Consider the following 57,671-nt stretch of genomic DNA (forward strand, 5'->3'; position numbering starts at 1 on the left):
CCAACTGCCAGCCGGTCACACCCGATGGCGCGCCCACTGTGGCCTCGGCCGCGTTCACCGTTGCGATCAACAGCAGACCATCGCCGGGCTGCACACCAGCAGGAACAGTGAGGGCCGGAGCGGCGCTGCTAGCGTTCGACTGTGCGGCGGCCCGAAAGGACACCGCTGCCGCAGCCGGCGGGGCGGATACGGTTACCGGCTGCGACACTGTTCCCGTGCCGCCGGCATTGTCTTTCACGGTAAGGGTCACCGTGTAATCCCCGGTTGCCGCGTACGCGTGTGACGCCGTACTACCGGTGGCGGAGGCACCATCACCAAATGCCCATGTGTACGATGCAATGCTGCCGTCGGGATCAGCGGAGGCCGACCCGTCTACTTTTACCGTCAGACCGGACACCGTAGAGGAGAACGACGCCACCGGCAACTGGTTGGCCGGAGCCGCCGCAACGGTGACCTTCGCCGTCGTCGTACCTGTGGCACCCCGGTTATCGGTCACCGTCAGCGTCACCGTATACGTCCCTGCCGCCGTGTAGCTGTGCGCGGGTGTCATCCCAGTTCCCGTCCCGCCATCCCCGAAGGTCCAGGCATAGGACTCCACAGTTCCGTCGGGGTCGGTGGAGCCGGATCCATCCAGCAGAATGTCGAGATTGGTCACGGTGGACGTGAAGGCAGCGGTCGGGGGCGTATTGACCACTGGCGCGGTCACACTCACCGGATGGCTTACGGCCGCCGTGGCAGCCTTGTCATCCATCACGGTCAGTGTCACATCGTAGTTACCCGTTGTCGTATAACTGTGCGTCGCGGTCGCCCCGGTCGCCGTGCCGCCATCGCCAAAGGTCCAGGCGTAGGAAATGACGGATCCGTCCGCGTCCGAGGAGGACGCCCCGTCCACCTGCACCTGGAGACCGTTCACGCTGGAGGTAAACGCAGCCACCGGCGGCACATTCACTGGCGCCGCCGCAACACTGACCTGCCGGGCCAAGACGGCCGTGGCTCCCTTGTCATCCGTTACGGTGAGCGTGACGCTGTAACTGCCGGGGGTCGTGTAAGTGTGCTCCGCGGCGGCACCTGTGGCGGTGCCCCCGTCACCGAAGGTCCAGCCGTAGGAGGCAACCACACCGTCAGAGTCCGATGAACCGGACCCGTCAACCCGTACCCGCAGATTGTCCACCACCGAGGTAAAGGCGGCCACCGGCGGGGCATTGACCACCGGCAACTTTACCGTCACCGGCTTCGTCACCGTGCCCGTCGCTCCCCTGTCGTCCGTGACCGTCAGCGTTACGGTGTAGTCCCCGGCAGCTGCGTAGCTATGCTTCGCCGTGGCTCCGGCCGCAGTTCCGCCGTCCCCAAAGTTCCAGGCGTAGGAGGTAATGGTGCCATCGGAGTCCGCTGATCCGGTCGCGTCCACGTTCACGTCAAGGCCGGAAACTGCTGCGGTGAAGGCGGCCACCGGCGGCACATTCCCGGCTGCCGCAGCGGAGCCAAGTTGGAAGTGCTGCGCAACGGTATCGGCGCTGAGTGCATATCCGTACACAGCTGCCTCGTCAATGGTGCCGGCAAAGTAGGGGCTGCTTGTCCCACCCCACGTGGTGTCCGCGCCAACCCGCCAGTATCCGGTGTAGTTCTCGCCGTTCGTCTCGGCCCGTTGGCCCACTAAAGCACCGTCAACATACAAGGACATACCGGCCGAGTCCTGGCTGGCGACAACGTGGTGCCAGGCCCCGTTGTTGTAGGCCGTCCCGGTGGCAATGGTCGCCGTGTAGCCCGGATACGTGCCAAAGAGGAGGGTGCCGTCATTTTTCATGTAGACCATCCGGTCGTGCTGGCCGGACAGACCCGTCGCCTCATGACCGAAGCCGATCAGCGTACCGCCGGACTGGCTGGTGGTCTTGAACCACGCCTCGGTACTGAATGCCCCGGGGGAGGGAAAGCTTGTGCTGCTGGAAATGAAGCCGCTGGAGCCATCGAAGGTAACGGCCGTATCCTGCGTCGTTTGGACAGCCCCGGTGGCACCAAGTGTGCTGGTGCCCCTGTAGTTGCCCGTGTTCCCCAGACCACTGGCATCGGCAGCTACCGTGCCCGTGCTCTCACCGAGGCGCCAAAAGATATCCGGTACGTCGGCAAAAACGCGTTTGCCATAATCGTCCGTCGGTGCCTGTCCCGACGCCGGGACGCCGGTCCGGACTGTCTGCACCGATGAGGCAGCCAGGCCGCGGCTGTTGGTCACGGTCAGCCGGACCGAATATGTTCCCTTGGCTGCGTAAGTATGCGACGCAGTGGCACCGGTGGCGGTTGACCCGTCTCCGAACTGCCAGTTGTAGGAGCTAATGGTGCCGTTGGCCCCGCTGGATGCCGTGCCGTCGACCGTGACGTCGAGGTTGCTGACCGTGGGGGTGAACTTTGCCACCGGCAGCTGGTCAGCGGGTGGAACGGCCGATCCGAGCTGGTAGTGGCGCGCAACCGCCGTCGGGCTCAGAGCGTAACCGTAGACGGCGGCTTCGTCGAGCGTGCCATTGAAGTATGCGCTGCTCGCGCCGGGCCAGGAGGAATCCCCGCCGACGCGCCAGTACCCGGTGTAGTTCTGCGCCCCCGCCTCCGTGTTCTGGCCGGTCACTGCGCCGTCGACATACAGCCGCATGCCGGCAGCGCCCTGGCTGGCCACGACGTGGTGCCATTTACCGTCGTTGTAGGCCAGTGGCGTGTCCACCGTCGCCACGTACCCCGGGTAGGCTCCGAAGGTCAGCGTCCCGTTATCCTTCATGTAGATTTTCCGGTCGTGGTTGCCGGATTGTCCGGTCTGTGCGTTGCCGAAGGAGATCAGGCTGCCGCCGCGCTGGGTGGTGGTTTTGAACCAGATCTCGGTGCTGTATGGTCCGGGATTGGCAAAGGTGGATTGGCTGGAGACGAGCCCATTGGAGCCGCCGAAGGACGTTGCGGTATCTGCCAGTGCGGGCAGTGCACCGGGCTGTCCCTTCGTGAGGCCACCGCTGTAGTTACCCGGGTTGCCGGAGGGCCCGGAATCTGCCGCCGTGGTACCGGTGGTTTCGCCCAGCCGCCAGAACAGATCCGGCTGGGCGTTGAAAACATCCGTACCGTAGGCATCCGCCGGAACCGTCGGTCCGGTCGCGGCAGTGGCCTCGGCTACCCGCACCACATGGCTGGAGACCGCGGTCGCGTTGGCGCTGTTGCGGACCGTGAGCTTGACCGTGTAGGTCCCGAAGTTGGCGTAAGCGTGTGCCGCGGTTCGTCCGGTAGCGGTCGTGCCATCGCCAAAGTCCCAGGCGTAAGACGATATCGACCCGGTCGACGTGGTGGAGGCTGTGCCGTCAACGGTCAGGTTCTTACCGGAAAGCGTGGAACTGAAGACAGAGGCCGGGCTCTGCGCCGGCGGCGTCGTCGGCTTCGTTGCGGCGAAGACAAAAGCGTCACGGCCCTGCCAGCTGAGTCCGTCAATGGACGGCCCCGAAACCAGGACATTTGACCCTTCCGCGGGCAGAGCGGTTATGGCGTTCCAGTCCCACCTGGTCAGCGCGCCGGACTTGTCACCGACATAAAGCTTGCTCCCGTCCAGCAGCAGCGACCGGGCATTGCGCCAGTTCAGGCCGGCCATGTTGCCGGTGGCTACAAACCGTTCGGCGCCGACGATGTTGATCTGCGTCCCGAAATACCGGTAAAAGAGCCGGCTGTCGTTGTCCAGCGAGTAGTAGATTCGCGAGGTCACCGGGTCGTAGAACAGACCGGTCATATGTGTCAGTTCGCCGGGGAAGTCGGTCAGGCCCCGGAGGTCGATGACAGTCGACGCTCCGAGCGTGGCGCCATCGAACTTCTGGACCTGGAACGTTCCATCCTTGCGGCCGCTATAGAGGTTGCCGTCGATCATGAACAGGCCGGTCGTGGTACTCCAGTCCTGGCCCGTGGCGATTGCACTTGAGGACCCGACGGCATTGCCGTTGAAGGCCCTTTTGATCAGGGAGGTGGCGGGCAGGGCCGCCCCGCTGTCATCCGTGGAGGTGCCGGCCATGTAGACATCCGATGGCAGGGTGCCGGAATAGTCAGCAGGCAGAGGGGTTCCGCCCTTGATCGGCATGAAGGCCAGCCGGCCGTGGTACTGATACCCGGAAATTCTGTCGGTGTCGCTGCCGATCCACAATCCGGCATCCGTTGCCCAGAAATCGTACACGCCGTAGCCACGGGTTCGACCCGGATCCCAAGCGAGGGGCATGCCATTGCGCGGATCAACTGCGGCCAGACCCGGGCGCGGGATGGCGCCGGGGCCCACTGCATCGGCGGCAAAGGGATTGTTCAGCCACCGCTCGTGGCCACCGATGTAGATCGCGGTGTCAGTGACGGCAACGCGGGTAATGGTGTCGCCACCGGTGTAGTCCACCCAGGTGGGCTGCAGCTGGTCTCCGGTGGCAGCAATCTCCCAACGCGCTATTCCGTCGCACAGAGACCCTGCCCGGTAGGAGCCGGTGGTACCGATCACGAAGTACTTGCCGTCGCGGGAGATGGAGACATCGCGCATATAGCTGTCAAAGATTGGATTACAGATCGGTGCATAGCGGTCGGTGGACCAGTTAGCCAAGGTGGTGGGCGAGGTGGTTAGATCCATCATGAAAACCTGCGGCCGGGACTGACCGTTGATCGTGTCAAAATTTCCGATTCCCACCATCCGCGTGCCATCCGGTGTGATATCGGCCCGATACAGGTTCAAGGTCCCTTCCGCACCGGCGCCGGCAGTGCCGCCGCCGGTCCTGGCGCCACTGGCTGTCAGCTGGACGCCAGGAATCAGTGCCCCCGTCACGGGGTTCAGTGCCGCGAGCAATGCCTGGGGCTTCCCCGCAACATTGAGAAAGCGCCCCGTCACGTACAGCCGGTCACCGCGGACGAGCACCTGATTAATGCGGCCGTCGAAGGCGGGCGGCGAAAATGACCTGTCCAAGGCGCCGGTGAACACGTTGAGCTTGGCAATGCCGCGCGCCGTCACCCCGTTAACGCTGGAGAATGAGCCGACAATCCATACGGTGCTTCCATCCCCGGTAGCCTGGACGCCCATAATTTCGCCGTTGACCACCGGATTTAGTGCGGTGATATCACCGGCCGGATTGGTAAAGGCGAAGATGTTCTGCCGTGCGATCGTTGTGGTGTCCGCCTGGGTACGGACGCTGGTGAAGTTTCCCACGGAAACCATCAGGTTCCCGACCTGGGCAAAACCCGAAACGTACCCATCCAGGACGTGCGGGGTCCACCGCACCGGGTTGTCGCTGACGACGACGGATTGCTGCCCGGGCTGTACGGCGGAGGCCGGAGCCTGGGCAAAGGGCGCAACCGTCATAAATGTTGAGGCCATGGCTACTGCCACCAGTGACCATAGCCAGCGAATACCTGCAGTGCGCAACGTCCCCGGGTGCCCCGACGGGGAAGCGTTTTGTTCGTTTTGAGACCGACGCACGTTCTCCTACTTTCCGTAAATGGTGCACACCGTACGTTCCGGGGCGGTTGGCAAATAATTCCAACCGCGCCGGCAGCCACAGGTGTCAGCTAATTACGAGAAGTATTTATGGGTCCGAATACTTTGAACACACGTAGTTTCAGCAGGTTTCAAGTAGCGGCGAAGCGAGTAGCGCCCGCGGAATTTGACCGCTACGCCGCGCATGGCAACGCAGCTCTCGGCCCACGGAGGAGCCCGGAGCGACCCATAGACAGGGGCGGGTTATCGGCGCCAGGACAGGCTGATGCCCGCTGCTTCTTCCAGTTCCCGGTCGTAGCTGTCAAAGTAGCGGGTGAGCCGCTCCCGCAGCCGAGGTTCCATGGCCTCACGTGGCTGGGCGTTCCACGCCAACACTTTCTCCGGCTGCCAGAGAGGCAATCCCAGCCACTTCTGGATCGCTTCAAACTCCCGGTGTGGGTCAGCGAAGAACCTGTCGGCGTCGACCAGATGCAGGCGGTCTTTGCCCACGGCTGTGTGAATCCTGGCCACTTGCTCCGAATAGCGGCTGCGGCCCAGGTAGGCGTGGTGCCGGTGGGCGTAACTTTGATAGCCGGGGTCGTTGCGCATTTTTTCCACCTCGTCGGCCAACCGTTCCGGCTCCAGTTCCACCGCCCGCTCGAACGACTCCGATTCGAATCCGCGGTTCAGCTCATGGCGATGCGCCGAGTAAGCCCGGTCCACCGGCTCCCGCAGCATCATCAGCAGTTTCACCCCGGGGAGGTCCTCGGTAAGCCGTTGGATCGCCAGCGGATGATGGGAATAGTAGCCGCTGCTTTCAAAGGTGATGCGCGAAGCCCCGGATGTTCGGCGGCCAACCGACTGAGCGAGAGGAAAGTGTCCACGGTACCAGCGCGGACCCCGGTCATAGTTCAGGTCAAAATAGCCAATGCCTTTGGAGGCCGTAGGCCGGGTCACCGAAGGATGCTCGGAGAGCATGCGGTAAAGAGTGGTGGTGCCGCTTCGCTGCGCGCCAACGATAATGAAAGACGGCAGCATGCGCAGTCCCGAGGTAACCGTCCCGGTAGCCTCCATGGCTGCCCGGGCCGCCCTCATGGTGCCGGGCGGTAATTTCCCGTTGGCAAAGCGCGACAACTCACGAAGACCTTTAGACACGAACTGCCCTTTCCCACTGCATCGTGAGCCGGGCAAGCGTACTGAGCATCAGCCGGCTCTTCTGATCAATGCTCTCTCCCCCTGGCCCTTGGGCGCCGAGGAGGTACCGGAGGGAAATTGAGGCAACGTAGGCGGCGACGACGACGCCATCCTCGGAGCCTTTGTCCGCCAGTGCCGGAGCACCCTTTTCCAGCCCGTCGAGGACGGTCTGCATAGTCGTTCCGGCCGTCCGCAGGTGCCTATTCAAAGCGTAGTGCACCCGGTCCATACCGGCGGGCACTCCTACTTCGAACCGTTCCCAGTCCCAGAGCTGGAGCCTGTGGCTGCGTTGGGCCATGTTCCACGGGCTGAAATCCCCGTGCCAGGCTCCAACGTCAAGGAGCCGGTCCGGGAACTGGGACTCAACACGGTCCAGGCAGTTCCCGTATAGGGTCCGGATTTCCTCGTCCTGCAGCAGCAGACAATCCGCTCGTAACGCCGTCCACATGGGTGTTTGCGCCAAGGTGGCCGGCGGCTGTCGGAAGGCCGCGGCAAGTTCGTCCATTGCCCTGCGGCGAAGCCGAGCCAGTCCCGGCCCGCGGGCTACGAGGCGGGTGTCCAGCGCGGACATGACCAGGACCGCCATACCATTCCACTGGCTCATGTTGATCAGGGACGGAAGTTCGATGCTGGAGAATTGTTGGGTCCCCAAGACCCTCAGGGACTCCGCTTCCCGCATCACGTGACCACGCGCCGTGGCGGAGTCTCCAACTTTGACGAACGCGAGGCTGCGGCCCTTGGCATCGAAAACCTGAAGCACAGGCTTACGGTTGGCCCGGGCCGGCCCAACACTCAAGCTGACACTTACGCTTTGGGAGAATACGGCTTCGAGATGCGACATCAGGCTTGCGGTACCGGACGAGTCCAGCTGTATCCGGTCACGCAGCAGCAGCCCAGCCGCTCCAACCTGCAAGCCCAGCGCCAGGCCCCAACGCTGTAGCGTCTCACGCAGCGAGATCGCTGCGCTGTAACGGCGCATCGAGGCAGCCGCCGCGTGCGCATTTCCGGCCGGAATTAAGATACGCGGCGCGGCGGCGTTGGGAACGACGAGGAAACCCTTGGAAACGCCACGCTCTCCTTGGGCTCCCCGGCCGTGGCGGCTGACCTGTGCTTGTTCCGACGCGGGCCACAGGTCCCGCAAGGTCTCGAGCAGAGGCTGCATCGGCGTGCCTGACGGATCCATGCGTCCCCCGCTCTGACCGCGAATTTACGGTCGTTGATTTAGTGCCGGTAACTAGCGTTACTTACCCGTTTTGGCCTTCTTCAAGATATCAGCGAACTGGCTGACCTTTCCGGGGTCTGTAATTGGCCATGAAGCACCGTTTGAGTTCAGCGCCGTATTGAAATAGGTGAACGCCACGCCGCCAAATCTAGCCATGTCCGAATATGAACGCGCCAACCACTGCGGATCCTGGAGCGCCGCGGCGTCGGTTTCACCCGTTTCCGCAATCCCCCAGGCAGTGTTGTGCTTGTCGGCGAAGGCCTGCATCTGCGGGTAAAACTCGGTGGCAAAGTTGTCCATCTTAGTGTTCGTCTTGCCGTTTTTGACGGTGCCATACCAGTTGTAGGGATCCAGTCCCACCAGATCGACCAATCCATCACCGGGCCACAATGCATCCAAGGAGAACTGGGGATCGCCGTAGAACTGGTGCCATCCCGTCACTATCATGGTGAACGCCACGTTCCTGCTGCCGCTGTGGACGATGGGGGCAAGCCGTTGCTGCATCTTGACCCAGTCGGCTATGTTGCCGTCACCCTCCGGTTCATGATGGAAGGCGATCCATACCGGTCCATTAAGCCTGCTCAGCTTCGCCGTCAGATCAGCCGTCCAGGCATCACCCTTGCCCGCAGCCATATCACTCCAGCTGTAGGGAAGCTTAAAGCTGATCCAGGGAAGCCGTCCGGCTGCAATGTCTGCCGCGGCCGTGGCGACAGCCTTGTCGACCTTGCTGCCGTTCCAGTAGGTCCTGCGGATCTGCAGCGTGCCACCAATGCTTTTTTCGAAGGCCGCAGGATCCGTATTTCCGCCTACGGCCGCCCCGACAAGAGTGCCGCACGACGGAATGCCAATCACTGACGTCAGACAGCCGGATGGGTTCGGGGCGGCGACGACAGGCGGGGCAGGATGACCAAGCGTGGGGCTTTCCTCTGCGGGCTGCACCCCGGGAACTTCCGTCATTGAAATGTCATCAATGAGCAATTTAGCAGTGGTCGGTACGTCCCACCCAAGAACATTCAGATCCAGCGTTGCCCCGGCCTCGGCAGTGGTCATGCTCAAGGTGACCTGCTGCCAAGCATCGGTGCCTGCCTGGAACGTGCTCGCATGCGTTGTGGTGACGGAATTTTTAGTTTCGCGCACGCGCAATTGTCCAGCGATCTGCGTGTCAACCGCCTTAACCCACGCGCTGACCAAGTAACTAGTGGACGCGGCCGCGTTGGTTACAGTGTTAACGTCATCATTTGCCACAACCACTCCAGGAGCGGTGGTTCCCAGCTCCAGGGCCTTGCCGTAATGGCCGCCGGTCACGGACTTGAGTTGCTGAACAGCCGGATTATTGGTGTGCCACCCGGTGGTCCCGGCCTCGAAGTCACCGTTGCGGGTCAGCTCGGGTGCGGCGGGACTCGGCTCCGCGGCGAAAGCTGCTGGACTCACGTTAGTGGCTGCGCCGATGAGCGCCAGCGTCAACCCCACAACGCCCGCGCTGTGCCGCAGCGTTGGTCTCCTGGTAAAGGCACCGGAGCCGATTTTCGCACTTGGCGAAATATGGGGAGCATCTTCTTTGGATATTACAGACATAAGACCCCTTGGCCACATCGGGCCGGGACGGTGGCGAATTGTGAGACCCGCTGTCGCCGTACTGGAAATTCTCGGGCACTCAGAGAGTACCCGCAACCAGCCCAAGTTGTCACATTTTGGTAACGGCAGGGCGCCGGCGGGCCGCGCTGACCGCCGCTGCCGGCCCGTTACCGACCGAAACAGGCCAGCTGACGCGAAAGATAAAATCACAATGCTCCCCAGCTAATGAAAGGATTCCCTACGCCTGCCTTAAACCTTTTGCAAACGAAACTCCTCAATTATCCCGGAAATAAAGACAGAATCGACTGCCCGCATCTTATATGTTGATAGCCGTTTGTTCTGCATCATGGACACAAACTCGGCAATCGCATAACGCAGGCCGTCCCCGGCAAAAGGAAAATTGTAGTGCTGATTTTGACTCGGATCTTCGAACCGGATGTAGATATCTGTCGTGTTCCACCAGGGTGCCGGTACGTAAATGCTGCCGCGGGTCCCGGTAATCGTCAAATGACCCTCACTCTTGACGCCCAGGCCCACAGTGACCGATGAAATAGCATGCTCGAATCGCAGATTGATCCGGCTGAACTCGTCGACTCCACCGTCCGGTGCCATATAGGTATCGATGGTGGATTTCTGCGGAACCGCATCGAGTATTTTCGAGACGGCCAGCAAAGGAGTACTCGCGAGTTCGGTGACACTACCGCCGAACGGTGACGTCAACTCGCGGGCGGGGCTTTCGGTCAACCGAGTGTACGTGGCGTCCACACACTTAACGGTACCGATAACGCCGCTGCGGGTGAGCGCAACCAGCCGAATAAAGCCCGGGCAGAACGCCGTGGGGATAGCTTCCAGCAGGACTTTCCCTCGCTGAGCAGCCAACTCATACAAGTACGCCGTTTCCCTCTTATTGAGGGTCATCGGTTTTTCCGAGAGGACGTGGACGCCGCTTTCGAGCGCCTGCTTGACTTGGTCGAAGTGGAATTCATGCGGACTCGCAATGTACACCGCGTCAACGTTCGTCAGAAAGGCCTGATAATCCGAAAAATGCCGGTACACCCCGCCATTTTCGAGACGATCCCGCGCCGTCAAAGGATTCGGATCAAAGACTGATTCACATTCCAAACCGCTGACCTTTAGCGCTTCCGGGATGAAGCGGCTCGTCGCTTTCCCATTCCCCACCACGCCAAGCCGGGCGATGCCGAGAGTCTCAGCACGTAATTGTGTGCTCGAAACCCCTGCCGTACGTTCCAGGTAAACCACTTTACAAAAATCATTTAAGTAATCAAACTTGCCCAGCCAGTCAGACCCAATGGCGAAAATCTCGGCCGAGTGCTGCTGAATGTCATTAATCTTTTGACCCTGATAGTCCTCGATGATTATCTCATCCGCAAGGCCCGTTGCCCGGACATTTTCAATCCTAGTCATGACATTATCGCGTACATTCAGCTTGCCGCGGGTCTCATCGTACTGGTCGGTGGTCACTCCGACAATCAGGTAGTCGCCCAATTCCCTGGCCCGCTCCAACAGCTTTATATGGCCTGCATGCAACAAATCAAAGGTACCGTACGTAATAACCTTTATTTGCGCGTCACCGAGACTCATTTAAGTTCTTCCCCCTTGTGCAGCTGCTCATTGGACTGCTTTTCGCGATGGCAGGAGACCGGCAGAAGTTGAACTTTCCGGCAACGGTACCAAAAGGAACCTCTCACTGACCTGCAGCACTGTGCTCCCCGGAACAGCCCATTGAATTATTAGAAGAAGTATCGTCGGGTCCGGATGGTGTGGAAACAGGTAATTTCCCGGCTACCTGCCGAACTTAAACCCGCTACCTACTGACCTAAAACAGGTACTTTTACCCCTATCAAGCCCCGAATCCCGCGCTTATAGTGAGTCTCACTCCCCCCTTCAGCGGCGGAGTTTATTACCGGATCTCACTGACGACATGATCGCCTGCTCAGAGCGCACATGATCACTCGTCAAAATCGGCTGGATGGGGAACACGAGCATGTCCGTAATGCAGCTGCAGCCACGCCACACCAAAGGCCCCGTTCCCGGCCCTGACCCGGTGCTGCGGCTCCCGTCACGTCGGAACGCCTGGCCGCTGATGGTGTTGCTCATCGGCTATCCGGTGTGGTGGCTCTTGGGTTTGAATAACCTGCTGCCGCTGGCATTAGCGGTGCCGATGCTTATTCAGCTGCTGCGGCAGGGCCCTATCCGGCTCCCGCGGGGCACCGGATGGTTGCTGCTCTTCCTTTTATGGGTCGTAGTCAGCGTTGTGGCGCTTTGGGCCGATGCGCCCGGGGCAGTACCAGGAGGCGGCCCTGAACGCCTGCTTGTCTTTGGCTACCGGCTAGGTTGGTACGCCGCCTGCACCATCGTCTTTTTATGGGTTGCGAACGCCAGGGAAGACAACGTTTCGACTCTTCGGGTGACCCGGTTGCTGGGCTGGATGTTTGTGGTTACCGTGGCCGGCGGCCTCCTCGGAGTCCTGGCCCCCAAATTCGAAGTCACCTCTTTGGTCGAGACGCTGCTCCCCCGATCGCTCAGTTCAAACCCATTCCTTCAGTCGTTGATCCATCCCGCCGCCGCCAACCTAACGACTTTCCTCGGCCGGGAGGAATACAGGCCCATCGCGCCGTTTGATTTTGCCAATTCGTGGGGCAGCAACCTCTCCATGTTACTGCCGTTTTTCCTCCTTACCTGGTTTGGCAAACGCGCCGGCTGGCGCGTGCCGCTGGCCCCTGTCATTCTGGCCGCTTCGGCCATACCGATCGTTTACTCGATGAACCGCGGATTGTGGATCTCCCTGGGTGCCGGTGCCGTGGTGCTTTTGGTATACCTCGTCATCAAAGGCCGGGCACGGTCGCTGCTGGTCGTCGTTGCTGCTGTGGTGATAGCTGCCGCTTTGTTCTCCGGCAGTCCGCTCGCCACGCTCTCCAGCGACACGCTGGACAGCGCACACAGTGACGACCGCCGGGCAACGCTGCTGACCCAGACCGTGGCGAGCACCATAGAGGGATCACCGATCATTGGGTTCGGCAGCACCCGCAACCTCCAGGGCAGCTTCGCATCGATTGCCGGTGGTTCCACGCCCGACTGCCCGGCGTGCGCAGTGCCGCCGTTGGGTACGCAGGGGCAGTTGTGGCTGGTCATCTTTTCGCAGGGCCTGGTTGGTGCCGGCTTCTTCCTGATGTTCTTTCTCTCCCGGATCCGGGCACACTGGCGCGCCCGAACTCCCCTGGAGCTGGCCGGCGCCACGATCCTGCTGTTCTTTATGATCCAGATGTTCATTTACGACACTCTGGGTTTGCCTCTTTTCACCATCATGATCACGTTAGGGCTGGTCTGGCGGGAAAGGTCCCGAACGGCGGGGGTTACTGACACCTCGCGGAGTTTGGGCGATTTCGCGGCCACAGGCAGGCGGTATATGCCCGTGCTGCTGGTGTGTAGCCTGGTCGGCGGCATAGCAGGGCTGGCGCTGACACGTGCGCAGCCGACAGCCTATTCCTCGGCCGTAACGCTGCTGCTGGCTCCGTCCCCGATGTATCTGTCGGCAGATGGCACAGAGGACACGAAAACGGGTCAGGTCACCATTGACACGGAAGCTGCTTTGGTACAGTCGCGCCGGACCGTCGAGATGGTTGACAGCTCTTTAGGTTTACAGGATCCGGATGCCTTGCGTTCCCGGATCAGCGTCTCGGCGGCACCCAATACGCTTGTCCTGACGCTGAACTACTCCGACGAGTCGGCAGCCCGCTCGCTCAGCGGCGCAAAGGCCCTGGCAGAGGCCTATCTGAGCGTTCGCAGCGATGGCCTGTCGCAGCGGCGGGACCAGGTGCTGCGGGCTCTGCAGGACCAGCTGTCACGGCTACAGGCCACCAGCGACACGACTACCACCCCCATAACGGCGAACAGCCAAATCAGGTTTGCCTACATTTCCGCAGTGGCAGAGCGTCTTCACTCGGCCATCGATAACCTAACGATGTCATCGACCACGGCCGGCGAAGTGATCCGGCCGGCCAGCGTCAGCAAAGTCCGCGGCCAACCGGAGGTGTACATTGCCTCCTCGGCGCTGATCGGATTCCTGGCTGCTGTAGCGCTGGCTCTCGCCGTTGACTTTATCCGTACGCATTCCCACGTTGCCCCCGGAGGACGGCGTCGTTGGCCGTTGCGGCTGGTGCGTGGCAGCCGCCGATCGTCCAGCTTTGCCGACCGTGCTCTGCGAAGAACGGGAACGAGGCCCTTCGGACCCAGCCAATAGCCGTGCTGGCATGACTTCATCCAGTACGGCAGCCGAACAGCAGCAAATTTCCATGACGAACAAACGAACCGGAGAACTTTCCATGTCCCACTTTGTCTCGGAGCCTCAGCCTCCAACGGTTAGCCCTGATAGAAAACCCCAAACCCGCACGATGCTCTTTCGGGCAGCGGCGGCACGCTCCTGGCCGATCCTGATAGCGTTGACTCTGCTCGGGGGCCTGGCCGGAGCAGCTGTCGGAGGCACAGTTTCCGAGACGCGCCCGGCAACGGCGGTCATATTGTTGAATCCGTTGGAGGGCAATCCGTTCTATCCTGGGACTCGTGGCGAGCTGTTGGTCAATCTCTTTTCGGAAGCTCAGGTCCTGCGCTCCAACCTAGTCGCCAAAACGCTGCCGGATGCGTCCGCGACAGGAGCAAGCGCCGAACAAATCCTCGCCGACCTGTCCGTCTCCGTTCCGCCCAATACACAGATCCTGCAAGTGAGCTATGGCAGCTCTGACCCGGCCGTAGCGCTCGGGCGTGCGCAGGGATTTGCCGATGCATACCTTGCTTACCGCAAGGCCCGGGCGGCGGCCTCGATCGCCAGCCGCGTCGCCGGGATAAAAACCGAGATCGCCACACACGAGGCGGATCTAACGCGCCTGACAGCCCAGGCCGCAGCGGCACCACAGGGCTCCGCGACGGCCGGGCTGCTGCTGACCCAGGTCCAGTCCGTCGCTACCCAGATCAACCAGCTCAATGCCCGGATGGGTGATATTGCCTCCACAGCACTGGATCCCGGTCAGATCATCACGCCAGCGAAACTGCAGGCGCCCAATGCCGTTGGGACAAACGGAATGCTGACCGGCGGGGGTGCCTTGCTGGGCTTCCTGCTTGGTCTTGGCGTTGCTTTCCTTCGCACCGGAGTCCGGTCCTCGTCCGTCCTACGGACCCGGTCTGAGATCGAGGCGTTCGGCATCCGGACCCTGGCTACGCAACCAAATACCTTCGAGGCCGCACACCGGACTTTTTCCGGCAGCGTCCCTGCGGACATCAACTCCAGCTTTTTGCCGTTCGGTGCGCAGATCCTGGACCTCACCCGGCATCACCGCAGCAAGTCGATCCTGATTACGGCATCCCGTACAGATGCAGAGCATCCCGTCTGCGTCGTTTCGATGGCTTCATCCCTGGCGGCATCCGGGATCAGGACCATAGTTGTCGATATGACCGGCAAGCTGGTCCTTCCCCAGGCAGCCGGGGGGCGGAGTCCGGGGCTCGCTGATGTGCTCAGGGATGGCCTACCGCTGGAAAGCGCGCTGGTATCTGTCGGACCGTCCCTGCAGGTCATCCGGGCAGCAGCCAGGACGGACAGTGTGTCAAGGGTCAATGCCGCACCCGGGCTGATGGAGCTGATCGGCTCACTTGCTGAACGGGCCGATGTCGTCCTGGTCGCTGCCGGTTCCATGCTCACTCCTGACACGCAGCTGCTGGCAAGTTCGATTAAGTCCGCGGTCATTGAAATCGAGTATGGCCGCAGCCGGATTTCAGACCTGCGCGCAGCGGTCCAGATCTGCCATGACCTCTCGGTTGATCTGCTCGGGGCCGTGGTGCTTCCGCCCCGGCACAAGGACAGCGTCCGCCCCGTGCCGCCGCGCAAAGATTCAGAGAATACTATTGCCGACGGCGGCGGCCTGGATCGGACCGCTCCGCTGATTTCGAGCGGATCGCATGGCGACTAATACGACGGACAACAGTGCCGACAGCGTCGACTCTCAACTGTCGCGCATTGCCCGCAGCGGATCCTTGAATGTGCTCGGGGCCATCATCGCCTCGATTTGTAACTTTGTGCTGATCGTCGTGGTAACCAAGAACTTCGATCAGTCCACGGCCGGGATGCTTTTCTCCGCTACCTCGGCATTTCTGATTTTGCTGGCCGCGGCGACGCTGGGTACCGAGGGCGGACTGGCACGCTTCATGCTCCGGTATGAGGCCACCGGCCGCACAGCAGATATCCCGGTCTGCCTTTCGGTCGCGCTGCGTCCAGTACTCCTGACGAGCGCGGGACTGGCCGTGGCGACGGTACTGCTGGCGGGATGGATCGCTCCGGCCATTGGGCTGAGCACTCCGGACGGTCATTTGGTGCTCATTGCCTTTGCCGTTTTGCTGCCCGTCGCAGCATGGGGCGACTTTGCCCTCGCCGGCGCACGCGCGTTCGGAACTGTCCGCAGCACCGTAATGTTGGACAAGCTCCTCCGTCCCGTGTTGCAACCTGTTGCCGTGTGGATTACGGCCATCGCCGGGGGCGGCATCGTTCTGTTGTCCGCCGGATGGGCCGTCCCCTACGCGGTGGCTGCGATAGCGTCGGTTCTGGTCTTCCGTCGGATGCTCCGACGCCGAGGGGTGCAAGCCCGGTCGGCAGTATGCACGGAGCGAGTCGTGATCCGCCGTGAATTTTGGGGCTTCACGTGGCCGCGTGGATTAGCCCGGATATGCCAGGCGTTGCTGCAACGGTCGGATATCATCCTGATTGCTGCCCTGCTCTCCGTTCAGGAAGCGGCCGTCTACACGGCGGCAACACGGTTCGTGGCGCTCGGCCAGTTCGGCGCCAACGCCATTGCGCAGGTACTGCAGCCTCGCTTCAGCCAACTACTTGCCCAAGGGCGCCACCAGGACGCCACTGACATCTTCCGAATCTCCACATCATGGTCCATGGCCGTGGCGTGGCCCATGTACATGATTACCGGAGCAGCCAGTACATATTATCTGCTGATATTTGGCGCCGGTTACTCCGCAGATGGGGCGGTCACCGTCGTCGTAATTATGAGCGTGGCGATGCTTCTCGCGGTTGCTGCCGGACCCCTGGATACCATGTTGCTGATGGCCGGCGGAAGCCGGACCAGCCTATGGATTTCCCTTACTTCCCTGGCAGCCGACATCGGGCTATGCCTGGCGTTGATACCCCTATGGGGCATCACCGGCGCCGCCGCGGCGTGGGCCGTCTCGATCATGTTAAAAAATGGACTTACGCTGGCCCGGGTTCATGCCCTCTTGGCCATGGATCCGTTCAGCAAGGGCTCGGCGTTGGTGGCGCTGGCCAACGTTGTCTGCTTTGGTCTTCCGCTTTTAACGCTGACACTGCTGAATCAGCAGCAGCTGTACCTTTACGCCGGCGTATTCCTGGCCGGCTGCCTGGTGTATGCAGCGCTGCTGTGGCTGTGGCGCGGCCCGCTCCGTCTGCGTGCCTTCCGATCCCTACTGGCGAAAAAGTCCGTTCCTAACCCGGCGAAAGGCTCCTGACATGAAGTCCCAGACTGTACTCTTCGAAAGCTGGCGTGGACGATACTCTGATAATCCGCGTGCCATTTCCGAGCTGCTCCAAAAGCTTCGCCCGGACCTGAATATCATCTGGGTCGCGGACCAGGCGGCCCGGCTGCCGGACGGTGTGGGGCGCGTCCGCAGGCATTCGCCGGAATATTTTGCCCGCCTCTTCGGGTGCGACTACCTGATCAGCAATGACATTGTCAGCAAGCACCTCGTCAAGGGGCCCAAGGTGACCTACCTGCAGACCTGGCACGGCACGCCCTTGAAAACAATCGGCTTTGATGAGGAACTACTGACCTACGCCGGCGCAGCCGCACATCAAAAGCGGATGGTCCGGGATATCAAAAAATGGGACTATCTGCTGTCGCCGGGCCCCTCGACGTCAGAGATCCTGCGGCGAGCCTTTCGGTACGATGGCGAGCTGCTGGAAAGCGGATATCCGCGCAATGACGTGCTGAAATCCCCGGACGCTTCGCTGATCCGCGCTCAGGTTCGCCAGCAACTGGGCCTTGCTCCCGACAGCAGGGTAGTTCTTTATGCACCGACCTGGCGCGATGATTCCATGGATGCCAAGGGTAATTTCACGGATCCACAGGCATTGGATTATGAGCTGTTGGCCAAGACAACACCGGCAGGAACAGTCATTCTCAACCGCATGCACAGCGTCGTGAAAACCGCGCCCACGACCGACATGGCCGGCTTCAGCATTGATGTGAGCAGCTATCCGGACATTGCCGAACTATATCTGGCCGCCGATGTCCTGGTTTCGGACTACTCCTCGACCGTCTTCGACTTTGCCGTCACCGGCAAGCCGATCGTTCTCTTCGCCTACGACCTTGCGCGGTATCGGGACGCCGTCCGCGGGCTCTATTACGATTATGAACAATGGGCCCCGGGTGTCATCGCGACCGATACAGAGTCACTCGGTGCTGCCTTGACGAACGTCGAGGAAGGACACCTCGCGCACCTTAAGCAGTACCGGGAGTTCGTCGATCGTTTTTGTCCCAACGACGACGGCCAGTCCTCCCGGCGGATCATCGAACGGGTCTTCACCCGCTAACCATCGGTGCAAGGACTAAGCCCCCGGCAAACCCAAGGCGCCGGGGGCTTCGTCGACCGTGGCGGGCCTCAGATGCCTCGACCTCTCCTGTGCAGCTGCGTCATGACGAGATCGGCAGATAGCAGGCCCGTCGCGACGGCGAGGGCCAGCGGTGTTCTTGGCTCAAAGGGATTACGGCGCATCGCTGACGCCGCCCAGCGAAACGCCACCTTGCGGTTCTTTCCGGCCGCGTGCGCGAAAGCAATCTGTCCCCGAAGCCTGGCCGAGCCGGCCGGTGACGATTCAAATTCCGGATATTTCGCCAACACCCACGACAGACCCTCGCTCATGGTCGCCCAGCGACGGAAAAAGTAGGATTGCCCTCCCCAGCGCACCACCGTGAGAGGTTCGCGAACGTGGGAAATGGCGTGGCTTCTGGAAGCCCTTAAGAGGAATTCGTAGTCCTCGCCGAATCCGCCCGGGACATTTTCGTCGACCAGACCGAACCCATGTAACAAGGCTGAGCGCCGCATCAGGAACGTGGAGGGATGGAGCTCCGTGTGCCGGTCCCTCAACAGTTCAGTGAAGGTCACCGTCTCCCGGTTCAGGGGACGCTCATGGGATTGGCCCGCATAGCGGACCGAAATTCCGCAGGTAACAAAAGCCAGCTCGGGATCGGCGTCAAGACGCCGCATCTGGGCCGCAAGTTTGCCCGGCTGCCAGTAATCGTCGTCGTCGCAAAACGCCACGAACTCACCGGTTCCGGCGTGAATACCACTGTTGCGGGCACCGGCCAATCCCGGACTGCGGGAATTGGAGATGACCCGCACGCTGCGGATGTTGGAGTCGAACACCAGCGAATCGTCGGGGACGGATCGGTCGTAGACCACCACCACTTCGATATCTCCACCGAAGGATTGGTTCAAAACAGAGTCGATGGCTTCGCGGAGCATGTCGGGCCGGTCCCTGGTGGCAATAACGACCGATACCTTCGTCATGATTCTCCCCTGTTCAGCATGAAATGTTGTGTCTTTGGCACTGACGTGGCCGTCCAGAGATCCGGAAGATTCATTTGGCCGCGCATATTCCCCGCGGTCGTTCCGCCCTTCATAAAGTCAGCATAAGCAACGCTGCCGCGCGGAACATGGCGCATCCGCGCCGCCTGTGCGTCGGCCAAAGAGTCGAGCCAGCCCCGGCCGCGGATCTTGTGGCTACCCGAGCCCATCCGGGGTCCGCGGTCCTTACCTGTCACGCAGAGCAGCCGCACATCGATTTCCCTGTTGTGGCTCAACGCAATTGCCAGCGCGGGATCCCGGTCAAAGCACACCAGCGCCCGGGCGCCGGAGATATTTCGCGCGGCTTCATAAATCGCCTGATAATAGTACGCGTGGTCTGCGAGTTGGCGCCGCATTGCCCTGGTCTGGAAAGGCAGCGAACTGAGAGCCGGATTTCCAGCCGATCTGATCGATTTCCGCAGATGCGCCAACTTGCCGATGTCCACCGTATCCCACCCACCGAACGCGGCTTTTCCGGTTTGAATCCAGAAATCACAGTTCGAAAAGGGCAGGCCGCAACTGCACGGGGAATCAGCACCGATACCGTGTTCCCACAGGGCATCTATCTCACCCAGAACTGTTACGCCGTCTGCGGAGCTGAGTGCGGATATCTGAGGTTCGATCGCCGACGCCCTGAGTCCGGAAATGTGTACGACGACTGGAGCACCCGGGGATGACCTTTCCGCAGTGCCCCGTGTTTTGGCGAGGAATTCCGGCAGCTGGCGCGCGGCGTCGTCGACCTCCGCGCTCCCCTGCGCGGCGCTGATCCGGGTCCCAACCTCGTCCTCGACAAGCGCCCGGACGCGGGTATTCAAGTCGCTGATCGAATCTACAGCGGTGACCAGCAATTTGTGGTCCGACCAGCGGGCGAAGCGCTGCTGGTGGTCGTCAACATGCTCTCCGAACTGCGGGTCCCGGGGAAGGACAAGTGGGAGGTGTCCTGCCGCCCTTGCCTCCGAAATTGATGCCGGACCGCCGTGCATGATCACAATGTCGCTCGTTCCCATCAGCCCGTCCAGCAGGCCCGGGGAAAAGAAGCTGCTCCCAGCAGCCACGGCAGGCGCAGCGCTGTGCCCGTATTGGACTGTCACCGTATCCTGCGGATTCGCGCCGGCCCAGCCATCGGCCCAATCAATCAGACGGGCGAACGGGTGGTGGTCAGTTCCGACCAGAACAATGATCGATGCCGCTGCGCGTGCGCTCACAATAGCCTCCCCACCAGGTGAGCGTCCCGGTACAGGCCCAGCTGGTCCGGCCACTGCACCAACATCAAATCTGTAAAAGGCCGGCACAATCTGCCGGTCAGGGTAGCGCTCTCCACCCGGTCATACACTTCGATATATACGGTCGTGATGGACATCAATTTCGCGAGCGCAAAGAATGGAAGTGCACTTCCCGCCCCGGTGGAGACGACAACTGTGGGGCGAAAACTGCGCACCAAGGAGTATGCCAGCTTCGCATTGCGAAGCAAATTGGGGATGTTCCGCGTCGTCGGCGAAAAGGCCCATGCCACATTTTCTTCGTCGCGCAACCCGTACTCGGCATCCGGAGTCCGGAACGTGGCCCAGGCCCTCGTGTGCTGAGACCACCACGGACGCAGTGCCAAAAGCTGAGCAAGATGTCCACCGCTTGAGCCGACCAAAAATATCCGCTCATCGGAGCTGGCGGTGACAAGACTTCGATCCGCATCTTCTGGGGGAATCTTCATTATTTCTCCTGAGTCCTGATTGCGTACGAGTGGATTTCCCTAACGGGCCGGCTCTATGCGGAGAGGATCATTCCGGCCCCGACGGTGTTGTTGGTGTGTTCGTCGATGAGTACGAAGCCACCCGTTTCGCGGTTACGCCGGTACTCGTCCGTCAGCAGCGGCGTCGTGGTGCGAAGTCGTACTCGCCCGATCGAATTCAGCGTGAGCTCCGCACTGGATTCATCGCGATGCAGGGTGTTTACATCCAGCGCATACTGGACCGATTTCACCAGTGCCCGGGTGTTCCGGGTGGTGTGTTTCAGGGCGAGTTTCTGTCCCGGCCGCAGCGGCTGATCGCTCATCCAGGCCACCATCGCGTCGATGTCCTGGCTGACTCTGGGCTGGTTGCCCGGGCGGCAAATCATGTCGCCTCGGGAAATGTCGATGTCGTCTTCCAGCCTGACGGTGACGGACATCGGAGCAAACGCCTCCTCCACCGGTCCATCAGCGGTTTCAATGGAGCTGATCCGACTCGGCAGCCCGCTGGGCAGGACTATGACTTCGTCCCCTGTGCGCATCACTCCGCCGGCGATTTTTCCGGCATATCCGCGGTAGTCGTGGAACTGGCTCGAATGCGGCCGGATGACACACTGAACCGGAAAGCGCCCGTCCACCAGATTCCGGTCACTGGCGATGTAGACGTTTTCCAGGTGATTGAGCAGCGAGGCGCCCTCATACCAGGGCATATTTTCGGAGCGGTTAACTACATTGTCCCCGTGCAGTGCCGACACCGGAATCACGGTCAGATCGGTTATCTGCAGCTTGGCGGAAAATTCGATGAATTCCCGCCGGATGTCCTCATAGACTTCGCGGGAGTAACCCACCAGATCCATCTTGTTCACGGCCAGCACAAGGTGCGGGACCTGTAACAGCGAGACCAGGAACGCATGCCGGCGGCTTTGCTCCACCAGACCCTTGCGGGCATCGACCAGAACGATGGCCAAGTCCGCCGTGGACGCGCCCGTCACCATGTTGCGGGTGTATTGGATGTGGCCAGGTGTGTCCGCGATGATGAACTTGCGGGCGGGCGTGGCGAAATACCTGTAGGCAACATCGATGGTGATGCCCTGCTCACGTTCGGCCCGCAGACCGTCGGTGAGCAGCGACAGTTCGGTGTATTCGGTCCCCATCTCGCGGCTGACGCGCTCCACACTCTCGAGCTGGTCAGTGAAAATGGATTTCGAGTCGTACAGCAGACGCCCGATCAGGGTGCTCTTGCCGTCGTCGACGGATCCTGCGGTTGCAAACCTGAGTAAATCCATTAGAAGTAGCCTTCTTTCTTGCGGTCTTCCATTGCTGCTTCACTGACGCGGTCATCTCCCCGGGTTGCGCCGCGTTCTGTGATGCGGGTGGAGGCGACTTCTGCAAGTACTTTTTCAACCGTGTCCGCTTCAGAGCGGACGGCTGCCGTCAGCGTGGCATCGCCGACGGTTCGGTAGCGCACGGATTCCCTAAAGGTCGGTTCGGCGGCCGTTGGACGGCAGAACTCATTGGCCGCGAACAACATGCCGTTGCGTTCGAATACCTCGCGTTCATGCGCGTAATAGATGGAGGGGACCTCGATACCCTCGGCCGCGATGTACTCCCAAACGTCCAGCTCGGTCCAATTGGACAATGGAAAGACGCGGATGCTTTCTCCCACGTGCACCCTGGCGTTAAACAGATTCCATAGTTCCGGCCGTTGCTTTTTGGGATCCCATTGACCGAATTCATCGCGGAAGGAGAAGATGCGCTCCTTCGCCCGCGCCTTTTCCTCATCCCGGCGTGCGCCGCCCAGCAGAGCGTTGAAGCCATGCTTGTCCGCGGTTTCCAGCAGGACTGGCGTCTGAGTCCGGTTCCGAGTCCCATTGGGCTCCTCCCGCACCACACCCCGGTCGATGGCGTCCTGGACGGAGCCCACCACCAGGTTCAGCGAATGCTGCGCGACGATCCGGTCGCGGAAGGCGATCACCTCCGGGAAGTTGTGCCCGGTATCGACGTGAAGGATGACCATCGGCACCGACGCGGGGAAAAAGGCCTTCCTGGCAAGGTGCAGCATGACCAAGGAGTCTTTACCGCCGGAAAACATCAGGGCCGGACGTTCAATCTCGGCAACAACCTCACGGATGATGTAGATCGCTTCGGATTCCAAGACCTCCAGCTGCGACAATATTCGTTTGGGGCTCTCCACCACGTCACTCACCTGCTCTTTCTTTCGGACCCGCTGCTGGCCAGCGTGGCATCTTTGATGATCCGAAGCAGTGGTTCGCTCAGTTCACGTCTGCAGACCAAAAGGTCGGGTAAATAGGGATTTGCCTGGTTGTAGCGCAGCGCAGATCCATCGATTCGGCTGGCATGGAGCCCGGCACCGCGGGCTACCGCAACAGGTGCCGCGGAATCCCACTCGTACTGGCCGCCGTCGTGCAGGTATATGTCGACTTCGCCGCTCGCCACGGCGCAGACCTTGTAGCCGGCCGAACCCATGGGAACCAGCTCCGCGCCAATTTCTTCGGCCACTAACGCTGCCAGCGCCGGCGCCCTGCTGCGCGAGACCGCCATCCGCAGCGTCGTGTGCGGTGCCGCCACCGCCCCCGGCCGGGCCGAGCTGCAGATCATGTCCAGTCGGGGCAGGGCCACAGCACCGGTTACCAGCTCGCCCGCGGACCAGAGCGCCACGTGGATGGCCCAGTCCCCCCGGCCCTCTGCGTATTCCCGCGTCCCGTCCAGCGGGTCGATGATCCAGACCCGCTCGGCGTTGAGCCTGCCCGGGTTGTCCGCTGCTTCCTCAGAGAGCACCAGGTCATCGGGTCGCGCCTGATGGAGCGCTTTCTTCAGATACTCCTGTGAACGGCTGTCCCCCTCGGCGCCGAGCGTGCCGGAGCCGCTGCGCGCTGCGCGTTTCTGTAATGCAAGGAGCACTTTCCCGGCGCCGTCGGCGAGTGCACAGGCCAAGTCATCATCGGACAATTTTGTGCTGAGAATGGTGTTCCGCCTGAGCAATATCATGGTCCCCCCTGATTTTTTCGTTGCTGTTTATTCGTTGCTGCGGTTAATAAGCGCCAACCGGATTTTTGAGCATCCTCGCGGTGCGCCAGAGAATAATAAGATCGCCGGCGAGAGACCAGTTTTCGACGTAATACAGGTCCAGCCGAACGCTGTCCTGCCAATTCAGGGCCGAACGCCCGTTGATTTGCCACATTCCCGTCAGGCCCGGTTTGATGTAAAGCCGACGATGGACACGGTCCTTGTATCCGTCCACTTCGCGCTGCAGTGGGGGCCTGGGGCCCACCAGGCTCATGTCGCCGCGCAGCACGTTCCAGAGCTGGGGAAGTTCATCAAGTGAATACCGCCGCAGCCATTGGCCGGCCCGTGTCACGCGCGGATCATCCTGCATCTTGAACAACACACCCGCGCCCTCGTTGCGCTCAAGGAGGCCGTCGAGCTCATCTTCCGCGGTCACGACCATCGAGCGGAATTTGAAAATCACAAATTTTTCTCCGGCGCGGCCGATCCGTTCCTGACGGAAGAGAACCGGACCCGGGCTGTCACGGTGGATCAGTACCGCGAGCACGAGGAAAATGGGGGCGAGGACCAGCAACGCGGAAGCGGAGAGAACCACGTCCAACAAACGCTTGACCACGTGCTTTGCTCCTGCGTACTGCGGAAGTTCCACATGCATTAGCGGTAGTCCCTCCACGGGACGGGAGTGGATGCGGGGTCCGGCCACGTTTGTCAGTCCGGTGGCGAGGACAAGTTCGGTTCGGGATTCCTCGAGCCGCCAGCCCAGCTTCTGCACGTAGCTGCTGCCCCGCTTGAGCGGACCCGCCACGATGACCGCATCTGCTTCAAACCGGCGGACCGCGTCCACCACAGAATCGATGGTGGACACGACCGGTACCGCAGTCGAGCCGGCAATGACGCTCAAGCGAGAGTCGCTGCTGGGCAGAGCCGCACCCACCACCTGGTAAGCGGCGCCTGATTTCTTGTGAATCTGGTTTATGACGTAACGGACATCTCTGTGCCGGCCCAGCACGATGACTCGGGAAAGGTAGTGGCCGAAGGCGCGCTGGCGCATCAGCCAGCGCCTTAGCGCCCAGCGTGACAGGATGAGTCCAACCACCCCCAACGGAACGGCGAGGGCGAAGTAGCCTCTGGCAATATCTACCTTGAAAACCAGGAAAGTGATGGCCAGCAGTCCCAGCAGCGTTGTCGTAGCGCTGATAACCCGCTTATATTCATCCGAACCAGTTCCCACTACGCGCGCATCCCGGCTGCCGTAGACACCGAGCACCAGCATCCACGCCGCCGCTATCGCCAGCGAGAGGAATCCGTAGCCGATTCCTGACTGACCAACGCTGACGTCGATATCCCTGAAACCGAAGCGGCCTATCTGGGCTGCTAAGGAAACGGCGACCAAGACGGTCGCATCACTGATGCACAAAAGCGTGTGATACTTCGTAGCCCATTGCTCACCGGAGCGGACCGTGGCGGCTGCTGACCGTGGATGTGCCGAACGGTTCGCCGGGTAGTAGCGCGCCGGTGACCGCAGGTCTACGCCGGCGCCGAGGGAAGCCGAGTCGTCAAGGGGGCTCATGCGAGGTGCCCTCCGGTTTCGCGGCTAAAGCGGCCCGGGAGAACAACAGCGAGGGTAACCCGGGCGGGAGTAAGGGGGACCGACGACGGCTGGGGGGAAGTCTTGGTCTCAGAAGACTCCACCGCCGCCGGCCCCGAATGTGGGGCCCGCAGATTACTGTGCGAGCGAAGCTGCAGTGCAGCCGATGGGACAAGTTGGGCGGTTGAAGATAAGCACATAATTCGAGACCTGCTTCGTACCCGGTAGGTGGTTGAGCGGATACCCCAACGCTATTTGCGACGTTCCTGCAGGGCACGAGTATCCGCTACGCGACTTCATTCCCGTGCCTACCGGCCTTTTGCGGCCGGATACCTTGTCGTGGACTTGGCTGAGGATGCGGGACTACTTGGTACAGGACGCGATTACTCCTTACCCGATGAGCGCCCTACGCCTGTGCATACGCACGGGTGGATGGCAAAATTTTTGTTTATGGACTTCATGGTCGTAGTAGCAGCCTTTCTAGTGGCCATAGTCGTCGGATTGACGGGCATGGGCGGCGGAGCCCTCATGACACCGGTTCTGGTATTGGTCTTCGGCGTCCCGCCGCTCGCTGCAGTGTCAAGCGACCTGGTGGCAAGCGCCGTGATGAAGCCGATCGGATCGGTCGTCCACCTTCGCCGCAAGACTGTGAATCTTCAACTGGTCAAATGGCTGGCGCTGGGCTCGGTGCCGGCAGCGTTTTGCGGCGTGCTGGTCCTCAAGGCGCTAGGTCCGGGTGCGGCCGTCCAAGAGGGAGTCAAACTCGCTCTCGGCTGCGCACTGCTGTTGGCCGCCGTCCTGCTGGTTGTGCGTTCGTATCTGCGGCTGGCAGAGCGCGCGCGGAGCCGGAACGGAAAAGGTCCCAAGCCCCCGCAGGACCGCCCCTTCGTCCTGGCGCGTCCGTTGCCGACCGTGCTGCTCGGCGCCATCGGCGGTCTCGTCGTGGGAATGACCTCGGTAGGTTCCGGCTCGATCATCATCATCGGGCTGATGATGATTTATCCCGGGCTCAAGGCAAGCCAGCTGGTAGGCACAGATCTGGTTCAGGCCGTGCCTCTGGTGGCTGCGGCCGCAATCAGCCACTCATTTTTCGGTGACCTGGATCTCGCCCTCACACTGCCTCTGGTTCTGGGGAGCATCCCGGGCGTCTATTTGGGAGCGCAGCTGTCCAGCCGGCTCTCCGGCGGGTTCATACGTCGGGCTCTGGCGTTTGTCCTGCTCGCATCCGCATTGAAAATGCTGGGATTGGACAATATACCGACGGCAATAATTCTCGGCGCTGCCCTGTTGGTGGCGCCGGCCCTGTGGATGTTCATCCGCAGATACAACGGTCTTCCGGCTCTGGCGGTCACCGAGCACCGGCTGCGCCAAAGTGCGGCTGTCAACGCAGAACATGCCCTACCCAATGGGGGATCAAAATGAGCAGTTGGATCGGCGCCGACCAAATACCGGTGCACGCCTTGGCCGGACCCGCGCTGGATGAGTTGGAGCTGCTGCTCGGCGGGTTGCTGGCGCCGGCTCACGGCTACGCTCTCCCGAACGGGGCACCCGGCAGCAGGACGGATGTCTTTACCCTGGCGGTACCGTCAAGCACCGGAGAAAAGGCACGAACCGGCGGCCTGCTGTTCCTCACCGACCCGGACGGGACACCGTTGGCCCGGCTCACGGTCACCGCGTCACTGCACGCCCCAAGGGCAGTGATCTACCTGGCCGGCGAGCTGGCTGCCGTGCGCCCGGCCGAGCACCCCCCGGCCAGGGAACTGCGGTTGACCGGCCCGTTGCCAAAGCTGGAAGGACGCCGCACCCTCCTGGCCGCCTTTTCCGCACAACCCGAGGCCGCGCAGATGGCCATGACCGCAGCTACAGCCCGACGGGAAAACGCCGATATCTGCTTCGTTGCCGTTTGCGGTTCCCAGCCGCACGGGCGCTACTCGGTCACTGCTCTGTTGAACAGTCTGGAACAGTGCGCTGCCCAGCTTCCCGATGCGTCGGTCGGACTGCTGATCATGCCTGCCCCTGTGGATGCTCCCGACCGGCAGGGCCGTCGACTGCGCAACCATGTGCTCGCGAACTTGAACGCGGACCTGACGCTTGACTTTACCGAACTAAATGAACCCCCGAAAGGCAGCCATAAGCTGCCATCCGAGGGCTCGGGCCAAGGCACCGTCGTCTTCCTGACCGGGCTCTCCGGCTCTGGGAAGTCGACCATTGCGCGCGCACTGACAGCCCATCTGCAGGAACGGGCGGGCCGTCCGGTGACGTTGCTGGACGGGGACGATGTCCGCAGGCTCCTCTCCTCCGGCCTGGGGTTCAGCATGGACGACAGGGAGACCAATATCCGCCGCGTCGGCTGGGTGGCATCGCTCATCGCCGGATCCGGAGGAATTGCCGTCTGCGCCCCGATTGCCCCCTTTGATGCCACTCGACGCGAGGCCCGCGCCATGGCTGAGAAGGTTGGGACGTTTTTGCTCGTCCATGTTTCCACGCCGCTGCAGATATGTGAGCAGCGCGACAGGAAAGGCCTGTACGCCCGGGCGCGGGCCGGCAGTTTGCCGGACTTCACCGGAATCGATTCGCCGTACGAAGTCCCCGAAGACGCCGACGTCGTCATTGACGCCGGGTGCACCAGCGTTCAGCAGGCAGTGGAACAGATCTGGGCGGAGATGAACCCGGGTGCGTTACCGGAGCCGGACGCTGTGGAGGCCTGGGGTGTCGCCCCAGGCCTCCACCTTTCCATGGCCCGGTGACTACCGGCTTCCTTCCGGCCCGGCTCAGACAAAGGTGCCTTTTAGCTCCGCTCTGGAGGTGACCTGGAGCTTTCCATAGATCTGGTACAGGTGTCCTTCGACCGTCCTGACGGAAATGTGCATCTTAGCCGCGATTGCACGGTTGCTGACGCCTGCCGCAGCCCAGGCCGCGACTTCCTGTTCCCGTGCTGTGAGAGCCTCGCCGTCTTCGTTGGATCGCTTGATGGAAGCGAGCTTCTCCAGACTCCCGCGAATAATCTGCTGAGCAGCCCTCATCTGATTGCGGTCTACGGCGTCAGCAGCAAACTTTAGCGCCGAGCGGGCGGCATCACGAGCGAACAGATCGTCACCGCAGTTGGCCGCCACCTCCGCAACCGTCGTCAACACGGCTGCATCCATGGCCAGTAATCCGGTTCCGTACTCTTTGCATTGCACTGCAAACGGTCCGTCAATACCCGACGCCACGTCAATCAGGCGCTGTGCCCCAGTGGCGCTGCCAAGGCGGACTGCCGCACTAACAAAGAGGAGTTCGGTAGACGTTGCCTGACACCGGCGCTCCTGATCGGCAAGGCTGAACAGCCGCACAATAGCCTTTTCCTTTGAGGCCAGCTCCGCGGTAGCCAGCACTTGAAAGTACGCGCACGCGCTTGCCAGCATCCGTGATAGCGGGCCCGTAGGAGTGTTGCCTTCGTTCAGGTACTGCAGGGCGCGGTCATTGTCACCCTGTAGCGCGTACGCATACGCCACAGCGGCACCGGCAAGTGCCGACGTGCCGTCAGGATCCAGCTGGCGAAGCTGACTGGCTGCCGGCAACAGATGCTCCAGGGCCTGCTGCGTGCGGCCACGATAGGCAAAAAGCAATCCCTCACCAAGTTCGCCAAATGCCGCGGCACGTGCACCGGTGAAGGTACAGGAGTACATTGCCACGTCCCGAACAGCCCGTGCCGGTGCTGCAGAACCGGTCAAAATGGCAAGCAGTATGGCCGAGTCTGCAACGTCCCAGCAGGCCGGAAGTATGCCGTCCTCGGCAGTCTGCGCGCTCATTTCGCGGGCGAGCCTGACGGCTTGCGTTTGCCGCCCCGTCAGCATCTGCGCCTTGCAGAGCAGTCTTCCTGCATGTCCTCGTCGGTCCGGGCGGCCCCCTGCCCCCTGAATTCTGACCAGCTCAGCCGTAAATTCCAGGTACCGTCCCGCGTGGATAGCCAGCTCCGCACGCGCCAGGACCAGATCCTCGTAAAGACCAGCAAGGCTCAGTGGATCCACGCCTTCCCGGCCCCGGGCGAGCTGGGCAGCCACCCCGTCGAGGATTGCCTGCGGATTCGGTTGCTGCGTGTCCGAGCCGCCGGCAAGCCTGGCGCGCAGGAGTTGCAGCTCAACCCACCGGTCCAGCGGTAGATGGTCCGCATCCAGGTCTGAGGCGGAAAGCACCCTGCGGGCTGCCTCCGTCTGGCCGAGCGCTATGAGTGCATGAGCCTCTACCCCCAGCGCCTCTAACCGATTACCGCGGTCGCGGAGAACACCGACAAGACTCAGGGCAGTCTCAGGGTTGCCGCTGGCATTTGCCAGCCGGGCCGCCCGCAGAGCCGATTCCGGCGCCAGCGCCAGTCCGCAGCTCACGGACCATACGGCCATGGACAATTCCTCGACCTCAAGTACATCCGTCGCAGCCATAACTGCGGCAACGTCGCGATGGAGGTCCCTACTTCTTCCCACCGGCACTTGTCTGCGGAGGATGTGGCCGATCAGACGGTTGGCGATTCTCACACGGGACGGCTCGCCTTTGGTGATGTCCAAATAACCGCGTTGCTGAAGTGTATTAATGGCCAGCGGATCACTGACGCCCAGCAGATGGTCCAGAGTCAGCCCCCCGGCGAGCGCCAGGACATCCATGACCAGACATTCCTGAGCTGAGAACGAGTTGAGCGAGGTCATCACGGTATCCGCGACGGCGGCACTGTATTCAAAAGGCTTACCGCTGAGGACCCATATACCATCCTGCTGCACGATGGTCTGCAACGCTATTTGTTCAGGAAGCAGGACCTCCGCGAAGCGTGGATTCCCGCCACTGGCTTCCCACATTGCCTCGGACAGCGCCCGCGAAACCTTCGCATCGAGCGCGGTGACAAGCCACTGTGCCGTTTCATCCGCGGTGAACGGTAAGACTTCAATCCTGCGCACCAGGCCGTCCTTCCACAGCCCAACTACCCCACCGGGGACCCTCGCCAAATCCTCACATGCAGCCAGCAACCGCACGGTGCCATTTGCGGTCAGCTGGCTGACTATCAGGGCCGTCTGTTCGTCCAGGTATTGAGCGTTATCCACGCACAGGACGATGCTGCGTCCGTGCGCCTTGTTGCGCAACAATGTGGTCAGTCCGCGCAAAACCGCCAAAGGGTTACCGACCGCGTCTTCATCCAGCTCGTTGAGCAGCGAGCTTAGGGCACCGTACGGTATGTCTGCAGCCATCGTGTTGCCCCGTATTTGGACAAGCTGCACATTCTCGCCCAGCTGGGCTATCGCTTTTCGAGCGAGGAACGTCTTTCCGGCTCCGTATTCCCCAACAAGAATCACCCCGCATTTGCTGCCATCATTTAAGACCGTCACAATATCTTCGACGAGTACTTGCCGATAAAATGAGGAATTTTCGATCTTTCGGCCGATACTTCTGAATAGCGAATCGCGTGAAATTGAATTGCCCGCGACGGCAATACCCGAATGCAGCATTTTTGAGACCTTCATATCCAGTTGGCGGTGTATCTAAACCAAACTTACGAAAGTCCTTCTTGCATGGCACGAGTGGAAGGTACTCTATTTCCCAGTGTTCTCACAGAATTCCCGGTACGGGTGTACTCAGTATTCTGCGGGTTCCGGCGGCCTGACGGGTAAGTAGTGCTGAGCGGCCGCAGCGTTCTCGATAGTGGGCCACCCTAAGCTCTGGTCCTGTGAAAGTCGAGATCGGCGACCTCGCCTACCACGACTTTTCGGTCGGGCATCTTGACCACGATGACGGTCGCGGCGCCGGCGCACCAGATACGGTAAGCCGCCGAGCGGGGCATGAATCCCTGGGCTAATAGGATTGCAGCCCGGCGACGAATCCGAGCTCGGATCGTCCGCTAATGCCGAGTTTGGCGTAGCTGCGGTACAGATGGCCTTCGACTGTGCGCACGGACGAATGTAACTTTTCGGCTATTTGCCGGTCGGTTAGACCTTCGAGGGCCAAAGAAGTGATTATCTGTTCCCGGCGAGTCAGGATTCGTTGGCTGTTCGCCACGTTCGGCGACCACCCCTCCGGATACCCCAGCTCGGTCATGCAGGCCTTCAGCCCAGTCTGCGCCCAGCCAGTTTTCGGGGTATCTCCGTCGCGTCTGGACAATCGGGCTGCCGTGCCGAAGCATTCGGCGGCCAAGGGCGTCAGCCCGATGGCGCGCAGCGTTTCTGCGGCGCGGATGAAGTCAGCAGCACCGCCGCCGTCGAGCGCCTGCCCGTAAGCCAGCAGAGCGGCCGCCCACGGCCCCTCACAGCCCGCAGCAACCGCGCAAAAGCGTGACAATCGGGATCTGTCATTGAGGCTTAAACACAGGAAGAGTGCGTGCAGCTCGACGGCCTTGGTTGCCTCGGCGGACAGCCGTTCCGCTAGTTCATGCAGTTGGCCAAGCCCGACCCCGTCATGGCTGCAGTGCTCCTTCCCCGCCGCCACAAATGCCTCGGCGTACCAGCGCGTGAGCATTGATCCACCCTGCTTCGCCGCCTCGAAGTCACCTAGAAAGTCCCGCGCGGTATCCATCTGTCCCAGTGCCGCGGCAGCGAAGAAGGCCATAGCTGCGGCGAGCTGAAAGAGCTGTTGCGGATCGTTGTTGCGGAGTACTTCCACTCCGGGGAGCACAAGGGCCAGGGCCTGCGCAGGGCGTTGCTGCCGTAGGAGGAGAAAACACTTGGCAACGTAGAACCCGCCGCCAAATGGGATCAGCCCAAGCCCGGAGTCCACAACAAAGCTCTCCAGAGCGGCGTCCACACCCTTCCAATCACCGGCTTCGAGCAGGCAAAATACGAGCCGCAACGAGATGATCTCGGCGAAAAAATAGACCTGCTCAGATTTCCCCGAAAAGAGTCCGTCTGCCCGCTCCAGCAGGATGCGCGCCTGCAGAGGCAGCCCGCGGGCGCACAGCCATTCGGCCCGCACGACCAGGATGAACACTTCTGTCTCCGGCGTCCGTAACTGCGCAGGTGTTACCTGCTCCTTCAAGGCCAGCAGCTTATCGCCCAGAGCGCTGAAGTCTCCCTGGGCGGACAACGCCATCAGCTCGAGCAGAGTGCTAACGTCCTCAATTTCCTGCAGGATCTGTGCCGACTCTTCCGGATGGGCAGCCGCAACTCGTTTCCCTGCGAGCCGCAGCCGGTCGGCATCAGCAAACAGGGATGCGGTCGGGTGCGCCAACGCCAAGCGGATGCTCCCCCACAAGAGGCTGCCGACGCGGAGATCTTCTACGGTGGACCCCATCGCGAAAACGGGCCCTAACAGGGCCTCGGCGGCGGCATAGTCCCCACAGTTGTAGTGCGTACGGGCAATGATGGCTTGGGCCCGCTGCTGATGTTCCTTCCCGATAATCTGGGCCGCCGCCCGCCGCGCCAGAGCATTATCGAAGCGCTGGCTGGCCTCAGTTGCGGTACGGATCAGTAACCGATCCGGAACCGCCAGGCCACAATCCAGCGCCCAGCTCACCCGCCGCAACGCAGCTTCCGCGGCCACAGGTTCTTCGGCCAGCTCTGTCAGTAATTGCGCGCGGAGAACCAAACTCCGGGGCACCGATACCATGGTGCGGATCGCTTCGCCGAACAGGGGGGTCCAGAGCCGCAGGACCTGCTCGGCGTCGCCGGTAAGCCTAATCAGCTGGTGCTCAACCAATGCCTCAACGGCTGCTGTGCCACTGATAGCCAGCACCGCTTCACGGCTTACGGGCTCGGCGAGGGCAACCAACTGGAGGGCCTCACGTTCGGCTTCGGAGAGGCGCAAAAACCGGCGCCGCAAGGTATCCCTCAGCCCGGCCCCGCGGGGCGGGGAGCCGGCGAAAAGCCAAACGCCGTGTTGGGACACCAAGCTTCCCGATTCGCGGGATTCATCCAAAAGCACCTGCACCAACATGGGATTTCCCTGCGATGTCCGCCACAGAATATCGCTGCTGCTGGCCGCCACTGGTCCGCCAAGCACCCCTTGGCACATCTGATTGACCTGATCGCGGCTCAGCGGCGGCAGCTCAAACCGCTCGGCGATTCCTTCATACCACAGCCTGGCCAGATCATGCGGCGGCCCGGGCTGCGGATGGGCGGTGATCAGGACTTTGGCCCAGCCGGCCGTGGCGAGTTCCCCAATGACTCTGGCGCTGCCTTCGTCGAGGTGATCAGCATCGTCGACAACGAGCAGCAGAGGCCGGGACCGGAGGTGGTGGACCTGTTCCAGATGTGTCCATAAGGTGCGCAGGATCGACACCGGCGAATTAGCTTCCTCGATCGGCAGGTCCGTCAGAAACGCTGCCAGGACGCCGAAAGGCACCCTGGCGAGCGATGCGGTCGCATGGACGGTCACCACGGACATGTCCGGCTGCAGTACCTTGGCGACCATGCGGCTGGTCACCGATTTTCCGAAACCAGAATCGCCGAGGAGGAAGACGACACCCGTTCCGGTCGAGCGAAGAGCGTTGGCTGCACCGGCCACGATGCTCTCCCGGCCAATGAGAATCTTCGCGCTGGGCTCTGCGGGAACGGTCATTGGGCACATCCCAAAGACGGCAGCCCAGCACTCCACCTTTTCCGGCTAGAGACGCCCAAGGAGGTCCCCCCGTGTCCTGACGTCCAACTTCGAAAAAATTTGATACAGGTGTCCCTCCACGGTTCTGACGGAGACCTCCAGTGCCAGCGCGATATCCCTATTCGAGGCCCCTCCGCCGGCCAGGAGGGCGATTTCGCGTTCCCGGGCGGTCAGTGATAACGAACCGTCGGTTTGGACGACCGGATGCATGGGCAAGATCGCCTCGATGGCGTCCAGGCGACTCTGGGCTGTCCGCAGAGTATTACGATTTCCACACCGGCGTGCCACCTCAACGGCGTGGGCAGTGAATTTCGCCACAGCCGCATCCAGCCGAAGGCTTTGAGCCAGGTCTGCGGCCTGTAGGAATGCAAGCGGATCTTTCGTCCGAGTCCCCCGCACAAAAAGGATCCCGATCTCGGCTAGAGTTCCCTGCCGACGCTGGGCTGTGTGTTCAATCAGCACCTCTACCCGTTCACTCCCCGCGACCGACGCTCCCATGAGGGCAATACCTGCGGGCACGACAAGCCCGCGTTCGATGTCGGCAACGGCAGTGTCAATCAGTGTTACCGCGGCGTTTGAATCTCCGGTCCACAGTCTGGCCATCAGGGCACAGTTTCCAGCCAGCGAGTGTGCCAACCACGAAAAGGGTCCCGTGCAGGTACTCATCCGGGCAAGGTATTTCAGTACACGTTCTCTGTCGCCGAGCTGGGCGTAGGCGTAGGCAGCCACCGCGTAGGCAACATAAAGGTGGCCGTTCGAGGAGCGTAATTCCAGTTGCGCCACCGCCCCCAACAGGGGCGCCAACGCCTCAGTTGCGCGACCGGCGTACGCCAGCACCAGACCCATCGCGAGTTCCGCCTGTCCCCCTTGGTTTTGCAGCTTCGCCGTCGGTCCAGACATGCCATTGACGAGCAGGCTGACGCATTCCTCCCACCTACCCAGATAGAACAAGGACAGAAATTCGCGCCGCGCGTGCTGGACACGACATGCCTCCGCACTACCTAGACCGCCGAGCTGCGGGGAGATCTCATCGATGAGGGCGGCAGCGTCCAGCTCCCGCCCGGTCAGCGCCCACGACTCGCTAAGAAGACTTCCCGCGGCAAGCCGGAACGCAGTATCGTCCGTGTCCGAACGATAAATCTCCTCCAGCCTGGGTGCTATCGCCGCATACTCACCTTGGAATACCGCAACGTCGAATTTCACCAGCTCCAGCCGGTGTGCGCCCCGTTCCAACTCCGTCAGGATCCGGGGAACCGCGGTCGCACGCAGGGCGGATATTCTCGCCGTTGCAGTTTCCACGACTGTTAGAACGTCGGCTGGACCATTGCTCATCGGCAGCAGTGCCTCACACAGGGCCACGACGTAGTCGATGTATTCAAGCGGGCCCAGCAGCTCAATCTGCCGCGCTGACACGTCCCGGACCTCCCGCAGCGCAGATGACGCATCTAAAAGCAGCAGATGTGCGGCAGCCTTGACTACCTGGCCCGCAACCCACAACGGGTCCAGTCGAGGGATATTTGTCGCAGCACGCAGGGCGAAGTGCGGATCGTAAAGCTGAATTGCGATCCGGGCCGAGGATAATGCTGCGACCGGCTCCAGCACAGCCCCGCAATCCTGGGTCCACGACGCGTGGGCGAGAATATCGTCCACACTCATCACCGACGTATCGGCTTTGAGGACACGGACCATCCGAGCGTGCAACTCCCGGCTCCGGCCTGCAGGAACCCACCGCCGGACAATATCGGCTGCATAGTGTTCACGTAACGCAATCCATTGCTGCGTCGAGCCCTCAACGCTGATTAGGCCATCGTCCTCCATGGATGAAAGCTCGGCGGCTCCGAACATATCCACTGCCACCTTCAGCGGTAACCGTCGCGCCAGTGCGAGGACTTCCAGAACTTCCCGAGTCGCTTCGTCGGCACCGGCCCACGTGGTTTTAAACAGGTCCTCTACACTGTCTCCATATGTGGGCAGTTCCTTGAGAACCCAGGTCTCCTCCCGCAGGATCAGGTTTCCGGTACGTTCTTGCTCGGAGGTCAACGCATGCAGGATGCGCGCATTCCCCCGCGACAGTGAATGCAGCACGGCCACCGTACCGGAGCTGACGTTATTGCCCAATGTTCCGTGCAGAACCGTCTTCGTCTGCGCCAACGTGAAGGGATCAAGGTCGATTTGCACGAGTTCGCCGGTGTCCAGAAAATAGAGCAGGTCCGCTGGGACCAGGCCAGTGTCGCGGGTTAGTACGATGAGGCGGACCGTCCCCGAGGCCAGCAAGTGAAGAACGACGGCAATGCTCAGTTCATCCATGAACTGAACGTTATCGAGGACGAGAAAAACTCGCTTACCCCCGGCGTCTTCATCAATAGCGGCGGCGATGCCGGCGATGACGGACCGTGGGTTATCTAGAGCATGCAGCGGCACACGTGCCAGCATGAAGCCCAAATATCCGTACGGCAGATCCTTGCTGAAGCGCTCTCCACGTAAGTACACCTGGTGGACATCACCGGAGAAGCCGAGGCAGGCACGGGCGAATGCGGACTTGCCGGCGCCGGCGTCGCCCGTGACAAGCACTCCAAGTTTATCGCTGTCGGCCAGAGTCTGCCGCACGACGTTGATCTCCGCTTCGCGGGCCGTCCTAAGGGCCCTGCCGCGTTCTAGGACGTCATGCACCTTTGGGCGTAAGCCCCCTACTCCGGTGTCACCGGAAACGGAAACTTCTCTCCACAACTGCATGCACGTGCCCCCCAAACTCTCACAAGAGCCCCGCGGGTCTGGCCGACTCCGCGCTTGTTGGAAGACTACCCCGCCACAGGAGCCTTAAACCAGAGAGTGAGTTGAATAAAGAGACACGAAACAACGTATCACACGCCATGACAAATATTACGCCTAGGCTGACCGTTTTTACTTGGCCGTAATGTCCGCTGTGGGGCTCAACCACGCTCCCGCGCGGTGTGAGGAGAAGTCCTCTAAGACGTGGGTTGCTGCGTCCGAGCGGCTCGGCGCCCGACCGACACCCACGCGAAAACGGTAGTAATCCTGGCTGCCCAGTGAGCTGGAGATACCGCGGAGCCCGTTGTGGACGCCTTCTCGCAACTTTTCAAGTTGAACCATACCAACGGGAGCTAGGCGGCTCCGGTTGTGGTGGTTTTCATTGGTCGGTTAGTTGAATATTGGCTTCCGAGGGGCCACGTGTGGTGCGGGTCGGAGCCACCTCCATAAACCACGGATCGTGTCGTTCAGCGCCACGATTGGTGTGGTTGAGAGCCACCTGAAAAGCTCCTCCCACCATGTGATGGCCACGTGGTGGAAGGAGTACGGGTAATGGTACGGAAGATCAAGGCGAAACTTGTCTTGCAGTTACGAAATCAGGGGTTGTCGGGCAGGGCGATGGCCTCGGCGCAGGGCATCGCCCGCAATAGCGTCCAGGCAGTGCTTGATTCGGCGGACCGCCTCGGCCTCGGCTGGGATGACGTCGAGGAAATGCCGGAGGCCGAGGTGTATGCGGCGTTGTTTCCGGGCCGCGGGGTGCACGAGAGCGTGTTCGCGCAGCCAGACTGGGTCCGAATTCACACCGAGCTGGCCCGGGTCGGGGTGACGTTGAAGCTCCTCCATCAGGAGTATGTTGACGCGACTTCAAAGGCGCAGGCAACGATGAGTTATGACCGGTTCTGCCGGCTTTATGGCGACTACGCCGCGGTGTCGGGGGCGACGTCGCGGGTCGGGCATAAAGCTGGCCGCAGTATCGAGGTCGACTGGTCCGGGCCCACGATGCAGCTGCTGGATCCGGCCACGGGCGAGATGTCGAAGGTGTACTTGTTCGTCGCCTGCCTGCCCTTCAGCCGGTATGCGTTCGTGGAAGCCTGCCTGGATATGCGGCAGGAGTCGTGGCTGCGCGCCCACACCTCGATGTTCACCTTCTTCGGCGCCAGCGTCCCGCGCCTGGTGCCAGACAACCTGAAGACCGGGGTCATCTCCCACCCGAAGGAGGGCGAAGTCGTCCTCAATGACGCTTACCGGGAGATGGCGGCGCACTACTCGGCCGCCGTACTCCCCGGCAGAGTGAGACACCCTCGAGACAAGAGCAGTGCCGAGAACACGGTCTCCCACGTCGCGACCTGGGTCATCGCGGGCTTGCGGCATGAGCAGTTTACGTCGCTGCCGCAGTTGCTCACCCGGATTTATGAACAGATCGATTCCTATAATCGGCAGCCATTCCAGAAACGCGACGGGTCCAGGCTGAGCGTGTTCACCACGGAGGAGAAACCGTTGCTGCAACCGCTTCCGGCGGCGCCGTTCGAGATCAGCTCGTGGTCCTACAAGCGAAAGGTGAACAAGAACGCTCACGTGGTTTGGGCGAGGAACTTCTACTCCGTTCCTTTCAGCCACATCGGCGCCCTGGTGGACCTTCGCGTCACCGAGACGATGCTGGAGGTCTATCGGGGTGATGAGCGCCTGACCAGCCACCTGCTGCTGCCAGCGAGCACAACGAACCAGTATCAGACGAACGCCGCCGACCTGCCAGAAGGCCGCAGCTTCCTGGCCTGGGATCGGGCCCGGATCGAGGAGTGGGCGGCACGGATGGGACCGGCGACCGTCACGGTGATCGGGAAGATCTTCGAGACCGTATTCATCGACGAGGCCGGCTTCGACGCGGCGCTGGCCGTGTTGCGCCTCTCGCGCCGGTTCCCTCCGGCCCGACTCGAAGCAGCCTGTCAGCTCGCGCTGCGGGGCCAGGTCCGCTCTCCGCGCTACGCCCATTTGCGACCGATCCTCGACACTGGGCAGGACAAAACCGGACACACCTCCGAACCGGAACCGGATGATGGCGGCTATGTCCGCGGCGGCGCCTACTACGCCGGAGGCCCCCGATGAGCGCGCTGGATGGAGAGACCAAACGCAAGCTCCGCGAGATGAACGCTGGCGAGCTGCTGGAGGCGATCGATACCCAGGACGAGACCTTGTCGATCAGTTTGACGTTCGAGGAGCGGGTCCGGCTGGTAGTCGATGACGCCTACTCGACCTTCATGCATTCCAAGGTTGAAGGGTTGATCCGGCGGGCGGGGCTGCGTTATCCGAACGCGGATTTGCGCCGCATCGACCTGCTCGACGAGCGCGGCCTGAACCGGCAAGTGCTGACCCAGCTCGGCACCTGCTCGTTCGTGGCCCGGCAGCAGAACGTCGTCTTCCAGGGGTTCACCGGGTCGGGGAAGTCGTATCTGGGATGCGCGATTGGTAAACGCGCCTGCGAACACCGAATCCGGGCCCACTACGTCCGCATGCCCGACCTCGAGGAAGCCTGGGTCGCCGCCCAGGACACCACCGGCGGCGCCGGCAAGTTCCTGCGGAAGTATGCAGCATTCACGTTGCTCGTGATCGACGAGTGGTTGCTGGACCGGCCGACGGAATCGATGCGGACCATGCTGCTGGAGTTGATGGAGCGCCGTTACGGCGAAACGTCGACGGTGTTCTGCACCCAGTATTCGCAGAAAGACTGGCACCAGCGGCTCGGCTCCGGTGTTCACGCCGACGCGATCATGGACCGGATCATCCACAACACGATCTGGGTTGAGACCGGCACCTACAACATGAGGGAGCAGACCGCCCTCACCAGCGCTTAACGATCGGGCCGAGGGCCAGTGGCTCCCAACCACACCACCACTGGCTCTCTTCCGCACGATCGCTGGCTCTGAACCGCACGATCGGGTGGCTCTCAAGGCATCAAATACTCAGTTAATCAACGCTTCGTCGTGTAGTGCGAGGATTTTCGGGCCAGTGTTGGTGGTGTAGCGTTCAGGGATTCTGGCACGGGCTGCAGCCAGCGTTGCCGAGCGTTCCTTGGCTATGTCGGTGGCGTAGCCAAAGTGGACATGCGCAGGGGTGTGAAAGCCGATCCCGGAGTGCTGGTGGGTGTGGTTGCACCATTCCACGAAGCCGCTGATGAAGGTTGATGCGTCGTGGACGGAGGCGACGCGCGGGAAGTCCGGCCCGTATTTTAGGGTCTTGAACAGCGATTATGCCGAGCCGGTGATTATGCCGAGTATAAGCCCTTCTGCTCGTGTTAGTGCTGGTCAGGGGCTGCCGCGGCTTGAATTGCTCGGCATAATCACGTGTTCGTTTGATGCCTGCTCTGTACGGGATTGTCGTTCAGAGGAGGCAGAGATGACGAAGCGAATGTCGGCAGGAGATGTTGGTCCGCTTTCGATGTGTGCGGAAGGATTCCGGGAGGATCTGGAAGGCAGGGGCTATACACCGGACTCGGCTCGCTGAAGGCTGAGGCAATACGCAGCGCTGGATCCTTGGTTGCGGGAGCAGCATCTGGCCGCCTGCGATCTCGATGCCGCCTGCGTGGAACGGTTGGTCACGGCTCGACGGGCAAGGGGTTGAAGACGTTTATAGCGGTGGTCAATTTTGCGCTTCTGCTCGCGTATTTGCACGCGATCGGCGTGGTGCCTGAGGCCCGTGCACCTGTTGATCAGTTCTTACGGATTCTGGAGCAGTATCGCAGCTATCTGGTCACCGAGCGCGGTCTTGCCGAGAGCTCGATACCAGTGACCTTCCATGTTGCTGAAAGTCTCTGCAGGACGTTGGATCATCGGCTCGAGGAGCACTCGCCTGCCGAGGTCAGCGCGTATGTCGCGGCACTCTCGGCACGTTCCAGTGCCGGGTGGTCCAAGAAGACGGTGAGCGCGTTGGTCTCGTTTCTGCGTTTCCTCGACGTCACGGGCATCACCGCCGAACTGCTCGTTGCGGCCTTGCCGAAGCTCGCGGGCGTGGCCTCGCCGTAATCCGATGAGCATCAGGACTAGGCTGTCAAGGGGCTCGGGCAACACAATGGATTCACCGCCGAGGCGGATCCGCACGTCGCTTCCGGCGACGTCGATATGGTCGAGAGTGAGCCGACTAATCTTGGCCGCGAATCGACGGATTCCAAAGCGATGACGATATCCCCTCATCGATTAAGTCATCTTATTGATTCCTAATTGTCCCCCGGTCCGCCACCCTGGCGATGGCGGACTCTTCCACGGTTTAGCAGCCTGCTTAACGCGAAAGACCCACCACGATGTCCAATGGTCCCTTCCATACCGTTTTGGCACTGTATCCGGCGGCGCGAAGAAGCGCATCGTCGGCCCGAGCAGCATCAACGGGATAGTCGAGTCGGCGAATCACCCAAACGGTCTTGACGCCGTTCGCGTTATCCATCGATCCCGCCAGCAGTTTAGAGTAGCCATCAAGGGTGCCGCTGTCAGCACCTGAAACGTCTGCTGTGAGATCCTTGAGGCCTGTAAAGTCGCCAGGGTAAGCAATTGCAATTCTGCGCAGCGTTAATCCGACTGTCGGGCTGTTCGAGGGGTAGCGCGGGCTGAAATAGACGCCGTCTCCCGGTTCAGCATGCTCATGGACAAACATGGCCACGCTGTTCCAATCCGTCCCATTTTTGGCGTACGGCTGTCGCTGTGAAATGTAGACCGGAGCGGCGAGCAGCAGCACGAGTATGCCAACAGATACCTGCAACCGCCGCCATTGTATGAGACGCAGCCCCACACCCAATAGGAGGGCGATGGCTGGAGTGGTGAAAGTGAGGTATCTCGGGTTGTACATGGGATGGACCAGCAGCGAATAGATACCAATGGCAAGGGTAGGAAGCAGTATCGGAGGCAGCAGCCACGAGAGCCAATACCGGAGGCCTTCCCTCGAATCGGAGCAGACAATCCGCAATAATGCGTATAGCATGAGAAGCCAGCAGACGCAGGCCAGAGCAACTGATGCTGGTTTCCACAGCGATTCGAAGACAGATCCAGGGAAGTTCACTGTGGGCGTCCCTCCCAGGAACCACTGATTGACGACGACGTTGCGGGCCCACCGTAGAACGCTCAGACTTTCGTCACCGATTTGTCCACTCTGACGTGCCGAAAGAAGCAGGACGGGCGTGGCCACGGCAGACCCGGCCGCTGATGCGAGCAGCCAGTGCCAACGATGCCTCCAACCGATTCCAGGCAATGACAAGAGAGTCAGCCCATGCGAGGCAACCAGCAGTAGCAAATACAGATTGATGCCGACGGAGAATGCCACCAGCACCGCATATCCCATCCAAGTCCAGACGTTGTGTCGCCGCAAGGCGACTACAAGAACAACTGTCAGCCAAACGGCGGCAAGCGCGCTCAACGCGTACGATCGGGCCTCGATGCCGGCCCAGGATACTCGCGGCAGAATAGCAAACACCAAGGCGCCAACGACTCCGAGACGACGGTCGTGCCAACTCCGGCCTAGCCAATAGACACCTATGGCTGCGCCCCCGATGGCCATCGCGCTGGGCAAGCGAAGGGAAAAGGGAGACTGTCCAAATGCGCCTATCCAAAAATGTAACAACATGTAGTACAAGCCGTGTACTGCATCGACGTGCTGCAGAAGGTACCATAGCTCGGACAGGCTCCGGGTTGATGCCGAAATTGTGGCCGACTCATCCGTCCAAAGCGACACCTGCCACGAACCCGCGGCCGCGAGAAAAGTGGCACCTAAGCCAATCGACACGGCTAAGGTCCAGTCCCGCCTTTGCATGGCTTCATTGCCTGGCAACGAGCTAAAACCATGGTGGTGCCGTGCGTTTGCTGCCAACCCATTCAGAGGTCTACGTGGACGAGCGGGGTGTGACATGATCCTCCTCAAGCACCGGTGCCGCTGAGTTTCCTGCTGTATCCAAGGTTGCCCCATTGTTACATGACTCGATTGCGGGATCCGTCCGAAACTGAAGATCTTTCCCAACCATAGTGGCCAGACGCTCAGTTAGACTCACTGCAACCCGGTCACCACTGTCAAAGGTAGGAAAATGCGCATTTCGGTCATTGGTTGCGGTTATCTGGGAGCTGTTCACGCAGGGTGCATGGCGGATCTGGGCCACCAGGTCATCGGGGTCGACACGGATGCGGCAAAAGTTGATGCACTGAATGCAGGCAACGCACCATTTTTCGAGCCCGGTATGCCCAAGCTGCTGGCCGACGGGCTCGCCTCGGGGCGACTGAAATTTACCACTGATGTCGCGGCTGCTGCGGGTTGCAAAGTGCACTTTATTGCGGTCGGAACGCCGCAGAAGAAAGGGGAAAACGGCGCGGATCTGCGTTTTGTGGACGCGGCCGTTGAAAGCCTGCTTCCGGTCCTGCGTCCGGGCGATGTTGTCGTCGGTAAATCAACGGTCCCGGTGGGTACTGCCAGCCGGCTTACGGCCATGATCCATGAAGTGGCTCCAGAAACGGCGTTGGTTTGGAACCCCGAATTTCTGCGGGAGGGATTCGCTGTCGCGGACACGCTGGCGCCGGACCGTTTGGTCTACGGCATCGCGGCGGGTGGTGAACCCGCAGCTGCAGTGCTGGATGGCGTCTACAGTTCAGCGCTTGATGCCGACACGCCCCGGATCATGACGGACTATGCGACCTCTGAGCTGGTCAAAGTTGCAGCCAATGCCTTTCTCGCAACGAAGATTTCCTTTATTAATGCAATGGCGGAGGTATGTGAGGTTGCGGGGGCCGACGTTTCCCAGCTCGCCGATGCGATCGGTCACGACCCCCGCATCGGACGCCGCTTCCTCAACGCAGGCTTAGGGTTTGGCGGCGGTTGCCTCCCGAAGGACATCAGGGCATTTATGGCCCGGGCCGGCGAATTGGGAGCTGACCAGGCTCTGACTTTCCTGCGGGAGGTTGATTCGATTAATATGCGTCGGCGCGCCCGCACCGTAGATTTAGCGAGGGAGGTTTGCGGTGGTAGCCTGCTGGGCAAGCGAATCGCGGTATTGGGACTGGCTTTTAAGCCAGATTCTGATGATGTCCGGGACTCCCCTGCGCTCAGCGTCGCCGCACAGCTTCAGCTTCAAGGGGCCTCAGTGATTGCATCCGATCCTAAGGCCGTGGCGAATTCTGCCAAACGCTTCCCGGAGCTGGTCTTTGCATACACGGTGGAGGAGGCGGTCCAGGACGCAGATGCCATCATGGTGCTGACCGAATGGGACGAATACCGCAACCTTGACCCCCACCATGTCGCCGGGTTCGTGGCCACGCCCGTCGTCGTGGATGGACGGAACTGTCTTGATCCGCTCAAATGGCGGTCAGCGGGTTGGACATACCGTGCGCTTGGACGCCCGTAGACGATCCTAAACGGGTCTCAGCGGCGCTTCTAAACAGGGTCAATCGTGATCGCCCGGAACTCCACGGGAAACTCACCGTTGTACGCCTTACATAGCGAAAAGTATCCTCCGCGGATCGACGTATTCTTGGTCACCCGCACATAGTCGGCGCTGCCCGTTCGGGCAATTTTTATAGATGTTGGATCTATTGTAACCTTCAGCTCAATCCATTCTCCGGCGCTCGGTGGCCGAGTAGGTAGCTTGAAGAGGACACTGTTCCTCACGTCCGCGTCATTTCGGGTAGATAGGGTAAGAGTCCCGCGGGCATCCAAGAGCAGATGATACCCACCCCGGCCTATGGCCAGTGGAAGATATGGCTCGTCGGTCAGCTGGCCGAACGCTACACCCGCCCCCCCGGACGGAACCACGCGATCCGGCCAACGCATTTGGAACCCCAATGCATAAGCTTCGCGCGCCACCGGGCACAAGGAACCCATAGAGTAGCTTTGATCCTCTCCGTCGACAAGTGCTATTGACGATGATGCCGGAGAAATCGGCGGCTGGAACTTCCAATTGATGATCGACGGCAGGTCTCCTGAATTTCTTCTGCCCGTCGCAAACGTATCCCGATGTGCATTGGCTATGTCTTTCGGAACGTAAGGAATGTTAGCGCACATCAAACCTTGCACCCCTAGTTTTATGAGACGGTCCCGCATCCAACGGGTGTGGACCTCCCAAGCAATGGTCGGTTTTCCATAGCCAACTAGCGTCAGAACGTCGTTGTCAGAGGCAGTATGGTATATCCCTAAGAGGTCATAATTGGGCGCATACTTCGGGAACTGCCCATCCGTTCCATCCATGAAGTAGCCCCAGGTCTTATATCCTCGCTCACGGGCATCACGATACGACTTGAGCCCTGCGGGTTGCTTCCAGACAAAATGGCTGGTTGAATCCCGATAGGTGTCCATCAGGTCGAGAAGAGTCTTGGTATTTGTGCCCTGTTTGTCTTCCAAAAAAATCACATTGTTCGCCGCGTGAGCGTCCAGGACTTCTTTCAGAAGTGGAATCCGCTCCGGGGCAGTTGCTGGCCCAAGCCATTGACGGGCATCAGTCCGCAGGGCAGCGACGGTTGCGTACGTCTGCTCGACAATATTAAGATCGGCGCCCGTCATACGAAGCAAGTTGGTGTCATGATGGCAGATGAGTGTGCCGTCGGCAGTGGCTTGGACGGAGACCTCGATCGCCTTGGCTCCCGCCGCTAGAGCCGAGGAATAAGCCAACTCCGTGTGTTCCGTCCAGTTGTCTCCGGAACCACGATGTGCAATATAAAACGGAGTAGACCCCAGTAGGCCGTCCACTGTAGATCGCGGCGCCGTCCGAGGCACTTGAGCTTCTGCAGCGCATGCGCCAAGCAGAAAGACTGAGGAGGTGGCCAGGAGGAACCGGCGTCGGCTCACCTCGATTTTCGACACTGTGGGATCCATAGCCGCTGTGTATCCTTCCGGTCCGAAGCGGATTTTACCTAGTTTTGACACACTCAGTCACCCCCGTACATTGCCGTGGATGTTTTGGGATCCCCACCCGGCGATGGTAACAACCGGGGCAGAACGGCCAGCCCAACGGTCAGCGCCATACTGGTAATGGATGTGTAGAGCGGGCTGAAGAACACATTCCACAACGAATTGACACAGAGGAACAAGACCAGCGAACTCGCACGGCGGTGAGTAATGGAGACGATAATCCAACGAACCGTAACCAGCACGATAGCAGCGGCCAGTAACAGACCGGGTATACCGAACAATACCCATAGATCGGCCGCCACCGAGTGAAGCTCGAAATGGGTTCCGAACATGTAACGTTCCACGTAGCCATTGTTCGGCTGGTAGTTGATGACAGCCATCCCCGTTTTGGCCACTGCAACGTCTTCCAGGGAAGGCATCACTCCGACCCCAAAACCCCAGGGATGCGATTGGAATAGGGCGTACGATGCTGCCATTTCTGGCCTTGCCCCCAGCAGAAGTGAACCCGTGAGGTTAATTTGTTCGACAGAGCGTTGTTGTGCTGCTTCGCCGAGATACCCGTCAATGAGCAGACTGGTCCCACCTTCGTATGTGATCATCACCAGCATGGCGAAGGCCAAAACCGTCTTTGTTACGGACCTCCGCCTGGTTCGTCCAATCGGAATCAATTGCCATGCCACCAGTATGAGAGTAAGCCCCAACATGGCAAACAGCGACCTCGAATCATGGAGACCGGACATTGCCGCCAATGCGAGCAACACACCTATCTCGACGTAGCCTCGGCACTGCCGAAATCGGATGGCAGCATATCCGCAGAGCGATAACGCGAGGACAATCACCGGAATTGAGTAGCCGAACTTCCACGGATTTTCGGCAGCCATACCGTCCCGGGAAACCCCCAGGAGTAAACCCATGCCATATGCCAGCCCAATGACCCAGACAGGCATGAGGTGCCTCGCCCAGACAACCACCGCTATGGAGAGCAAAAAGCCCATCAGGAGTACTGAATTATTGAATAGCGAGTTTTGGTCCAGCTGATGGGAAGCCGAACTCCAGCCCAACAGCCAGAAACCGGTAATGACTGCCAGGACTCCAAGGAGCAACAGTGGAACCGCACCGCGGTACTTTTTCAACTTTGGCAGCCACACCGGCGCGAGAATAGCTGCAGCGACGTATCCGACGCTAATTGTGTGATTGAACTGTACCCGCATCCCGAGAAGGACGAGTGTAAGGAAAGCCAATGAAACCGTGGCGCGCCGCCACGTCAAACCCCATTCCATGTCACGAGGCTCCGGCGATTTAGAACGGCGGGAGGCTGCTATATTCACCATTCGCCGGTCACGACGAGCTTTCCGCTTTTACCTGTTCCTCAACCGAATTCGTTGGTGCCGCCGCAGCGCTGTGAATGGCACCAGAAGCAGATTTGATTTCCGGTTCGTAACCATACTTGGCGTGCCGCTTTGAGTCCTTGACCCGGTTCAAGATCAGCCCCAGCACATGACCATTGACGGCTTCGACAGCGTCCACGGCTGAGCGCAGCTGACCGCGGCGCGTCGAATTCGATTTAAGGACGACCAACGCACCGTCCGTTATCCGGGTTAGGGCCAGAGAATCTGATACGGGCAAGAGTGGCGCAGAATCGAACACCACGATGTCGTAGTCCTCCGTTAACGTCTTAACTGTGGCGGCCATGGCTTCCGATGTGGTCAGCTGGACTGGATTTGGGGGCACTATGCCAGCGGGAAGGACATGGATGTTGCCCCAAGGTTCTATTACTTCGGCCAGCTCTGCTGATCCAGCCAGCACCGTGGTGAGTCCCACTCCCCCTTCGATGCCGCAGTAATAAGCAATTTGCGGCCGGCGCAAGTCGGAATCCACGAGCAAAACCCGTGCATAGCGCTCCGCAAGCGCAAGCGACAGATTAATCGCTGTCGTACTCTTCCCCTCGTGCGGCAGCGCCGAGGTAACAACCACGCTTCGCACTGTGGAATCCGGATTCATAAACTGCAAATTTGCAGCCAACCGACGAAAAGATTCGGCCTGCGTACCATACGGCGCCGCCTGGAATAACGGCTGGCGTCGCTCTTTCCGTCCCCTGTCACTAATGCGACCAAGTAGCGGAAGCTCCGAAATTCGCCGTAGATCTGCGTCCGTACGTACACGGGTATCCAATATCTGGCGCCCCAAGGCATACACGATGGCGAGAATCAGTCCGATCAGCAGGCCGGTCGCCGCGGACAGCCGGGTATTAGGTGTAAAGGGCCCGACGGCTGGCTGGGCCTCTGCGACCTGCTGCATAGTAATCGCAGGTGATCCGTTGGCCGCCTTCGGTGAAAGGGCTTGGGCAGTCACCGCCAAGGACGAAGAAACGGCGTTTGCAATTCGCGCCGCCTCCGCTGGGGATCCATTCGCCACCGTGATATTGATGAGTACTGTATTCAGCGGAGTATCAACGGAGATTGACGTGGCGAGATCCTGGGCGGATGTCGCGAGGTCAAGCTTCGTGATCACCGGATCCAAAACCGAGGGGAGCTTGGTCAACTGGGCGTACGACTGAATGAGGTTCTGGGTGAATGTTGAACCTTGGACGAGTTCGGTGGTTGTGTTGCCCTGTTGAGTTGACACAAACACGCTGCTGGTGGATTTGTACATCCGGGGCGCCAGTTGGGAAACCCCAAAGCCGACCAGCCCGCCGAGCAGGGTGATAATCACAATCAGCATCCAATGGCGCCTTAGGGCACCTGCATACTCTGACAGCTCCATATTCAGGTCCCTCCGTGGTACTTCCGCCAAGGATACATCCTGGGAGCTGGGAATAGGCCCTGAGTCGTCCAAGCTGAGTGCTTTGGAGGGAGAAATTTGTTTGGAGCTAGACTACTAGAAATTACTTAAGTCCATTGGGGAGCCTCACTGTGGTGTCGCTATTAGTGGTTTGTAGGGCAAATGTCTGTCGTTCTCCTTTTGCGGAAGAGCTCATGCGTTGTCGACTATCTGCAGCAGGTCGGAGCGACATTACTGTCTCAAGTGCAGGCGTTCGGGCGGCCGAGGGCATGGCTCTATGTAGCAACGCCGCTACGATGCTGGGAGGCCAGGACGGGTTTGACAGCTGGCCAGCCGACCGCAGATCGCGCCGATTGGACCGGGACATGATCGAACAATCGGACCTGATCCTGACGGCTTCGGTCGAACAGCGTTCTGCCGTGGCCGTTCTGCATCCTGTGGCGAGGCACCGTGCATTCACTCTCATGGAGGCCGCGGTAATTCTCCGGCAGCTCTCCTTGAAGAATGAGAACAACGAGGCCGGGCTACTGGCGTCCGACAGACCCCTAAGCGAGCTCACCGCGCAAATGTACGCGCTGCGAGGCTCTCTCCCGCTTGTGATCCCTGACAGTCGAGCTATTCTCCGCTCCATCCGGAGCTTGGACGTCCAGATGAACGAATGGGACATTGGGGATGGACACACAAACGGCGGCCGGGCCCATCGGAGGACGCTCCGCCAAGTCCATGATGCGTCCTTGGACATTGCTGCTGCGCTCGCTCAATTAGAGGTGCAGTGACTCCTCGCCCAGACCCGGCGGACGCTTGGACAATTTCCATCCATCCCTGGTACCTTGTGCAGCGGCTAACACGGCACCTGCAGGTCTGAAGAATTGGCGACGGCCGCCGCGAAGCAAAATATCGTACGCCGCTGGAATTGCGGTGCGCCTCCACTTGGCCACGTCCGCAGGGGGAAGGTTAAGCGCCGCGAATAGTAAACGGTTTCGGACATTGTAATAGTAGTAGAGGGTCGATTTCGCCCGCGCCTGGTGCGATCGTTCCAAGTGAGTACCGCCTTCATCGTGGATCGCAGAGGCGCCTTTGAGGACACGCAGATTACCACCCGCTGCGACAACACGAAAGGAAAAATCCACGTCCTCCCAATACAAAAAATACTCCTCGTTGAACCCTCCAGCCAGTTCCCACAACTCCCGGCTGATCATCAGGCATGCACCCGTCAACCATGGTCGAAGCCGGGCCCCAGACGTTCTGTTCCGACGCCGAGTGGAGCGTGTCTCGCCGTTGTCCAGATATACGTCGGATCCGTCAAACCAGACAGTGCCGTCTGTGCGGAATATTCTGGGCGAAACCATGGCCTTCGGATCCGCCGCAACAGCGTCTTGGAGTGCCGTTAGGTCTTTCCGTCCAATTGACGCGTCCGGATTCAAAAGGAGGAAGCGTTGTGCGCCACATTCGATTGCCGCAGAAACGCCCATGTTGACACCTCCACCGAAACCGATGTTTGTGGAAGAGGTGAGCAGCGTCCAGCCTTGCCGATCTGCTAGCCGACAAATAGCTTCCCGTTCGCCAGCGTCCGAGAAGTTATCGACGATAATTACAGCTGCTTCCGGGGTGTGTGCCGAAACTTTGGCTATGTTCGTCTCCAAGAGACGATGGGATCCGTAGTTCACTACAACGATTGCCAGTCTTGAATCCATATTCGTGGGCATGTGAGCACCTTACCGTTCGTAACCCTCATGGGGAGAGCGCTTACGAATTGTCCGATCTGTTTGAGGATAGGCTGTGCACGAAGAGATCAAAGGTGCGGGCCCAGAAGGTAGAGAAAACCATGAAAACACAGTCGCCTCCCGTCGTCTTGGTTGCCCATCCCAATCCGGAGCTCTATGGCGCAGACCGGATGCTTCTTGAGACGGTGCGGGGGCTCATCGGACAGGGCTCGAAGGTCATCGTCACCCTTCCCGAATCAGGGCCGCTCGTGGCCGAAATGGAAAATTGCGGTGCGACGGTTGTGCTGTGCCCCACGCCCGTGCTGCGAAAAGGCTTAGCCAATCCAGTCGGCCTTATCCTGTTGACGGGAGAGGCGCTCAAGGACGCGTTTCGTGGCTTGAGGCTGATCCGCAGGGTTCGTCCGGATGTTGTGTATGTGAGCACGGTGACCGTGCCCCTATGGTTTTTGCTTGCCCGCCTCACCCGATGTCCGGTTTTGTCGCACGTCCATGAAGCGGAACAGTCAGCTTCTCGAATCGTTCGTTTAGCGTTGGCCGCCCCCTTGCTGCTGGCGACTTCCATCGTGGCCAACAGCCACTACAGCGCCGGGGTACTTACGTCCGCCATCCCGCATCTGAAACGCCGGATGACCGTCATTTACAACGGGGTCCCGGGCCCCCCGCTGCCGACGGAAACCAGAGACTCGTTGAAGGGACGGGTGCGGCTTCTGTATGTCGGCAGACTCTCCAACCGGAAAGGAGTCGACGTTACTATCGACGCTGCCGCCGAACTACGGCGCCGGGACATGAACCTTCAGCTGGATATTGTCGGTGCAGTGTATCCCGGATACGAGTGGTACGAGCAGCAGCTCCAACGACAGGTCGAGGCGCTTGGATTGACGCACAGCGTTAGATTTCATGGATTCATGCCCGATGTGTGGCCGTTTCTGGTTCAGACCGACATTGTCCTAGTCCCGTCGCGGGTTGACGAGCCCTTTGGAAATACGGCGGTGGAGGCAATCCTGGCGGCAAGGCCTTTGGTTGTGAGTCAAACTTCCGGTCTCCGTGAGGCGGCCGGAGGATACGAGTCTCCACAGTTCGTCCCGATTGACGACGCCCGCGCGTTGGCAGACGCTGTTGAACGGATTACGAAGGACTGGAAATGCCACACTATCTCTGCCCGCATTGACTCTCTGCGCGCCGCGCGAAGGCATGACCCTCAGGTGTACCGGACTCAGATCAATATGGCGATAAACGAGCTAGCCAAATTCGCTACCAGATGCTAGGCGACAGGCTCCGGGTTCCACAGCTCTTTAACTAGTCGGACCGTGGATTTAATGTGTGCGGCGCTTGAGGCTCCAAAGACTATTGATTCAATATTGCCTTGGCCACGGACCCATTCCAGAGCTTCACGAGGTGCTATCGCTCCCGAGGCGAAAACAGACATTGCGATAGCCCTGAATTGGCGTTCCCGTAACGCCTGCTCATATCCAGGCATACCCCCAGCCATACGAAATCCGATTTTATTGATGTTGGAACAAATAATAGGATTTTCCAAACCGATTCCATCTAAGGAATCCAGCAGGCGCGGCAGATTCATGGTAATGAATCCCGGCACGGCTCCGTAGCGCTTGCGTACATGTTGGTCAAAGATGCGGAACGCCTCGTCGAAACCCAATCCCAGTAATAGGTCTACTACGACGTTCTGAAGAAAAATCACCGGCGTTTGAAGGCCATGGAACATTTTCATTTCTGCATCCACAAGCAACGTTATGATGCCGTCGACATCCTTCCGCGCGAGCGACTTCCCCCCGCGCAGGGCCGCTTTGATCAGCCCCTCCTCGGGAAGAACCCGCTTGAGAGCTCCAAGCATACCAACTTCCGTAACTGCATTTGCGTACTTATGGGCGTATGGCATGCAGGGGTAGAAGACGAAGTTCGGATAACGCGCTGGATCAGTCCGTATACGATCAGTGATGCCAGCAACGCGTTCGTGTGTAGTGCACATGAAGGTCCGCAACCCCGAATCATAGGCGTCATCAAGCACGGACATTACTGCCTCTATATCCTGAAAGCGCAAGGCCTGCGACCGTGCTTTCTCTTCGGACATATGATTGACGCCGAAAAACTGGTTGTCGCCGAAAAGCAATCTGTCCACTTAATTCCCCCTATTATCGGCTGATCGACGTGAGAGCTTTCCCATCGGCCATTTACGTCTCGGATGGGACCCGTCCATGGCCAACGGGCCGGATAGTGACAAGTTAGGATCCGTTTGACTGCCATCTGCGTCCCGTATCAGCATGTCAATCACCGAGTCTGCGACGGCCGAACTCGCAAAACTGTTTTGGTGTCCCGTCTCGGACAGTCCCAAGCCAGCGGCCGCGCTACGTACAAACTGGTCAAGCTCGGCACTGTATTCTTCTCCCCGTAAGTAGAACCAAACCGGTCCCGTCAAATCAGTCGTGTAGCGTACATTCCAGCCTGGTTCGTATCCCTCGGGCACCTTGGCTGTCTCCCGCAGATAAATCTGGCATTCCTGTCGGTCGACGGCGATCCGGCCTTCAGTTCCCCAGATCGTGATTTTCGTTGTCATCTTCCGGTACGACTCGTCCGACCAATTCACTGAGAGTTGCGCCGATTTTCCACCTTCGAAGTGGAGTGTGCTATATACCTCGTCCTCCGTGTTCTCTGAAAATATATGCCCACAAAAAGTTCCGGCAACACTCACAGGTGGACCGAAGTACCAGCTGATCAAATCGATGGTGTGGGCGGCGTAGTCATAGAGGCAACCGCCGCCACTCTCCCTGCGGTGACGCCAGGTAGCACCTTTGGCCTGAAGTACGACTGGCCCATACGACTCTGCCAAGATGTGAGTAGGCCTGCCGATGGCCTCGAAATCAAGCAGGTTCTTTGCCTCCCCGAACGCGGCGACGAAACGATTGTGGTAGCCGACTTGGCTAACGACTCCGTACTCCTTGGACAGAGCGACCAGTGCCCAGGAATCATATGGGTTAAGTGTCAGGGGCTTTTCGCAAAAGACGTGAAGTCGTCGTCGGATGGCCTGTTCCACCATTTTGAAGTGCGTTCCGGTTGGGGTGGCGATGATGACTGCGTCAAGACTTGCCTCATCAAGCATGAGCTCGTAATCGGTGTAGGTTCTAAGGCCCGTATACTTTTCCAACACGTCTAAAATGTACTTAGCCGAGTCACAAACGGCCGCCACCTCAACTTCAGGATGGGCCCGGAGCATCGCTAGATGGGACAAACCCATTTTTCCAATTCCAACTACGGCTACTCGAATCATAGTCTCCCCTGTGGGTTGACCGTGCCACCTGCAATAGTTCTGAATTAACCCCGCTGGCAGAACCGGATCGACGGTATGCGAATAGTATCATTACAGTTTCTTGACCGCCCGGCATAGTGCCCTTGTCCCCTGCTATGACGTCCGGAGGCAACTCGACCACGGGGACAGAATCGTTTGATATACATGGAGCCATGGAGCACATCTCGAAACCTCAGCCCGAAGTATCCTCATGCATCTGACTGTTGCTGTTCTCACATATAACCGACCCACGGATCTCGCGGCCTTATTGCCGCTGTTGACGCAGCAAATCATTAGCGTGCGATCCGATGAGTTGGCTGCCGAAATACTAGTCGTCGACAACGATCCCCGCGGGGGTGCCTGCACATCCGTACAGGCCTACGCGAGCCAATCGCCGTCGGTGCAAGTCAGATACCAAAACGAACGCCGGCCTGGCATATCTGCTGCGCGAAACAAGGCCCTAAGCGACTCTGCCCGTTCCGATCTGCTGGTTTTTATCGACGACGACGAGCGACCAACGGATCAGTGGCTGTGTCACCTGTTGGCGACCTATCAGGATTACCATCCGGCCGCCGTCGTCGGTCCAGTGGTTTCCGAGTTCGAACATCCGCCGGAGCCCTGGATCCTAGCGGGCGAGTTCTTCAAGAGGCGTCGACTGGCGACGGGAACGAAAGTGTCCGTCGCTGCCACTAACAACTTATTATTGGATCTGCGTCATGTGCGTTCCGCGGACCTTTTCTTCGACCTGGAATTCGGCATCACGGGGGGCGATGACACCATGTTTACCCGGCAGTTGCATAAGAGTGGTGGGGCAATGATCTGGTGTGATGAGGCCGTCGTGTTAGATATCGTGCCAGCCACGCGGCTAACCCGTAGGTGGGTGCTGCAGCGTGCCTTTAGCAGTGGGAATACCTGGAGCTTAGTGTCCATCAAGCTTGCGGATCGGACGTTTTCCAAGCATCTTTGCCGGGTCCGGCTGAGTTGGAAAGGCATAGTTCGAATGATCGCGGGACTCGGACGCACAGGAATTGGATTTGTCTCTGGCCTCGATCGGCACCAGGCAAAAGGACTACGCACCCTGGCGCGAGGAGCCGGAATAGTGGCAGGGGTCTTTGCCTACCGGTTTCAGGAGTACCGCCGCCGGTGACTGCGCGTAAACCCCAATGCTTCCTGATAGGCGACCAAATGGCCATCGCCAGCGTTGCTCCAATCCCGTGCTTCCAGCTCGGGCCTTTCGGACCGGTCGTCCTTCCGGACTTGGCGAAGTACCTCCGCGATTCGAAGTCCAGTTAATTCGCCGGAGTACATATAGATCCAGCCCACTCCGACCTCTTGGGCTAGTTTGCGGTTCACTACGTTGTCAGGGACGAGAACGGGCCGATCCAAAGACAATGCAGCCAGCACTCCGCCCGAGTTATGCATTTCAGCGTAGGGCAGCACTACCAACTCGCTTTGGCTCACCTCAAGGACCAATTCCGCATCGGATTGAAACCTCAACGACAGGGAAATGCGGTCATCTCCGACAGCGAGCCGACGCAGCCCTTGGTCCAAATCAACCGAGGAAGGACGTCCAACTATGTGCAGGGTCAGCTCTGTTTCCTCTGCTTCCATCTGTCGAAACGCGGCTATCAGCCGGTCGACTCCCTTGTATCGTCGAATCTGTCCGAAAAAACAGAGCCGTCCGTCAACATGTACAGGTTTTTCATAGCCGCCAAACCATTCCCTGTAGTGGCCGTGGACAACGAGCGCCCCTCGCTGATATGGCGCAAGTTCGGTCGAGGTATTCAGCACTATGCGGTAGGCCGTCATCGCGTCTATAAAATTCAGCAATCTCTCCTCTACCCAGGAGATGTCCTTCGGGGCGGCCACGTTGTGAACGGTTCTAACAACAGAGGACCGGGAAAAACTCAAACGCAGAAGCAACAAGATGAATAGAATCTGGCGGCCCAGCTTCCGCACAGGGGTTCGCCCTGTGACCAGAATTTCCGGCCAGTGAACATGAAAGATGTCGTAGCGCCCCAAGAGGGCTTCCCGCCAAGAAAAATTCTTGATTGCCAAGCCGTCCATATTGGATAGACTTTGCCACAACATGGTGATGTACGGGTTGGTGGTTTCTCTGGGGACCGGGAAGGACTGGAGAACGACAATTCGTTTGGCCATATTGGGCCTCCACTTCAAACTCTTCGCCAATGGAACTATGCCTCACGGTACAACTTCACATGAGTGTTCGAATGCATACACCATACCGGTTGCCCGACCAGAGATGAAATACAGCTCGCGGAAGGAGGGCCTGTGCCGAGGAATCGACTCAAATTCACACGCGCGCGACTCTATGAGTCGCTTCGGACAGCGCATTTAGAGCGCGCTCACGAACTTCAACCGGCCTCAATTCTCTATCGGAAAAGACGATACGATTTTGACACGAGTCTCGCCGCCGAACTGGACGTCATACAGGCTGGCCGGCTTGAAGCCGCCCTGATTTTGTCAACGTCTGCGATAAGGTCTTTGGAGATTAACGAGCCGCTGATGCTTTCCAGTTTGCCAGCGACGGTATTGGCCTTGTTGGGGCTACGATTACGCGAGCTTCTAGGAGGTCCGCATGTTTTGGTGGTCACCTATGCCATTGGTAATGCCGACCCTTTCACCCAAATCGTGAGGTCGACGTGGAAAAGCCAACTACGAAAACGCGTCGAGCGTGCCATGGCAGCCATGGTCTGGCAGCGTGTGGACCGGATTGCCTATGGAACTGCGGCTGCAATGGTCATGTACGATGGGGTTTTGCCGCATCGACCCCCGGGACTACGGGAGACGCTCATCCCTGCGCTTCCCTCCCCTTGCCGCTGTCGATCAGACATCCCTAAGGAACAAGACCGCGTCATCTATCTCGGAGATCTGTCTGAGCGTAAAGGATTCCCTCTTGTATTGAGGGCATGGCCTGAGGTTGTGCGGCAACGGCCCGGTGCCAAACTCACCATTGTGGGGAAAGGTGTGATGGAGTCGCTGGCTCGAGCGGCGGCGGATAAGAGTGCCGAAATCGAAGTCGCCATTGATCCGAGCCGCTTGGAAATCCACCGACAGCTCCAGCGTTCACATGTCTTGGTCTTGCCTTCTCAAGCAACATCTGCTTGGCGGGAGCAAGTCGGTTTGCCCATTGTGGAGGGACTCGCACACGGGTGTTCGGTCGTGACCAGCACGGAGACCGGATTGGCCACTTGGCTGCACGAAAACGGGCACTCAACCGTTTCCCCCGAGAGCTCACCAATCACTCTCGCCGCCGCGATCTGTCAGCAACTGGCGGGCATGCCCGACTTGGACGAGATTTATGCCGTATTGCCTAAAGTGGATGGAAGGCAAGCAGCGGATGCCTGGCTTTTCGATGGCTCGCCCTTAGGTATGTAGATTGTCAAACATCACGTCTAACGATCCGTCTAAGGCACACACTGCCGGCACCTCCTTGTGGGCGAAACTGGGAACCACCGCTGGAATCAAAGTCGTCGTTATGGGACTGACCGGTCTGTTCGCCGTCATCACCAGCAAACTGATCATTTCGCATTTCGGAACTGATGCTTACGCCCAATACGGTTTGCTCTCATCATTCCCGACGCTGCTCCCGTTTGCCGATCTCGGCATCGCCGCAGTTGTCATCAACGCCATTGCGGAATCGAAGTCCCCCCGAAAAGATGAACAGGTTAGGCGTTCAATCCTCACAGCACTGCGGATCCTGCTGATCTCCGGGAGCCTAATCATCGCCATTTCAGCTTTTATCTCGATCTTCGGCTGGTGGCCACTGCTTTTGGGAAACGGGCTTGAGGCAAACGGAGGCAGCCTCGCCGCATTCGCGTGTCTGGCAATTTTCGCTCTTGCCCTTCCGCTTTCTGTTGGACAGCGGATTCTTGTCGGACTGGAACGAACCGGTACCCAAGTCATGAGCCAGGTGGTGGTCGCTCCCCTGATTCTCGCTGCCGTCGCGATAGCGATTGCTGTTGCCGCACCGGCTGGCAGCTACCTGGCCGTTTTTTCCTATCTGGCAAGTGCTGTGAACTCCGTTATCTGCCTGGTGATTGCTGGACGCCTGATTCATCCCCAGCTGGCTTCGGCTATCAGGTCGATCGTGCGGTTCCGTCGGGATCCGGGAGTTCGCGTTGTACACCTGGCCTGGCCTATGTTGCTGCAGATGATCGCTTTACCGATTGCCATGCAAAGCGACAGACTGCTCCTCAGTCATCTCACTCGCGGACCCGAGCTCGCACAG

At 60.1% G+C, this 57,671-nt stretch carries 39 protein-coding genes and 1 pseudogene (2 of these 40 cut by a window edge); 15 read left to right on the top strand and 25 right to left on the bottom strand.

Features of this window, described 5'->3' with window-relative positions; all coding sequences use genetic code 11:
• The 5 genes from OS914_RS12515 to OS914_RS12535 all read right to left on the bottom strand — a co-directional run.
• Window positions 1–5,350, bottom strand: the 5' portion of a protein-coding gene (locus OS914_RS12515; RefSeq protein ID WP_267546395.1) for a PKD domain-containing protein. It extends 1,634 nt beyond the left edge of the window; the window shows 5,350 of its 6,984 coding nt (coding positions 1–5,350); it begins with the start codon at window positions 5,348–5,350; the stop codon falls past the left edge of the window.
• Between the two features lie 363 nt (window positions 5,351–5,713).
• Window positions 5,714–6,604, bottom strand: a complete 891-nt coding sequence (locus OS914_RS12520) for a sulfotransferase family protein (RefSeq protein ID WP_267546396.1) — start codon at window positions 6,602–6,604, stop codon at window positions 5,714–5,716.
• A complete protein-coding gene (locus OS914_RS12525) occupies window positions 6,597–7,805 on the bottom strand; it encodes a phosphotransferase (RefSeq protein WP_267546397.1) in 1,209 nt (402 codons plus the stop codon). The genes OS914_RS12520 and OS914_RS12525 overlap by 8 nt, the downstream gene beginning before the upstream one ends.
• A 78-nt stretch (window positions 7,806–7,883) precedes the next feature.
• Complete coding sequence (locus OS914_RS12530) at window positions 7,884–9,440, bottom strand: carbohydrate binding domain-containing protein (protein WP_267546398.1); 1,557 nt, start codon at window positions 9,438–9,440, stop codon at window positions 7,884–7,886.
• A 249-nt stretch (window positions 9,441–9,689) separates the two neighbouring features.
• The gene (locus tag OS914_RS12535; RefSeq protein ID WP_267546399.1) at window positions 9,690–11,042 is read right to left on the bottom strand and encodes a Gfo/Idh/MocA family oxidoreductase; all 1,353 of its coding nucleotides are present in this window, start codon (window positions 11,040–11,042) and stop codon (window positions 9,690–9,692) included.
• A gap of 403 nt (window positions 11,043–11,445) precedes the next feature.
• On the opposite strand from OS914_RS12535, the gene OS914_RS12540 reads away from it, so the two are divergent.
• The 4 genes from OS914_RS12540 to OS914_RS12555 all read left to right on the top strand — a co-directional run bounded on the left by OS914_RS12540 (window position 11,446) and on the right by OS914_RS12555 (window position 18,060).
• Window positions 11,446–13,701: a GumC domain-containing protein gene (locus OS914_RS12540; RefSeq protein ID WP_267546400.1), complete on the top strand. Its 2,256-nt coding sequence runs from the start codon at window positions 11,446–11,448 to the stop codon at window positions 13,699–13,701.
• Window positions 13,702–13,852: 151 nt separating this feature from the next.
• Window positions 13,853–15,418: a hypothetical protein gene (locus OS914_RS12545; RefSeq protein WP_267546401.1), complete on the top strand. Its 1,566-nt coding sequence runs from the start codon at window positions 13,853–13,855 to the stop codon at window positions 15,416–15,418.
• The gene (locus OS914_RS12550; protein ID WP_267546402.1) at window positions 15,408–16,976 is read left to right on the top strand and encodes a lipopolysaccharide biosynthesis protein; all 1,569 of its coding nucleotides are present in this window, start codon (window positions 15,408–15,410) and stop codon (window positions 16,974–16,976) included. The genes OS914_RS12545 and OS914_RS12550 overlap by 11 nt, the downstream gene beginning before the upstream one ends.
• A gap of 1 nt (window position 16,977) precedes the next feature.
• Entirely contained in the window at window positions 16,978–18,060 is a 1,083-nt protein-coding gene (locus OS914_RS12555; protein ID WP_267546403.1) for a CDP-glycerol glycerophosphotransferase family protein, read from the top strand.
• Window positions 18,061–18,128: 68 nt separating this feature from the next.
• Here OS914_RS12555 and OS914_RS12560 read toward each other — a convergent pair whose 3' ends face one another.
• From OS914_RS12560 to OS914_RS12590, 7 genes are read right to left on the bottom strand one after another with little or no spacing between them, the layout of a single operon-like run.
• Complete coding sequence (locus tag OS914_RS12560; RefSeq protein WP_267546404.1) at window positions 18,129–19,037, bottom strand: glycosyltransferase family 2 protein; 909 nt, start codon at window positions 19,035–19,037, stop codon at window positions 18,129–18,131.
• Window positions 19,034–20,299, bottom strand: coding sequence for a glycosyltransferase (locus OS914_RS12565; protein WP_267546405.1), 1,266 nt, complete (start codon window positions 20,297–20,299; stop codon window positions 19,034–19,036). The genes OS914_RS12560 and OS914_RS12565 overlap by 4 nt, the downstream gene beginning before the upstream one ends.
• Window positions 20,296–20,802 carry a glycosyltransferase family protein gene (locus OS914_RS12570; protein WP_267546406.1) on the bottom strand — a complete coding sequence of 169 codons (507 nt, stop codon included), beginning with the start codon at window positions 20,800–20,802 and terminating at the stop codon, window positions 20,296–20,298. The genes OS914_RS12565 and OS914_RS12570 overlap by 4 nt, the downstream gene beginning before the upstream one ends.
• A 53-nt stretch (window positions 20,803–20,855) precedes the next feature.
• A complete protein-coding gene (gene cysN / locus OS914_RS12575; RefSeq protein WP_267546407.1) occupies window positions 20,856–22,103 on the bottom strand; it encodes a sulfate adenylyltransferase subunit CysN in 1,248 nt (415 codons plus the stop codon).
• Complete coding sequence (cysD, locus tag OS914_RS12580; protein WP_267546408.1) at window positions 22,103–23,023, bottom strand: sulfate adenylyltransferase subunit CysD; 921 nt, start codon at window positions 23,021–23,023, stop codon at window positions 22,103–22,105. Before cysD ends, cysN begins: the two co-directional genes overlap by 1 nt.
• Window positions 23,020–23,826, bottom strand: coding sequence for a 3'(2'),5'-bisphosphate nucleotidase CysQ (locus tag OS914_RS12585; RefSeq protein ID WP_267546409.1), 807 nt, complete (start codon window positions 23,824–23,826; stop codon window positions 23,020–23,022). Before OS914_RS12585 ends, cysD begins: the two co-directional genes overlap by 4 nt.
• Window positions 23,827–23,869: 43 nt before the next feature.
• Entirely contained in the window at window positions 23,870–25,414 is a 1,545-nt protein-coding gene (locus OS914_RS12590) for a sugar transferase (protein WP_267546410.1), read from the bottom strand.
• 450 nt (window positions 25,415–25,864) lie between these two features.
• Between OS914_RS12590 and OS914_RS12595 the strand changes: the two genes are divergently transcribed.
• Window positions 25,865–26,854, top strand: coding sequence for a sulfite exporter TauE/SafE family protein (locus OS914_RS12595; protein ID WP_267546411.1), 990 nt, complete (start codon window positions 25,865–25,867; stop codon window positions 26,852–26,854).
• On the top strand, window positions 26,851–28,179 hold the full coding sequence (gene cysC / locus OS914_RS12600) for an adenylyl-sulfate kinase (protein WP_267546412.1): 1,329 nt from the start codon (window positions 26,851–26,853) through the stop codon (window positions 28,177–28,179). Before OS914_RS12595 ends, cysC begins: the two co-directional genes overlap by 4 nt.
• Window positions 28,180–28,203: 24 nt before the next feature.
• Here the strand turns inward: cysC and OS914_RS12605 are convergent, their stop codons facing one another.
• From OS914_RS12605 to OS914_RS12620, 4 genes are all read right to left on the bottom strand, one after another.
• On the bottom strand, window positions 28,204–30,918 hold the full coding sequence (locus tag OS914_RS12605) for a helix-turn-helix transcriptional regulator (protein WP_267546413.1): 2,715 nt from the start codon (window positions 30,916–30,918) through the stop codon (window positions 28,204–28,206).
• Between the two features lie 328 nt (window positions 30,919–31,246).
• Window positions 31,247–33,943, bottom strand: a complete 2,697-nt coding sequence (locus OS914_RS12610; RefSeq protein WP_267546414.1) for a helix-turn-helix transcriptional regulator — start codon at window positions 33,941–33,943, stop codon at window positions 31,247–31,249.
• 45 nt (window positions 33,944–33,988) lie between these two features.
• Window positions 33,989–36,715, bottom strand: coding sequence for a helix-turn-helix transcriptional regulator (locus OS914_RS12615; RefSeq protein WP_267546415.1), 2,727 nt, complete (start codon window positions 36,713–36,715; stop codon window positions 33,989–33,991).
• 168 nt (window positions 36,716–36,883) lie between these two features.
• Window positions 36,884–37,093 (bottom strand): hypothetical protein, encoded by a 210-nt coding sequence (locus OS914_RS12620; protein WP_324290657.1) that lies wholly within the window; start codon window positions 37,091–37,093, stop codon window positions 36,884–36,886.
• A 210-nt stretch (window positions 37,094–37,303) separates the two neighbouring features.
• Between OS914_RS12620 and istA the strand changes: the two genes are divergently transcribed.
• Window positions 37,304–38,854 carry an IS21 family transposase gene (istA, locus tag OS914_RS12625; protein ID WP_267546416.1) on the top strand — a complete coding sequence of 517 codons (1,551 nt, stop codon included), beginning with the start codon at window positions 37,304–37,306 and terminating at the stop codon, window positions 38,852–38,854.
• Window positions 38,851–39,600 (top strand): ATP-binding protein, encoded by a 750-nt coding sequence (locus tag OS914_RS12630; protein WP_267546417.1) that lies wholly within the window; start codon window positions 38,851–38,853, stop codon window positions 39,598–39,600. Before istA ends, OS914_RS12630 begins: the two co-directional genes overlap by 4 nt.
• Window positions 39,601–39,708: 108 nt before the next feature.
• On the opposite strand, the pseudogene OS914_RS12635 reads toward OS914_RS12630, so the two are convergent.
• A pseudogene (locus OS914_RS12635) lies at window positions 39,709–39,993 on the bottom strand (IS3-like element ISAar46 family transposase); the annotation flags it as partial.
• Between the two features lie 369 nt (window positions 39,994–40,362).
• On the opposite strand from OS914_RS12635, the gene OS914_RS12640 reads away from it, so the two are divergent.
• Complete coding sequence (locus OS914_RS12640; protein ID WP_267546418.1) at window positions 40,363–40,767, top strand: site-specific integrase; 405 nt, start codon at window positions 40,363–40,365, stop codon at window positions 40,765–40,767.
• Between the two features lie 253 nt (window positions 40,768–41,020).
• Here the strand turns inward: OS914_RS12640 and OS914_RS12645 are convergent, their stop codons facing one another.
• A complete protein-coding gene (locus tag OS914_RS12645) occupies window positions 41,021–42,145 on the bottom strand; it encodes a hypothetical protein (RefSeq protein ID WP_420713948.1) in 1,125 nt (374 codons plus the stop codon).
• Window positions 42,146–42,806: 661 nt separating this feature from the next.
• Here OS914_RS12645 and OS914_RS12650 point away from each other — a divergent pair.
• Window positions 42,807–44,114: a UDP-glucose dehydrogenase family protein gene (locus OS914_RS12650; protein ID WP_267546419.1), complete on the top strand. Its 1,308-nt coding sequence runs from the start codon at window positions 42,807–42,809 to the stop codon at window positions 44,112–44,114.
• A gap of 29 nt (window positions 44,115–44,143) precedes the next feature.
• Here the strand turns inward: OS914_RS12650 and OS914_RS12655 are convergent, their stop codons facing one another.
• The 3 genes from OS914_RS12655 to OS914_RS12665 are packed head-to-tail and all read right to left on the bottom strand — an operon-like array spanning window position 44,144 to window position 48,376.
• Complete coding sequence (locus tag OS914_RS12655) at window positions 44,144–45,577, bottom strand: glycerophosphodiester phosphodiesterase (protein WP_267546420.1); 1,434 nt, start codon at window positions 45,575–45,577, stop codon at window positions 44,144–44,146.
• 53 nt (window positions 45,578–45,630) lie between these two features.
• On the bottom strand, window positions 45,631–46,893 hold the full coding sequence (locus OS914_RS12660) for a hypothetical protein (RefSeq protein ID WP_267546421.1): 1,263 nt from the start codon (window positions 46,891–46,893) through the stop codon (window positions 45,631–45,633).
• Between the two features lie 58 nt (window positions 46,894–46,951).
• Window positions 46,952–48,376 carry a tyrosine-protein kinase domain-containing protein gene (locus tag OS914_RS12665; RefSeq protein WP_267546422.1) on the bottom strand — a complete coding sequence of 475 codons (1,425 nt, stop codon included), beginning with the start codon at window positions 48,374–48,376 and terminating at the stop codon, window positions 46,952–46,954.
• 164 nt (window positions 48,377–48,540) lie between these two features.
• On the opposite strand from OS914_RS12665, the gene OS914_RS12670 reads away from it, so the two are divergent.
• Window positions 48,541–49,170 carry an arsenate reductase/protein-tyrosine-phosphatase family protein gene (locus tag OS914_RS12670; RefSeq protein WP_267546435.1) on the top strand — a complete coding sequence of 210 codons (630 nt, stop codon included), beginning with the start codon at window positions 48,541–48,543 and terminating at the stop codon, window positions 49,168–49,170.
• On the opposite strand, the gene OS914_RS12675 is transcribed toward OS914_RS12670, so the two are convergent.
• Window positions 49,156–50,100: a glycosyltransferase family 2 protein gene (locus OS914_RS12675; RefSeq protein ID WP_267546423.1), complete on the bottom strand. Its 945-nt coding sequence runs from the start codon at window positions 50,098–50,100 to the stop codon at window positions 49,156–49,158. The two genes, OS914_RS12670 and OS914_RS12675, sit on opposite strands and share 15 nt — an antisense overlap.
• Window positions 50,101–50,219: 119 nt before the next feature.
• Here OS914_RS12675 and OS914_RS12680 point away from each other — a divergent pair, with 119 nt between their 5' ends.
• Window positions 50,220–51,383, top strand: a complete 1,164-nt coding sequence (locus tag OS914_RS12680; RefSeq protein WP_267546424.1) for a glycosyltransferase family 4 protein — start codon at window positions 50,220–50,222, stop codon at window positions 51,381–51,383.
• On the opposite strand, the gene OS914_RS12685 is transcribed toward OS914_RS12680, so the two are convergent.
• A complete protein-coding gene (locus OS914_RS12685; RefSeq protein ID WP_267546425.1) occupies window positions 51,380–52,255 on the bottom strand; it encodes a hypothetical protein in 876 nt (291 codons plus the stop codon). The two genes, OS914_RS12680 and OS914_RS12685, sit on opposite strands and share 4 nt — an antisense overlap.
• Window positions 52,256–53,401 carry a Gfo/Idh/MocA family protein gene (locus OS914_RS12690; protein ID WP_267546426.1) on the bottom strand — a complete coding sequence of 382 codons (1,146 nt, stop codon included), beginning with the start codon at window positions 53,399–53,401 and terminating at the stop codon, window positions 52,256–52,258.
• Window positions 53,402–53,630: 229 nt separating this feature from the next.
• On the opposite strand from OS914_RS12690, the gene OS914_RS12695 reads away from it, so the two are divergent.
• Entirely contained in the window at window positions 53,631–54,566 is a 936-nt protein-coding gene (locus OS914_RS12695; protein ID WP_267546427.1) for a glycosyltransferase family 2 protein, read from the top strand.
• Here the strand turns inward: OS914_RS12695 and OS914_RS12700 are convergent.
• Window positions 54,545–55,579: a glycosyltransferase gene (locus OS914_RS12700; RefSeq protein ID WP_267546428.1), complete on the bottom strand. Its 1,035-nt coding sequence runs from the start codon at window positions 55,577–55,579 to the stop codon at window positions 54,545–54,547. The two genes, OS914_RS12695 and OS914_RS12700, sit on opposite strands and share 22 nt — an antisense overlap.
• A gap of 345 nt (window positions 55,580–55,924) precedes the next feature.
• On the opposite strand from OS914_RS12700, the gene OS914_RS12705 reads away from it, so the two are divergent.
• Together OS914_RS12705 and OS914_RS12710 are read left to right on the top strand one after the other, a co-directional pair.
• The gene (locus OS914_RS12705) at window positions 55,925–56,818 is read left to right on the top strand and encodes a glycosyltransferase family 4 protein (RefSeq protein WP_267546429.1); all 894 of its coding nucleotides are present in this window, start codon (window positions 55,925–55,927) and stop codon (window positions 56,816–56,818) included.
• 1 nt (window position 56,819) lies between these two features.
• Window positions 56,820–57,671, top strand: partial view of a lipopolysaccharide biosynthesis protein gene (locus tag OS914_RS12710; protein ID WP_267546430.1) — the 5' portion only. It continues 546 nt past the right edge of the window; only the first 852 of its 1,398 coding nucleotides appear in the window; its start codon is at window positions 56,820–56,822; its stop codon lies off the right edge, out of view.

This window comes from Arthrobacter endolithicus (assembly GCF_026627425.1).
Taxonomy (GTDB): Bacteria; Actinomycetota; Actinomycetes; order Actinomycetales; family Micrococcaceae; genus Arthrobacter_M.

Bases quoted from the DNA above. Each gene is read 5' to 3' on its own strand.
- OS914_RS12615 (WP_267546415.1), bottom strand. From the start codon at position 36,715: ATGCAGTTGTGGAGAGAAGTTTCCGTTTCCGGTGACACCGGAGTAGGG.
- OS914_RS12650 (WP_267546419.1), top strand. From the start codon at position 42,807: ATGCGCATTTCGGTCATTGGTTGCGGTTATCTGGGAGCTGTTCACGCA.
- OS914_RS12660 (WP_267546421.1), bottom strand. From the start codon at position 46,893: ATGGAATGGGGTTTGACGTGGCGGCGCGCCACGGTTTCATTGGCTTTC.
- OS914_RS12700 (WP_267546428.1), bottom strand. From the start codon at position 55,579: ATGGCCAAACGAATTGTCGTTCTCCAGTCCTTCCCGGTCCCCAGAGAA.
- OS914_RS12665 (WP_267546422.1), bottom strand. From the start codon at position 48,376: ATGGAGCTGTCAGAGTATGCAGGTGCCCTAAGGCGCCATTGGATGCTG.
- OS914_RS12590 (WP_267546410.1), bottom strand. From the start codon at position 25,414: ATGAGCCCCCTTGACGACTCGGCTTCCCTCGGCGCCGGCGTAGACCTG.
- OS914_RS12540 (WP_267546400.1), top strand. From the start codon at position 11,446: ATGTCCGTAATGCAGCTGCAGCCACGCCACACCAAAGGCCCCGTTCCC.
- OS914_RS12680 (WP_267546424.1), top strand. From the start codon at position 50,220: ATGAAAACACAGTCGCCTCCCGTCGTCTTGGTTGCCCATCCCAATCCG.
- OS914_RS12530 (WP_267546398.1), bottom strand. From the start codon at position 9,440: ATGTCTGTAATATCCAAAGAAGATGCTCCCCATATTTCGCCAAGTGCG.
- OS914_RS12610 (WP_267546414.1), bottom strand. From the start codon at position 33,943: ATGACCGTTCCCGCAGAGCCCAGCGCGAAGATTCTCATTGGCCGGGAG.
- cysN (WP_267546407.1), bottom strand. From the start codon at position 22,103: ATGGATTTACTCAGGTTTGCAACCGCAGGATCCGTCGACGACGGCAAG.
- OS914_RS12655 (WP_267546420.1), bottom strand. From the start codon at position 45,577: ATGGATCCCACAGTGTCGAAAATCGAGGTGAGCCGACGCCGGTTCCTC.
- OS914_RS12630 (WP_267546417.1), top strand. From the start codon at position 38,851: ATGAGCGCGCTGGATGGAGAGACCAAACGCAAGCTCCGCGAGATGAAC.
- OS914_RS12560 (WP_267546404.1), bottom strand. From the start codon at position 19,037: ATGACGAAGGTATCGGTCGTTATTGCCACCAGGGACCGGCCCGACATG.
- OS914_RS12595 (WP_267546411.1), top strand. From the start codon at position 25,865: ATGGCAAAATTTTTGTTTATGGACTTCATGGTCGTAGTAGCAGCCTTT.
- OS914_RS12620 (WP_324290657.1), bottom strand. From the start codon at position 37,093: ATGGTTCAACTTGAAAAGTTGCGAGAAGGCGTCCACAACGGGCTCCGC.
- OS914_RS12675 (WP_267546423.1), bottom strand. From the start codon at position 50,100: ATGCCCACGAATATGGATTCAAGACTGGCAATCGTTGTAGTGAACTAC.
- OS914_RS12550 (WP_267546402.1), top strand. From the start codon at position 15,408: ATGGCGACTAATACGACGGACAACAGTGCCGACAGCGTCGACTCTCAA.
- OS914_RS12570 (WP_267546406.1), bottom strand. From the start codon at position 20,802: ATGAAGATTCCCCCAGAAGATGCGGATCGAAGTCTTGTCACCGCCAGC.
- OS914_RS12535 (WP_267546399.1), bottom strand. From the start codon at position 11,042: ATGAGTCTCGGTGACGCGCAAATAAAGGTTATTACGTACGGTACCTTT.
- istA (WP_267546416.1), top strand. From the start codon at position 37,304: ATGGTACGGAAGATCAAGGCGAAACTTGTCTTGCAGTTACGAAATCAG.
- cysC (WP_267546412.1), top strand. From the start codon at position 26,851: ATGAGCAGTTGGATCGGCGCCGACCAAATACCGGTGCACGCCTTGGCC.
- OS914_RS12605 (WP_267546413.1), bottom strand. From the start codon at position 30,918: ATGAAGGTCTCAAAAATGCTGCATTCGGGTATTGCCGTCGCGGGCAAT.
- OS914_RS12555 (WP_267546403.1), top strand. From the start codon at position 16,978: ATGAAGTCCCAGACTGTACTCTTCGAAAGCTGGCGTGGACGATACTCT.
- OS914_RS12585 (WP_267546409.1), bottom strand. From the start codon at position 23,826: ATGATATTGCTCAGGCGGAACACCATTCTCAGCACAAAATTGTCCGAT.
- OS914_RS12525 (WP_267546397.1), bottom strand. From the start codon at position 7,805: ATGCAGCCTCTGCTCGAGACCTTGCGGGACCTGTGGCCCGCGTCGGAA.
- OS914_RS12695 (WP_267546427.1), top strand. From the start codon at position 53,631: ATGCATCTGACTGTTGCTGTTCTCACATATAACCGACCCACGGATCTC.
- OS914_RS12545 (WP_267546401.1), top strand. From the start codon at position 13,853: ATGCTCTTTCGGGCAGCGGCGGCACGCTCCTGGCCGATCCTGATAGCG.
- OS914_RS12690 (WP_267546426.1), bottom strand. From the start codon at position 53,401: ATGATTCGAGTAGCCGTAGTTGGAATTGGAAAAATGGGTTTGTCCCAT.